A 56826-nucleotide genomic window follows, 5' to 3' on the forward strand; every position below is an offset into this window, starting at 1 on the left:
GGTGCGGGACAAAGTCAAGTCCGGGCTCTATACATCTGCAAGTGAGGTTATGCGTGAAGCTTTGCGTCTTATGGCCGAGCAGGATTCCATTCGTCAGGCGAAGATGGATCTGTTACGGCAGGATATTCGTGCGGGAATAGAGAGCGGGATAGCCGTTGTCCGGGATCCTGAAGAGGTAAAGGGATAATTCCGGTTGCGTCAGGCCCAGGCTCTGCCGGTTTTCAGCATATCGGAAAGCTCATCGGTAATGCTAAAGTAACCGCTGTCAGGAAACGCATTTCTGCCCGGGTTTGCGTTCGTCCTGCTTCGGATAACCAGGGCATCCATCAGGGTTTGTGCAGTGGGGGAGTGAGCCCTACCAAGGAACTTTGTTGCTGTCACCTATTGTTTCGGTTGCTGTTCTGTAATGGTTTAATGCACAGATATGGAAACCGCCGGTAGAAAAACGCCTGTTTTTTTTGCTTCGCTCTGGATCGTGGCATTCTTTCTTAATTTTTTCTGGGAGTGCCTGCACGGCCTGCTCTATCAGGATCATCCGGAGATGGAGGCGATCATATATGTGCCCATGATGGTTGAAATGGCCTTTTATGACGCAGTTGCAGTTTCAGGGCTCTACCTGTTTCACGCACTTGTTTTTCGCTCTCTGCTCCGGGGGAACACGGTAAGCCATATCGCGGTATTTTTCCTTGCGGCTATTATCACTGCGGCTGTCGTCGAGTATGCAGCGGCGCATCTGCTGCATGCATGGAACTATCTGCCATCTATGCCGACGGTTGCAGGGATAGGTCTGCTGCCGTTGCTGCAACTTGCCGTTACGGGCGTTGCGTCGATTTTCGCTGCAGAAAGACTCTCATCTCACAAGGCTGCCTGACCAATTTGTTCACAGGAGCTTCCGGTTTTACGGAGCAGCATGGAGTGGAATTTGCCCTGACTTCGCCACTTTTGCTTATGTGAAAGGCATCGATATAACAAGGGTGCGCCGGGAGACCGGTGAATTCAGAATTTCAGATGAACGCCTATTGTTCCCGATATGGGAATAGTGTATGTTTCGATTAAAACCGTAACCACGAGGCATTGAGAGTCATTTCGCGAAAAACGCTTGTTCAGTTCTGGACGCAACACAGCGATGCTGAACAACCACTCAAGGCGTGGTTCAAGGAAGCCGAACAAGCACACTGGAGTTCACCCAATGCATTGAAGCAATACTATCCGACAGCCAGTATTTTGAATAGTAATCGGATAGTATTCAATATCAAAGGAAACAAGTACCGGCTTATTACCATGATAAACTTTGACTATGGCCAGGTATTCATCCGATTTGTAGGAACCCATGCAGAATACGATAAAATTAATGCCACAGAAGTTTAGGAGCACAGTATGCAGATCAAACCGATAAAAACCGAACAGGACTATCAGCAGGCACTTGCGCGCCTGGAAGAGATATTTACAGCAAAACCGGGCACAAAGGATGGCGACGAACTGGAAATCCTCGGGATTCTCATAGAAAAGTATGAACAAGAGCTTTTTCCAGTCGATTACCCGGACCCGATAGAAGCAATCAAGTTTCGAATGGATCAAATGGGACTGGATCAACAGGATTTGACAAGGATGATTGGATCGAAAAGTCGGACAAGTGACCTGCTAAACAGGAAACGGCCATTATCTATCCGCCAGATTCGACTGTTGCATAAGGAACTGCATATACCTGCCGATGTATTACTGAAGGTATAGTGGAACGATTTTCTCGATGCCCCGGGAAATCCTTGAACATGCGGAAGGTGTCCGGATTCGGCATCTGGAATCGCCGGCATGACAAGTATAAAGGGTTCCGTTGCCAATAAATACTATCGCCAATATGTGCCCATGATGGTTGAGATGGCCTTTTATGACGCGGTTGCAGTTTCAGGGCTCTACCTGTTTCACTCCTTCGTTTTTCGCTCTCTGCTCCGGGGGAACACGGTAAGCCATATCGCGGTATTTTTCCTTGCGGCTATTATCACTGCGGCTGTCGTCGAGTATGCAGCGGCTCATCTGCAGCATGCATGGAACTATCTGCCATCTATGCCGACGGTTGCAGGAATCGGGTTGCTGCCGTTGCTGCAACTTGCCGTTACGGGCGTTGCGTCGATTTTCGCTGCAGAAAGACTCTCATCTCACAAGGCTGTGTAACGAATTTGTTCACAGGAGCTTCCGGTTTTGCGGAGCAGCATGCGCGGAGACTTGACGATCAGAAAGGTCAGGACTGCATCCGGGGCACCCGATCCAAAATGAAGATAAACATCGTTCCTTTCTCAAGCATATCGGCAGTGCTCATACTGAGCATGAACTCGAGTTGTTGAGGGTTGGTGCCAGAAAATCCGCTGAAGCGCATTGCCGACAGCTGAATTGATTTTCGGGATAGCGATCTAACCGCGTGGCAGTTTTCCTGTTCTACATCCTGTTCACTTCGATGGTGATATGGGCGAGTTCCCTGTGTCGTTCGAGCAATACTTTTATCTGTTCGGCCGTAATGTTTTCTGGCGTGTTAAGCGCGATAATACAGGAGTAGTGCGTTTTACCAATGCGCCAGAGATGCAGGTCGGTGATGATGGCGTTGTTTGTGCCGGTACTGATGGTATGGCGGATTTTTTCGGCAAGGGGAGTGTCCATTTCGGCATCGAGAAGTACGCGTCCGGAATCGCGCAATAACCCGAAAGCCCACAGGCTCACCAGGATTGCGCCTGCGATCCCCATGAGGGGGTCGAGCCAGACGGCATTCCAGAAACGTCCTCCGAAGAGCGCCACAATGGCAAGTACCGAGGTTGCGGCATCGGTAATGACGTGAATGTAAGCCGCCCGAAGGTTGATGTCGTGGTGATGTTCATGTCCATGCTCGTGCTCATGATCGTTGCTTTGCCCATGGTGATGATGGTGATGGCCGCTGTCGTTGAGCAGCCAGGCGCAGAGGAGGTTGATCATCAGGCCGAACGTGGCGATGGCAATGGCCTGATCGTACTGGATCGGGGATGGCGTTATCAGGCGCTCTATCGACTCGAAAAACATCAGGCCGGCAATCATGACGAGAAACACCGCGCTGGTGTAGCCGCCGAGCACCTCGATCTTCCAGGTTCCGAACGAAAACCGGGTATCCCGGGCGAAGTGCCGGGCAGCCCTGTAGGCAAGCAGCGACAGGCCGAGAGCGAGCGCGTGCGAGCTCATGTGCCACCCGTCGGCAAGCAGCGCCATGGAGTTGAAGATCCAGCCGCCGGCAATTTCCAGCACCATGGCAAACGCGGTCAGGATCACGGCCCATTTTGTCCGTTTCTCCGCAAGCGGATTTCCTTCGTCAAAGATATGGCACTGATTCAGTTGCCTGGAGTCTAACGTCTCTGTATCCATGTGTGACGGCACTCTTATTGCAGGAATTTCTTAAAAAATGGTATACTCCCCTATACTATAATTTTCATGGATAAATGCAATGGCTCACACGGTAGAAGGCAGAAAAAAGCTGCTGAATCGCATCCGCAGGATCAAAGGGCAGATAGAAGCGCTTGAATCCGTGCTGCAGAAGGAATCATCGGACGACTGTTCGGCGGTGCTGCAGCAGATAGCTTCCATACGGGGGGCTGTGGGCGGGTTGATGATGACCGTGCTGGAGGGGCATATACGCGAGCATATCGGCGCCGAAAAAGTATCGCCCGACCAGAGGCAGGCGGATACCGAACAGGTCATATCGGTGTTGCGGTCCTATGTGAAGTAGTCCGGTCGTTCCGAATCCCATCAATTTTATCGCTATGAAGCATGCCGGACAATAAGGCTCATGACAGGCATCCGCTTGCGGTCTTTCTGATTTTTCTGCGGCTTGGCCTCACCTCGTTCGGCGGACCGATAGCTCATCTCGGCTATTTCCGGGATGAGTTCGTCACTCGCAGAAAGTGGCTCTCGGAGCGGAGCTATGCCGATCTTGTGGCATTATGTCAGTTTCTTCCGGGGCCCGCAAGCAGCCAGGTCGGTCTTGCGCTCGGGTTTTCGCATGCAGGATATGGCGGCGCTCTGGCTGCATGGGCGGGATTCACCCTGCCTTCGGCCATCGCCCTGATGCTTTTTGCGATGGGGTTCACGACCTTCGGGGAAAGGCTTCCTGCCGGCGTGCTTGACGGCTTGAAAATCGTTGCTGTCGCCGTAGTCGCGCAGGCTGTGTGGGGAATGGCCAAGAATCTTTGTACGGATGGGACGCGTGTAACGATTATGGCTCTGGCGACCTGTGCGGCGCTTGTGTTTCCTGCAGCCGTTGGCCAGATAGTCGTGATTCTGATGGCAGCAATGCTCGGGCTTGCGGTATTCAAGCCGAAAGATCTCGGAGAACACGATCCCTTGCCGCTGATGGTAGGACGGCGTACGGGATTGCTGTTCTTTTTCCTTTTTCTCTCGATACTTGCAGGTCTGCCGTTTCTTGCCGAGGTTATGCCGGGGCAGGCCATATCGATGGCGGATGCTTTTTATCGTGCTGGTTCACTGGTGTTCGGAGGCGGCCATGTCGTCCTGCCGCTTTTGCAGGCCGAAGTCGTTCCTTCCGGCTGGGTCGATAACGATGCTTTTCTTGCCGGATATGGCGCTGCTCAAGCTGTTCCCGGTCCATTGTTCACGTTCTCGGCTTTTCTTGGCGCATCGATGGCAGGTGATCCATCCGGGGCTGTCGGAGCAGCAATTTGTCTGGCAGCAATCTTTACCCCCTCTTTTTTGCTGGTGTTCGCGGCTCTGCCGTTCTGGGAAAAGCTTCGTCGCAGCAGTCTCATGCAGGCCGCTCTTGCCGGCATCAATGCGGCTGTCGTCGGTCTGTTGCTTGCGGCGCTTTACCATCCCGTCTGGACGAGCGCGATCGACGGTCCTCAAGACTTTTCGATCGCTCTCCTTGCGTTTGTCGGCCTGGTGTTCTGGAAACTTCCTCCCTGGCTTGTCGTGCTGTGCAGCGGCCTGGCGGGAGGAGCGGTTACGTTATTCATCTGATGCGGCGGCCTGAAAATTGAATCGAAAACCAAATGGCAAAACCGTTTCGGGTCTTTTTTGTGTGCGCGCTTGCCGCTTCGCTTTACCTGCTCGTTATGCCGTTACCTGCGGCGGCCCGCGACGCAGTGCTGGCGGAGCTTTTTGCCCGAAGGAACACAGATGGCACGCTGGTGCTTTCGTCCCTGAAGAGCGGACGGACCTTCGTGCACAATGACGAACGGTCTAACCGGCGGTTTGCCGTGGCTTCGACCTTCAAGATACTCAACAGCCTGATTGCGCTTGAGGAGAAGGTCGCGACGGGAAAGGATCATGTGATCCGATGGAACGGCAGGAGGCATGAGTTCTCCGACTGGAACCGTGACCAGACGCTGGAGAGCGCCTTCAGGGTATCATGCGTCTGGTACTATCAGGAGCTTGCCCGCCTGATAGGAGCCCAGAAGTACCGTGACTGCCTGAAGCGTTCGGGTTACGGGAAGCTGCGGGAGCCGTTCGACACGACGACCTTCTGGCTCGACGGCTCGCTGGAAATCAGCGCATCGGAACAAACGGATTTCCTGAGGAACGTCTATCTTCGGAAGCTTCCGTTCAGCGACTTCTCATATACGACGCTCAGGGAGATCATGGTTGCCGAAAGTAACCCCGATTTTTCGATATACGGCAAAACCGGATGGGCGGCGTCAGCAAAGCCGCAGACAGGGTGGTATGTGGGTTATCTGGAAACGCACGATGAGGTCTGGTTTTTCGCCCTGAATATGGATATTCGCAGCGAAACCGATCTGCCGCTCCGCAAGCAGCTGGTGCGGGAGGCACTCGTTGCGAAAGGCATTATCAGGTAAGAGGGGACATTAAAGTGTCGTTAGTTGTTATAACGGAGGACGTGTTCCCTGAGATATCCGGGAGCTGCATCGGACGGTTCAGGGCACCCGGTATGACGGTTCTGAATTGTAAACCGATGATGTGAGAAAAAGAAGCTGATTGCGGAGCCTCTGCCTGACGATCCGGATGCCTTGGGTCTGTCTTCTCATGATATATCCCGCCTTCCCGCACTGTGACATCAGCAAGTATGCGGTTCTGCCGTTCCGGCGCTCCGAAAGGGAATTGATTGCTGAAATGGAATTCATGTGCCGGAATGCATCGGCAGGCGCCATCGAGATGATGCAGCAGACGCGGTTCAGGATGATGTATTGATTCAGGATGGCTGCTCGACGGACAGAACAGGGATTTCCGGTTGCGTGGAAAATGAAGGCAGGTCGGGGATGATGTTGTCGAGCACACGCACGGCTCCGGCGTATCGTTTGTCGTAGTAGTTCTGCTGGAGCTTGTCCTCGGTGATGCCTTTGGAGACGGAGGAGTGTACGAAGGTGTCGTTGCCGACGAAAATTCCGACATGGCTGATACGGTTGCCGCGGGTCTGGAAGAAGACGAGGTCGCCCGGTTTAAGCTCGCTGCGCTCGATCTTCTGCCCGATACCGGCCATTTCCAGGGATGTGCGAGGGAGTTTCATACTGAAAACCCTGTCGTACATGAAGCGAACAAATCCTGAACAATCGAAGCCTGCGGCCGTTTGTCCGCCGAAACGGTACCTGATGCCGAAAAACTGTTTTACGTCGCCAAAGAAGCGGCTCATCGAACATGCGTTATTTTCAGGCGCTATCTGCTCGGGTGAGGGAGTTGAAGATTGATCGGCAAGAGTGGCGGAAGGCGTAATGAAAAGAAGAGAGAGAGCAAAAAGAAGGGGGCCAATATACCTGCGGAGCGTCTGCTGCGGATTTCCTGATACGGATTGTGGCCGGGCGAAGGACTTTCGGGACAGCATAAGCAATTGAGTTGGAATTACCGGATTGAGGGCTTTTACGGTTTGGCACCAAAACTTTAAGTTACCGTATTGTGCGCTTAAAATCCAAACTGACAGGAAAAATAATCTCCTTTTATGCAGGGAATCGCGATGAAGTGCTTCCGAAACCGGGTTGCAGCGTCGGATGGTTCCCGGTGACTGCCCTTGTCGTTTTTTCAGACGACGAGTTTTATTGCGACGCCGCAGGGACGTCGGCCTGGCGGAATGCTTCAGGTTGTTGCGGTAATTATGATTACTTTGAAACAGGCTTCGATAACTGCTGGAAGTCACGAGTCCATGCAACCAACAATTTTTTTTACTTTATGACCCTTTCCGATGATCTGCTGCAGCCGCTGACAAGCGAAGAACTCGATCAGCTCGAGGATTTTCTGCTTTCCGACGTACATGGCGAGAAGTCCATGACGCTCGACATGCTCGATGGCTTTCTTGCGTCTCTTGCCGTTGGCCCTTCCCTTGTGCTTCCCAATGAGTGGATGCCTATGGTGTTCGATGTGGAGGGACAGGCCGAACCTGTTTTTGCATCGCAGGAGGAAGCCGGCCGGATAACGGCACTGATCGTCCGTTATATGAACTCGGTGGTATCGGTTTTTGAAGCTAATCCGGAGAGCTATCTGCCGCTTTACGAGCTTTGCTCGTTCGACGACCCGGAAGAGGAATCGATGGCCGTTCGTGCCTGGACGCTCGGGTTCATTCTCGGCATGGAGCTGCGGTGGGACGAATGGCAGCCGGTTTTCGATTCCATCGAAGAAGCCGGCGAAGAGGAGATGCTGCTGATCTCTCCCATTTTTGCGCTGTCCGGTTCTGACGAGGATATGCCGGAGTTGACGCAAGATGAGAGGGAAGCCTGGCGTGAACTGATTCCTGACTGTGTTTCGGCGCTCTATAGGTTCTGGCAGTCTTGCAGTAATGAAGACGAGAGCCTGGAGCCATGAGAAAGGTTTCGTTTTGTTTGTTGTTTTTCTTGTTGTCGTTCCGGACGGTTTTTGCCCGGGAACCGGATCTGATGTTTGCCGATATTGCCGATTACGATAAGTCGATCGTGCTCGATATACGGTATGCGACAACGAATAACTTTACCGGAAAGCAGGTTTATCCGGCGGCCAGGTGCCTGCTGCGTCGGGATGTAGCCATGCGTCTGCTGAAGGTGCAGGAGAAGCTGCGCGGTATGGGTTACCGGCTGATCGTTTTCGATTGCTACCGCCCGTTATCGGTGCAGAAAGCGTTCTGGGCCATTCTGCTGGACGAACGTTACGTTGCCGATCCGGCTGAAGGATCAAGGCATAACCGGGGTGCAGCTGTTGATGTCAGTCTTGCGGACAGCACGGGAAAGCCGCTGGCCATGCCGACGGAGTATGACGATTTTTCGGAAAAGGCATCGAGAAGCTGGAAGGGCTCGTCGGCTGAAGCGCAGGGCAACGCCATGCTGCTTGAAACGGTTATGATGGCTGAGGGTTTTATTCCTTTTCCCTCCGAGTGGTGGCATTTCGACGCTTCAGGATGGGAGATCTATCCGGTGTCGGATTTTCCGCTTGAGAAAACCGGCGGCTGCGGGGATGACTGAGCCCGACCGGCTTGGCATTGTCGTAACCGGAGGAGGAAGCGGACTTGGGTTTTCGCTTGCTTCCGGGTTTCTTGAAGCCGGCGACAGGGTGGTTATCTGCGGAAGGGATGCGGCAAAACTTGAGGGTGCGCTGCAGTCGCTTTCAGAGCGGGTTCAGGGCGGCTCGGTTCATGCAGCGGTCTGTGACGTGTCGAAAGCTGCCGATCTGAAGGATTTTTCGCTTTTCGTGCAGGACAGACTCGGCAGGGTTGATCGCTGGATAAACAATGCCGGAAGCGCAGGCGCATACAAGCGCCCGTTGTGGGAACTGGACGTCGGCGATATGCAGGAGGTATGCGCCACAAATCTTGCCGGAACCATGATGGCATCGGCAGAAGCGCTCAGGATCATGCTTGCCCAGCCTGCCTCGCCCAGGCCGATCTACCATATTTTCAATATGGGTTTTTCCCGCGCAGGAGCGAAATTTTCACGTTCTTCCGTACCGCACCGTGCTTCGAAAACCGCCGTCGCTTCGGTAACCAGGTTTCTTTCTGAAGAGATCCGCAATAATGCGATCACTTCCGTCGGAGTTCACGAACTGAGTCCCGGTCTGGTAAAAACACTTCTGCTGATGCAGGGTAACGATCCCAAAACCCTTCATTTTCTTGAAGCTGTCGCAGAAGCACCCGATCATGTTGCCCGGGTGCTTGTGCCGAAAATCCGCGCGATCGGCAGCCGTTGCGGTAAGGTGAGTTACGCGTCAGTTGCGAGGATTGCCTTGCGTTCGATTCTTGCTGCCATAGAGGGATCGCGCAGCGGATGGAAACCATAGCCATCCATAGGGGGATTGCCTGACGTGCAGGAGCGATGCGAGCCTCGATCAGGGCAGCAGGTCAACTTGTATTTCTTCCCAAAGCTGCCGGAACGCTTTGGCTGCCGCTGATGAGGGGTGTACGGCGTTGAGAGGCGCCCTGTAGATACCCATTTTTTCGACTTCGGAATTGTAGGGCACTGAACTTTTCAGAAAGTCGGGCTGCGATCCGCGTTGCTCTATTATCTCGCGGTGCATCGATTTTCTTTTCTCAACCATATTGAAAAACCCCCTGATTTTTGACGAGTCCAGTCCGGTGTCGTTAAAAAACTTTCTGAGCTGTTCGTAGGTGCGTATGGAGAGCGTCGTGGGAATGACCGGTACGAGTATGATGTCGGCAGCTGCGAAGATGCTCTCTGAAAAGAGCGTGAGGTTTGGCGGGCAGTCGAAAAAAATATAGCGGTATTCCGAGCTCAGTTCATTGATGTTTTTCCTGAGTTTTTTCTGAGGCTTTTTTTCTTCGAGCAGTTCGAGATCGAGATTGCGGTAGGAAAAGTCGGAAGGGAGCAGGTCGAGTCCTTCGAAATCAGTTGCTTTGATGTTTTTATAGATCTTTGCGCTGCCTTCGAGAAATTTGGTGCTGTTGTATTTGTCTCTCGGAGAAATTCTGAAGTAAAAGGAGCTGGCGCCCTGGGGGTCGAGGTCGCAGATAAGGGTCTGGCGGGCATCTCCTTTCGAGGCGAGATAGGAAAGATTGACTGCCGCTGCGGTTTTTCCTACGCCGCCCTTGATGCTGTAAAGCGCAATCGTTTTCATTTTTTTTGCGTTCAACTGTTGAGGAGTGCGTTGAAAAGGGTTTCGGTTTCGTCGTTGTCGAAATGCCTGAAGGTGCGGTGGAAGAGCTTTCGGTTTTTTTGCTGTCGGCAGTGAAGTGTCGTTATCAGTCCGCCCAAAGCTGCGGCAAGCTCGGGGTCCGAGGGTTTTTCCTTCATCTGTTCGATGTGTCCGGCAAGGTATTGCTGCTGGACGGCAAGATCGACGAACATTCCGAGGTTTTCCTGCAGCTCCTTGAGCTGTCGCACGACCGTGGCCATGGTCTTATCCGGAAAAAGGGAAGCGAACAGTTCGAGCAGATAGCGCAGCTTTTTGCAGTCTATTCTCAGGGAGTGCAGTTCCGCGTCGGAGGCTTGTGCCGGGATGGCCCGGCCGTGTCTGAGCACCTTCTTCCATGCTTTCCTGATGTTTTTTTTTGCTACTGCCAGGGTGGAGCGGTCTTCGGTATCTTGGGTGGCGACAGGAACCGGATTTCTTTCGGTTTCCCCGAGAAGACCGTTCCATTCGTCGAGCATGGCTCTGTATGCTTTCGATCGCAGAAATGATGAGAACCGGCGCAACTCGATTCTGTGCAGTTCATGCAGCTCTTTGAAAAAGGCGGCGATATGGGGGGCAAGCGATTCCGGCAGCATAGCCCGGTAATCCGACTCTCTGAGGAGGTAGACGTCGCAGTCGCGCAGGGCATTGCATGCTTTGCCCGCATTTCTGAATGCATTCCGGTATCTGGCGGTGGTTCCGGAATCGAAAATATCCCTGATAGTGCCGAGAACGGAACGGGTTCTTCTTACCGCCACCCGATAGTCGTGCAGAAATTCAGTGTCGATATTTTCCGGAATCCATGGCTCGTTCCGCTTCATGATGTCGAGTGTGCCGAGCAGGAGGGATGCGGCTGATTTTTGAACCGGGTCACCGGGCTGAAGCGTGATTCTGATTTTCGAAGAGTAATCGTTGACGGGAACGCCCGCCGCATCCATGAACTGCATGAAAAGATCGCGATATCGGGTTCTGTGTTCCCTCCCGAGAAGCTTTCCTGTGCCGGATGCAAAAGTTTCGGTCTCTTCCTGAAATCCTTTCAGTGGGGTGATGGCAAGATTTTCGGTTATCAGTATCCGGCTTTTCTTCTCCTTGAAAAGGAAGTATGTTTCCCTGTTGAGGATGGCGATCGTTTTTTCCTCCTCATCGAGGAGTTGCTGAGAAACGATGTCAACTTCCACGGTGCATCGTTTTATGAGTGCTCTGAGTTCGGTGTATCGTTCGATTTCACTCCTGAATTTCTCGTCTTTAAGTTCGAACGGGTGAAAGAAACGGGCAGTTGCCGAATGGCCGACTGATGCGAACGGCAGGCCTGTATCGAGATTGTAAAGGCTCAGGAGCCGGTTTTCCTGGATCGCCGCGGCATTATTGGCGAGCAGCTGCCACTCGAAGGTGTCGTAAAAAATCCGGCGCACTCTGCGCTTTTGCGTTTTGCCGGGTTTAACCGAAAGTCCATTATCCTCAAAAAGGGATTCGGTTTCGAAACCTTCAGGAGGCCTGAAGCATATGCTTTTCCGTTCAACCGTCATCGGCGATGGGTTTTCATTAGGAGTATTGCATAAAATATAACAAGAACATCAGGAGTTGTAAGAGACTTCGGGTGTGCGGTTACGATTTATCGGGATTGTAATGAAATAAATTTATGCGACTACCGTTTTTAATTGGAACGGGTTTTTTCTACCTTCAATTTCGTATGGACTAACGGTCGTCATGGCATATCCGCATCACTTTTTTCCTTTAACCATGAAACATTTCTTCCGTCTTTTTCTGGTATGCACGTTTATGCTCGGAGCTTGTACAGGCGAGCAGGAAGCAGGAAAAACAACAGGCGGCGAAGAGGATGGAAAACCGACAGTCGGCATGGTTTTCGATGTCGGCGGACGCGGAGACCGCTCGTTTAACGATGCGGCCTATCATGGGCTTGAGCTTGCCGGAGAGAAGCATGGTATTGAATTCATTAATGCCGAACCGTCCGGCGAAGGCGCCGACAGGGAAGCGGCGCTCAGGCAGATGGCTGCTGATCCGGATGTCGATCTGGTGATCGGAGTGGGTCTGCTTTTCAGCGACGATATCGCATCCATAGCCGAAGCGTTTCCGGAAAAGAAGTTCGTTTGCATCGACTATATCCCGAAAGCCGGAGCAAAAATGCCGGAAAATCTTTCAGGCATTGTTTTCGAAGAGAAAAAAGGTTCGTTTCTTGCCGGCGCCGTAGCGGGACTTTCAACAAAGACCAATACCGTTGGGTTCATCGGGGGAATGGAGTCGTCCATTATCAGAAGGTTCGAGAGCGGTTTTACCGAGGGCGTAAAATACGTGAATCCGGACGCTGTGGTCATTCCCGCTTATATCGGCATGACAGGAAGCGCTTTTGCCAATCCGTCAAAAGGCAGGGAGCTGGCGCTTGGTCAGTATGCCAAAGGTGCCGATATCATTTATCAGGCGGCTGGAGCGAGCGGCCTGGGCGTTATCGAAGCAGCAAGAGAGACCGGAAAACTGGTGATCTGCACGGATCGCGATCAGGAGCCGGACGCTCCGGGTTTCGTGCTTACCAGCATGGTTAAGGCGATAGATCGGGCAGTGCTGAAGACTATCGATGATGTGCTCGAGGGTACGTTCAAGGGAGGATCGGTTACCGTTTTCGGTATAGACGACCGATATACCGATTATGTTTACAACGACAGAAACGCAAAGCTGATCGGCGCTGCGGTTCATGATCGGGTAGAGGATATCCGAAAAAAAATTATATCAGGAGAAATTGCAGTTCAGGAGCATGCAGCGGCACAGTGAGCGATAGTGCCGATTAATGCCGTTCTTTCAATGATTGAAGTTAAATTATAGGTGAAGAAAACAATTCTGGTGACCGGCGGTACAGGGTTTATAGGCTCCCGACTGGTTCACAAGCTGGCATCCGATGCCGATGAAATCCGTGTTCTTGTCCGGAGAAGTTCCGATCTGACGTCGCTTGAAGGCGTGCTCGATCGTATCACGCTGGTCTATGGAGATGTGACGAACCGGCTATCTCTCGACAGCGCGATGGCTGGAATCGATCAGGTTTATCACTCTGCGGGTCTGACCTATATGGGAGATAAACGTAATCCTCTTCTGCAGGCCATCAATGTTGAAGGTACGAAAAATATACTTGATGCGTCGCTGAAGGCAGGCGTCCGGCGAGTCGTCCATGTGAGTTCCATTACTGCTGTCGGCATATGTGACGGAAAAAAACCTCTCGACGAAACCTCGGTATGGAACTTCGACCGTATAGGCCTTGAGTATGCCCGAACCAAACATCAGGCAGAGCTGGCCGTAGCGGAGGCCATCGGCAACGGGCTTGATTGTGTGATTGTCAATCCGGCCTATGTTTTCGGTGCCGGCGACATCAATTTCAATGCGGGCCGTCTCATCAAGGACGTTTACAATCGGAAAATCCCGTTCTATCCTCTCGGAGGGGTTTGCGTCATCGATGTGGAAATCGTTGCGGAAACCATTATTGCAGCCATGGAGAAAGGCCGGTGCGGCGAACGCTATATTATCGGGGGTGACAATGTGTCGTTCAAAAAGCTTGCCGACACAATTTGCGATATTTCCGGAGTGCCGAAGATTATTCTGCCCTTGCCGTTCTGGATGGCCAGGATACTCAAATCCATGCTCGACATGAACAAGCGCCGGAACAACATATCCAAGCTGTTCAATCTTACCATGTTCAGGGTGGCTTCGGAAAACCTCTATTACGACTCCTCCAAAGCCGTTCGTGAACTCGGTATGAGGCAGGAGCCGCACGAAAACAGCATCAGGAGCGCTTTCGACTGGTACCAGAAGAGGAATATGCTGAACTGACAACAGCTGTTCCGGTTCCGGCAGGGCCTGCAAACGAGCCGTCAGATATATTTTTCAACATCTTATACCGGAACAGTCATGGCATCAAACACCATTGTTGAACGTGTTGCCGCAGACCTGTCGAAATATCCCCCTTTCGATGTTCTCGAACCTGCCGTCGTACAGGATCTCGCTTCGTCGATATCGATCCATTACCATGAAGAGGGCGAAATGATCTTCAGGAAAGGCGATACGCTCAGGGAAGCCGCATTCATGGTGATGAAGGGCGCAGTAAGGCTTTTTGACTCGATGGACGATGAGGAGATACTGGTCGATCTGTGCGACGAAGGCGATATTTTCGGCGTGAGGGCGATTTTCGGCGGAAGCAGTTACGTACTCAGCGCTCAGGTAGCCGAGGAGAGCCTGATTTACGAAATGCCTGCCGAAAAAATACGGGGTCTCATTGCGGCAAGCAATGCCGTTTCGATGTTTTTCGCCGGGGAGTTCGCCAAGAGCATGCAGGTGATGGAGCGCTCTCTGACCAACGCTTTCGACCAGCGCAAGCTGCGTTACAGCGAACAGTCCTGCCGGAGTTTTCTCGAACACGAAACCCTCGAAGTCAAGCCGGTTGCCAACGTCATTACCTGCTCTCCCGACATAACCATAAGGGAGGCGGCCAAAATTATGTCGGATTGCAATATCGGTTCCATTCTCGTGGTCTCTGCCGATAATCATCCTCTCGGAATTATTACCGATACCGATCTTCGCAAGAAAGTGGTTGCTCAGCCGGGATCGGTCAAAGAGCAGCCTGTTCGAGATATCATGAGCAGTCCTGTTTACACCATTACCGGCAGGAAAACCGTTGCCGATATGGTGATGCTCATGGTGAAAACCAAGTTGCGCCATTTCTGCATTACCGAGGACGGGACGGTGAATTCTCCGTTGCAGGGCATCATTTCCGAGCACGATATCATTACCTCCGAGGGTAACAATCCGGCTGTGATCATGAAGGAGATCATGGCTGCCGATCAGGTCGGGCAACTGAAGGTCGAGAGGGACAAGGCCGAACACCTGCTTCGGATCTATATTGGCCAGGATGTCGCCGTTCACTTCATATCGAATATTATCACCGAAATAAACGACGCCCTGATCGTTAAGGCAATCGGGCTTTCCATTGCCTCTCTCGAAAAGGAGGGTTGGCGTCTGCCGGACATTCCCTTCTGCTGGCTTTCGCTCGGCAGCGAAGGCCGAAAAGAGCAGCTTCTTCGCACCGATCAGGATAACGCCTTGCTCTATCTCGATCCTCCCGAACATCGCAAGGCGGAAGTTCAGGCATCGTTTGTTGCGCTGGGACGTAAAGTTACTTCCATACTGGAACAATCGGGGTTCGCTCTCTGCCCGGCAGAGGTGATGGCAAGCAATGACGAGTGGTGCCAGCCTGTTTCGGTCTGGAAAAAGTATTTCAGCAGATGGATACTCACTCCCGAGCCGAAGGCTCTGATGAACGCCACGATATTTTTCGATTTCCGGCCGGTATACGGAGACGCTTCTCTGGCTGCCGATCTGAAAAAAGGAATTTTTGAGGAACTGGCCAGAGGGCGGGGCTTCCTTGAGTTTTTTGCGAAGAATGCCCTGCAGAACCCTCCTCCGCTCGGCTTTTTCAGAAATTTCCTTGTCGAGAAGAGCCGCGATCATGCCAATGAGTTCGATATCAAATCGAGAGCCATGATGCCGCTTTCGGATGCGGCAAGAGTGCTTGCTTACGAGCAGAGAATACCTGATTATCTCAGTACGGTCGAAAGATACCACAGGCTTGCCGATCTTCTTCTTCCTGAAAAGGATCTCTGCCTGGAAGCTGCCGCCGCCTACGAGTTCCTCATGCGTCTGCGGGTGGTCAACGGGCTCGATCAGGGCAGTTCCGGCCGTTACATCAAACCTGAAAGCCTCAACAAAATAGACCGGCAGATGCTGCGCAACGTTTTCACGACGATCGGACAGGTGCAGAAAACACTTAACATGAGGTTCCAGCTTGATTACATCCGTGATTGATCGCCTCATCATCGAAACGGCGCTTTACCGGTGCAGGAATAATTCCCTGCCCGAAAGCGTCTGTCGATATCTGAGGCTGAACCGTAAGAAAATGCCGCTCGCAACGCCGCTTGCCGATATCAGGTTCGTTGTTTTCGATACCGAGACGACCGGCTTCGATGTCCGTCACGACAAGGTCATTTCCATAGGAGCCGTGTCGCTTAAAGCCCAGCGGATCGTTGTGGGGGATTCTTTCGAAGTGCTGGTGCGCCAGGAAAAGGTCGGCGATCGTGAAGCGGTAAGCGTCCATGGACTGCTTTGCAAGGATATAGCTTTCGGCGTGGATGAACGCACCGCCGTCAGCGGGTTTCTCGACTATATCGGCAACAGCGTGCTTGTCGCGCAGCATGCCGGATTCGATATTGCCATGGTCAATCAGCTGCTGTCCCGTTATTTCGGAATAAGGCTGTTCAATGATGTGATCGATACGGCAAGCCTGGCAAAACGTCTCGAAAAAGGCCCCTATTACAATCTCGCCCACAAGGTCGGCGAATACAGGCTTGACGCTTTGTGCGAACGTTACAGCATCCGCCTCCACGACCGGCATACTTCTGCCGGCGATGCTTATCTGACGGCGCAGCTTTATCAGCGCCTGCTTGCAAAAAGCCGGAAATCGGGGATTAAAACCGCGGGAACCCTGCTGATGAAATAGGGCTTTCAGGTTTTGCGTATGAACAGCAGCATCCTCGGTGAAGCCTCGCTGTCGAAAAGCGCTCCCGAATAATCTCCGGCAACGGATTCGATGGCAAGTCCCGCCTGATCGAGCAGCGTCCTGATCTCTTCGGGCGTAAACAGACGAACCGACTCGGAGAACCGAAGCGGTTCCCCTTCAGCCGGTGCGATCGTGATTTTTTTCTTTATTCTGCCGTGTTCGATCGAGCGCTCCTCCAGTACGTCAAGTCCGGCAACGGTGCGACGGGAAACCGGCACAAGGTTTCGCCGCAGATGGCGTACATTGATGAGGTCGAGTATGTACCATCCGTCCGGGGCAAGAAGAGAGGATACGTTTTCGAGCACGCAGAGATCTTCTTCGACCGTATTGAAATACCCGAAACTGGTAAAAAGCTGCAGGATAAGATTGTAATGCCTGTCCGCCTTCAGGTGCCGCATGTCGCAGCAGGTCAGGGAAAGCTCGATGCCGCATCTTTGCGCTTCGCTGCGGGCAGTCTCGAGCAGAAAAGGGGATAAGTCGTTACCCGTTACCGAGTAACCGAGACGGGCGAGTTCGAGCGCATGTCGTCCTGCTCCGCAAGCGATATCGAGTACGCTGACCGATGACGGACGTCGGTCAGGGGATTGTGTCCGCTCGATAATCATCCTTATGCATTTGGAGGCTTCGGCGTTGTCGCGATGGCTGTATACCTGCAGATAGAGCGGATGATTGAACCACTCGGCAAACCATGCCTGCTGAGCGGATTTTTCGTCTGCCCTGATGGTGCTGTCGGGAGAAGAGGACATATAAGGCTTTGCGTGAGATAAGCATGCAGGGCAACCTGTGAAAGGAGCCCTGCGAGGAAGGAGTCGTTTATTTTACCGCGTCGCTGACGGCTTTGGCGAGAATGGTCTGCTCGTTTTCGCCATTAGGAATACGGACGTTTTTTTCGACGAATTTCCAGGCTTTGCTTTTTCCTGATGGAACAGAGAGGACGAGTTTAGCTACTTTGAAATCGCTGGCGCCTGTTTTTTTTCCTTTATCGCCGAATGTTTGTTTCTTTGCCATGACTGATCAACTGATTCTTATTGTTGTGCTGAACGAAATTGAATGTAATAAAATTAATCGCTTTTGACAAATCCAATCAATTCTTAAAGGTATTGTTTTCAGCGGTTTTCTATATATGCTCCTTTGTGGAAGATGCCGACTGCTTTTCCTTTGAGTCGGCTTCCGATGAAAGGTGTATTCAATGATTTCGAGCGCATACCTTCTCTGGTGAGGGTCCACTCGATATCGGGATCGATAATCGTCAGGTTTGCGGCAACTCCTTCCTGAAGTCTGACTGGCGGAAGGTTCATGATCGCTCTCGGGTTGATGGAGAGCATTTCCACCGCACGTTGCAGCGTGATGATTCCTTTGTCGACAAGCTGCGTTATGGCAAGGCCGATCGCGGTCTCCAGCCCGGTTATTCCGAATGAAGCCTGATCGGGAGGGCACTCTTTTTCATGCGCGGCGTGCGGCGCATGATCGGTAGCTATCGCATCGATCGTGCCGTCGGCAATGGCGTCGAGCAGCGCCCGGAGGTTCCCGGCCGAGCAGAGCGGAGGTTTCATGATGTAATTTCCTTTCGCTTCGGCTTTGAAAAGGTCTTCATCCGTCAGGGTGAAGTGGTGTGGCGTTACTTCGCAGGTAACCTGCAGACCCTCGGCTTTTGCCTGGCGGACGAGATCGATTGCGGCTTTCGTGCTGATGTGAGCGACATGGTAACGGGGGGGATTGAGCGGATCGTGCAGCTTGTGATCGCGCAGATACAGCATGAGCTGCAGATCGCGGGCCAGGGTGATGGCTTCGGCTGCATCAGGAATGCCTTTGAGACCCAGCATTGTAGAAAAACGTCCTTCGTTCATTATTCCGCCCTGGCTGAGCATTCTGTCTTCGCAGTGCTGGATGATGAGCAGCCCGAAATTCGATGCGTATTCGAACGCAAGCCGCATGATCTGCGAGTTCTGGATAGCCGTGCCGTCATCGGAAACGGCTGTGACTCCGTAAGATCGGAACTTGCCGAATGGTGCGAGAGTCTCTCCCCGGCTTTCGGTAGTCATAGCCCCGATCACTTCCAGATCGACAGGCAAGTCGGCGGCATGATAGCGGATGTATGCCACGCCGAGCGGACTGTCGATGACCGGACGGGTATTGGGCATGAGCGCAACTCCCGTAAAACCGCCCGCGGCGGCAGCGGCGGCACCCGAAGCGAGCGTTTCCTTATACTCCTGTCCCGGTTCGCGAAAGTGGCAGTGCATGTCGAAAAGTCCGGGTACAAGCAGCTTGCCATCGAGATCGACGACCTGTTCGTTACCCGTCGAAACGATGCGATCGGCTTCCTTTGCAATCGTTTCTATGCGGCCGTCGTCCGAAATACGGATCGATCCATTCGTATCCAGGTTTATGGCTGGATCGAGGAGGCGGGCGTTCTGAAATATGATGCTCATTCGACGATAGATGTGAAGATTTACAAATTATGCTCGCAATAACGTTCTTTCACAGAAGAGTTCCGGATTGCAGTATCGATACCCGAAGTCGTGCGAGTTCCGATGATTCGTCCTGCAGGGCGCTTCTCTTGCATAGCGTTGCTTCAAGTCGGTCACCCGGCACCACCCTTCCGACGCCGGCAGGAGTGCCGGTAAAGATCAGGTCGCCTTTGCGCAGCGTGTAGAGGCACGACAGGTAATGTACGAGATAGGGAGGAGAAAAAACCGTTTCCGAAAGGGTTCCGTGCTGAACCCGCCTCCCGTTGCAGTCGAGAAAGAATTCGAGATCCTGCCAGCTGCCGGCTTCGCTTCGGGGAACGATGCCCGACAGTTGCGCGCTTCTTCTGAATCCTTTGCTTTTCAGCCACGGATTGCCTTTTTTCTTCGCATCGAGCTGGACGTCCCGGAGCGTCATGTCGAGTCCTATCGCATAGCCTCTGACTGCCTGAAGCGCTTTTTCTTCGGAACAGCAGTCGCAATCGGAACCGATAACCAGCACGATTTCCGCTTCATAATGCATATTGTCAGAGAGGGGATGCCCGTCGAATCCGGGAATCATGGTTATTCCGCCGGTTTCTATCGACGAGGGCGGTTTGATAAAAACGACAGGTTCCTGTTCTTCAGTATCTGTTAGTTGCATGTGCTCTTCCCAGAGCATCATTTCGCGGGCATGGTCCGGGTAATTTTTGGCAATGCAGTAGACGGTTCCAAAGGTTATGGACGACGGATCGATAAGGGTTGACATATGAATAGGCGGTTTGTACAGTGCTGTTGTATTACGATAATGTAAAATCATTGCTGTTCATGTACAACTATCCTTATTGCGCCATCTTCCCGGATGTGAAAGGCTGCTGAATGACAGTAATGTTTTATATCTTGAAGTTTAAACCGGAATGCCACATCGATGGCATATTTTACGTTATGGATGCACCTATGGAGAGCAAGCAACTTGTCAGGAGCAAGCTGCTTGCCGCGAGGAGAGCCCTGTCTGAGGAAGCATGGCAGGGCATGAGCGCTGCTGTCGTATCGGAAGTCCTTAAAATAAATGAGGTAACTCGTGCGCAGTGCGTTATGGCTTATCTTTCGATAGCCTCGTCCCGCGAAGTCTCGACCGACGAGCTTTGCAGAAAACTGCATGAGGCCGGGAAGCGGATTACGGTTCCGGCAGTCACTGCAGATCGTCTTGTTCCCTTGGAGTACCTGCCTGGTGAGTCTCTGATCGCCGGCATTTTCGGCCAACCCGAACCTGTTCGGCGCACTCCGGTCGACTCAGCCGAACTCGATGCCATTCTTCTGCCTGTTGTCGGTATCGATAGCGCTGGTCGCAGGATGGGTTACGGAAAAGGATATTATGACAGGTTCCTCTCGGAACTTGCAGCTTCCGGCATGAATCCGTGCCGGATAGGATTGGCATTTTCTCTGCAGTTTTTGCGGCATCTGCCTGCAGATCCCTGGGATGAGGCTCTTGATTATGCCGTCCATGAGGGCGGCGCAGTGCGATTCAACTAACCACTTGTTCATTATGGACCATCTGACGGCTGATTTCGTTTCACTTCCGGAAGCGCCGGACCTGCGTGATCCGGCATATTATATAAACAGAGAGCTGAGCTGGCTGGAGTTCAACCAACGCGTACTTGAAGAAGCGCTTGATACTCTTGCACATCCTCTTCTTGAACGGGCGAAGTTCATTTCGATTTTCAGTTCCAATCTTGACGAATATTTCATGATCCGGGTTGCCGGAATCGAAGACCAGCTCGACGCCGGCATTCAGGAGCGTACGATCGATGGCCTGACGCCTGGCGAACAGCTCGCAAAGATAAGGGAGAGGATTCTTCTGCAGCTTCGTCAGCGTAATGACTGTTTCTATAACGATATCCTGCCTGCTCTTGCAGCAAAAGGAATCGAATTCGTTCGATTTACCGATCTGCGAGATGAACAAAGGGAGGCGCTGCGTCATTATTTCAGGCAGGAAATTTTTCCTGTGCTGACTCCGCTGGCTTTTGATACCGGTCATCCGTTTCCGTTTCTTTCCAACCTGTCTCTGAATCTCGCTATCGAACTGAATGACAAGGAGGCGCATACGCATAAATTCGCACGAGTCAAGGTGCCGAACATTCTGCCGCGGCTTCTGTTTCTTGGTGATATTGAAGGGATATCGTTCGATGATAAAGTTTCGCGGTTTATCTGGCTCGAAGACCTTATTGCCAACAATCTCGAACAGTTGTTTCCGAAGATGCAGATCATCAATTCGCATCTCTTCAGGGTTATCCGTAATGCCGATATCGAAATCGAGGAAGATGAAGCAGGCGACCTGCTTGAAACCATAGAGCAGGGGATCCGCTCAAGGCGATACGGCAGGGTAGTGCGGCTCGACATCGGGCCGGAAATGCCTGAGTCGATAAGGAAACTGCTTATGAAAAACCTTGACGTCATCGACAGCAACGTTTACGAAATCGGCGGCGTACTTGGTCTTGGATGCCTTGTCGAGCTGCTCAGGATAGATCGTCCCGACCTGAAGGACGAGCCTTTCATTCCTGTCAATCGCATCGAAGAGCAGTTCGAAGGCGATATTTTCAGCGCCATAAAGGCAAAGGATCGGCTGCTCTATCATCCTTACGATTCTTTTCAGCCGGTTGTTGATTTTATCCGGCAGGCAGCAAATGATCCGGATGTGCTCTCGATCAAACAGACGCTTTACAGGGTCGGCAGCAACTCTCCGATCGTCAAAGCGCTCATGAATGCCGTGGAGCACGGCAAGCAGGTTGCCGTACTTGTGGAACTGAAGGCGAGATTCGACGAGGAAAACAACATCGTCTGGGCAAGGGCGCTCGAAGACGTCGGAGCACATGTGATTTACGGACTTCCCGGCCTGAAAACACATGCCAAGCTCACCATGATCGTGCGCAGGGAGCAGCATAAGCTGAAAAGGTACCTGCACCTCGGCACCGGAAACTATAATCCTGCAACCGGGAAAATATATACAGACTACAGTCTGTTTACGGTAAATGAGCGTCTTGCGAGCGAAGTCGCGGAACTCTTCAACGCGCTGACAGGCTACTCGAAGTACACCGATTACATGAAATTGCTTGTTTCGCCCATCAATACCCGTAAAAAGATTATCGCCAAAATTGAACGGGAGGTGGAGCAGCATCGCAAGAGCGGCAAAGGACGCATCATCATGAAAATGAATTCGCTTGTCGACGACAAGACCATCAGGGCGCTCTATCGAGCGTCCGGCGAAGGGGTTAAAATCGACCTTATCGTACGCGGCATATGCTGCCTGAAACCTGGTATTCCCGGGGTCAGCGAGAACATCCGCGTGACAAGCATCATCGGGCGGTTTCTCGAACACAGCCGTGCTTACTATTTTGCCAATGGCGGCAACTGTGAACTCTATCTGGGCAGTGCCGATATCATGCCGAGAAATCTCGATCATCGGGTGGAGACGCTTTTTCCCGTGCTCGACAGGGAGATAATACGTACGGTCAAGTCCGATCTCGAACTGATGTTGCTCGATAACACCAAGTCGTGGCTTATGCAACCCGACGGGATATACCGGAAAAACTGTTGCGAAGGTTCGGAAATTAACAGCCAAAGTATTTTTTTAAATCAGTCGGCAAGACGGAAATTTTCAAACAAATTCAATCAGGACGAGTTATGAAGATTGCGGTAGGAAGCGATCATGCAGGTTATGAACTCAAAACCTTCGTTGTCGAGTGGCTTCAGCAAAACGGTCACGATGCTGTCGATATGGGTCCGTTCAGCGAAGAATCGGTCGATTATCCCGATTATGCCCGGAAAGTCGCGCATAGCGTGGCTGAGGGTTCATGCGAACAGGGCATACTGCTCTGCGGTACAGGAATCGGCGTTTCCATTTCCGCCAACAAGGTAAAAGGCATCAGGGCCGCGCTTGCCTGCAGGCCCGAATTCGCTACGCTTGCGCGAGAGCACAACAACGCAAACATCATATGCTTTTCCGCCAGGTTCAGTGATCGGGAAACAATTGCCGAAAGCCTTGAAAACTGGTTTGCCGCCAGTTTCGAAGGTGGACGCCACGAGCGCCGGGTGGGAAAAATCGAACCATGCTGCTGAACAGGTACATAGAGCAGTTTTCCCTGCATGAGTATCCGGTTTTTACCCTCGAAGACAGGGTTGGAACCGTTTTGGATCTTCTCGGTGCGCAGGGGCGCAGTTGCGCTCCAGTGCTCGATGGAGGTAAGCCTGTCGGTCTCGTCACGCTTGCCGGACTCCTCGCGCATAGCGGCAGCAGAGCCGATGCCGGCTTGCTGCCGCTTTCATCGGTTCCTCATTCCCCGCTGACAACCGCAGGTCTGCACGAACATCTTCTCGATGTCTACAGCAAAGCCGCTTCCGCCCGGGGCGAAATTCTTGCCGTTGTCGATCATGACGGTTATTTCAGCGCCGTGATCGAGAAAAACCGGCTTGCACGGGAAGTCGCCGCGCTTTTTCATCTGGGTTCGGGGGAGTGTGCCACTATCGAAATCGAAGTCCCTTCCTCGGGGATCAGGCTTTCGGAAATTCTCGACGTATTCGAAAAAAACGACGCATACATTCCGGCTTTCGGAACCGTCCCTTCCCGAGTTGAAAGTGAAAGCACTCTTGTCTGTTTCAGGGTGCAGACCCACGACCTCTACCGTCTGGTAGCCAACCTTGGCAAATACGGCTACAATGTGCGCTATGCCTCCCCGACAGCCGGTTCGGCAGAAGACGAACTTCGCGAAAAAGCCCTTGAATTCATCCGGTTCATGGATATGTAGGATCTCTCCTGCAATGAAGCCGTTCAGTAACTTCTCAGTGCGGCAACCACAACCCCGTGAATCCTGAAGTCCGAGTCTGCAGTGACCGGAATAGGACGGTAGGCAGGGTTTTCGGGCAGCAAAGTAACTGCGCCGCCTTTTTCGATGCTGAGCGTTTTTACAGTCATTTCGCCATTGATGCTTGCTATAACGACCTGGCGGTCCTTGGCTGTCTGTTTGGCTTCGACCACGAGCGTATCGCCAGGCATGATGCCGATGCCGATCATGCTTTCGCCGTTTACCCGAAGCGCAAAGAGCTGTTTTTTGCCCTGTATCCAGGACGCGGGTATATCGATATGCTCTTCGATTTCGCTGCTGACCGGATCGGGATAGCCTGCGGCAACGGCTTCGAGATAAAGGGGAACAGTGGCAGTGAATTTTTTCTGCTGCAGGTCTATCTGCATGATTTTTCCGATCCGGGATTCAAGTCGAAGCAGGCGGGATTCAAGGCTCCCGTTTTCGGCTTGTTGTGCGCCATTTTGCGACATATTGCCGCTGCCGGTCATCAGCCATTGGGAATCAACGCCGAACTCGCTGCATAAAAAGTAAAGTGCGCCGGCTTTCAGTTCCCCTTTGTCGTGCTCGATTTCCGACACCCTGTTACCGGAAAGACCGATCTTTCTGCCGAAATCCCGCTGGTTGAGTCCGGCATGGCGACGGACTTTCCTGAGCCTTTGACCGAACGATGAAGTTTCCTTCATGATCTCTCCGGTTTGTCGTATAATAATAATCGATATACCGATATAATAGCCAATATTCTTCGGAAAACCGAATATTATTGACGGAAACAAAGCCGGGACTGCACGATTTCCATTTAGCAGGATATTTTGTACTTTGTCTGAATGCTTGTTTCGTCCGCCCTTATGCATTAATTCCTTTCAGTCTCTCTGCATTTCCTCTTTAAGAAGGTTGTAGTTATGTTTGAACGAAGAGATAATCCTCTTGCTTCGCGTATTCGGGAAGAAGCTGAACGCATTTATCCTGAAATCGTCGATCTTCGCAGGGCCATCCATGCCTGTCCCGAACTTTCCTACGAGGAGTTCCGGACTACTGCAAGTATCGAGAAATATCTGAGAGCCATCGGCATCGAACCAGAGCCGCCATTTCTTGAAACAGGGGTGACGGCTATCATAAAAGGATGCGGTACGGCCATCGCCGGCAGGCGGCGATCTCTTCTCGCTCTCCGGGCCGATATCGATGCGCTTCCGGTAAACGAGGAGAACAGCCATGCTTTCTGCTCGCGGGAGCCGGGCAAGATGCATGCCTGCGGACACGATATGCATACGGCAATGCTGCTCGGTGCGGCAAAAATACTTTTAACGTTTCGTTCGGAACTTAATGGCGATGTACTGCTGATATTCCAGCCTGCCGAAGAAAAAGCACCTGGCGGCGCCAGACCGCTTATCGAAGCCGGGCTTTTCGAGCGGTTCCAGCCTCAGGCGATTTTCGGGCAACACTGTTTTCCGAGCGTGGAAGCTGGAACGGTGGCGCTCTCAGGCGGCAGTTTCATGGCAGCGACGGATGAGATCTACATAACCGTCAACGGCCGAGGAGGGCACGCTTCCGCACCGCATAAGGCAGCAGATCCGGTTCTTGCCGCGGCGCATATCATAACGGCAGTTCAGCATCTTGTGAGCCGCGTCGCGCCGCCGCATGAACCCGCTGTCGTTTCCATAGCCTCGATTCACGGCGGAAACGCTCCCAACGTTATTCCTTCAGCAGTTGCCATGTCAGGCACCATGCGCACCATGAACGAATCGCTGCGTACCAGGCTTAAAGAGCGGCTGCTCGAAACGGTTACGAGTACGGCTTCGGCCCTGGGCGTGAGTGCGGAACTTGAAATCAGGACAGGATACCCGGCGCTTATCAACGATCCGGCCATGACCGATGAGGCAGAGGGTTACTGCATCGAGTTTCTTGGCAAGCAGAATGTAAAGCAGAGCGAGCCGCTGATGACCGCAGAAGATTTTGCATACTACCTGCAGCAGATTCCCGGGACATTCTGGCAGATCGGAACGGGTGACGGCCAGGCGGAGCAGCGGGGGAACACCCTGCACTCTTCGACTTTCGATCCGGTCGAAAACGTGCTTGCAACTGGTTCGGGCTTGCTGGCTTATACAGCACTGCGTTTTTTTATGTGATTTTGACACTCGCCCCCCCGACAGGTCGGGAGATTATTTTTCTTCTGCTACAACGACAAAGCGCTCCGGGGAGGAGCGCTTTGTCAAGATGTGTTCGTGACGAATCTGCGACCGGTCAGGCTTTGCCGTTCGATCCGAGCACGTTCATGATCTTGTGGATGTAGAGCTTTTTCAGCGCATCGCGTGCTGGACCGAGATATTTCCTGGGATCGAACTCTTCGGGTTTTTCGTCGAGCACTTTGCGTATGGCGGCGGTCATGGCCAGACGTCCGTCAGAGTCTATATTGATCTTGCAGACCGCAGACCCGGCTGCAAGGCGAAGCTGATCTTCGCTGATTCCGATGGCGTCCTTGAGCTTTCCGCCGTGTGCATTGATGGTTTCCACAAGATCCTGGGGCACGGATGATGCGCCGTGCAGCACAATGGGAAATCCGGGAATACGGCGCTCTATTTCGGCAAGAATATCAAGACGGATTTTCGGATCCTCGCCTGGCTTGAACTTGAAAGCTCCGTGAGACGTTCCTATAGATATGGCCAGGCTGTCGACGCCGGTTTTCGATACGAAGTCCTCGACCTCTTCCGGCTGGGTATAGGTGTGGTGTGCAGAAGAGACCTCGTCTTCGATGCCTGCAAGCACGCCGAGTTCACCTTCGACGGTTACGTCGAACTTGTGGGCATATTCTACAACTTTTCTTGTCAGTGCGACGTTTTCTTCATAGGGAAGGTGTGAACCGTCGATCATGACCGAGGAAAAACCTGAAGCTATGCAGTCGCAGCAGAGTTCGAAACTGTCACCGTGGTCCAGGTGCAGCACGACCGGCACGGGCGTACCGAGTTCAGCAGCAAATTCCACGGCTCCACGGGCGAGATGCTTGAGAAGCGTTGCGTTTGCGTAGCTTCTTGCTCCTTTTGAAACCTGCAGGATTACCGGCGAAGCGGTTTCCGCACAGGCCATGATGATCGCCTGGAGCTGCTCGAGATTGTTGAAGTTATATGCCGGAATGGCGTAACCGCCTTTAACCGCTTTTGCAAAAAGATCGCGACTGTTGACGAGTCCCAGTTCTTTATAGCTTACGGGCATCTTTTCCATAGGAAGGTTTTGCTTAATTGTTATTTTTCGTCGGAATATTTACAGGCATCACAAAAATTATGCGGTTTACTGCCCGTTAATATAATATAATTGTCAACTCATTCAAGAACACACAAGCTTACCCGTCGCATATACCATGGATTATCGTACTCCGGCCATAATAAAAAAAGGCCTGATCGTTGTTATTGTTTCAATCGGCTGTTCGGCTTCAGCAATAGGCAAAAATACGAAACCCGTCGTACCGGCGGTTTCCGTTGTACAGCTTAAGCCGACGGCGACTCAGCAGACTGCCGGAAAGTACGTCGCGCAGTACCTGATCAGAAACCATTTCCGCAAGGTTTCGGTCAACGACTCCCTTTCACAGCAGATGTTCAGGAGGTATCTCGAACATCTTGACGGCAGCAAAAGTTATTTTCTCGCAAACGAAGTGGAGTCTCTTCGGAGGAGTTACGGTAACCGGCTCGATAATGAGTTTCTTGAAGGGAAATCCAATGCGGGATTTGCCATCTACAATCTTTTCCTGAAAAGGGCAAAGGAAAAAATGCAGTTCATGAAATCCGCTGCCGGAACTGCACGGTTCGATTTTTCCGTTTCCGAGACGCTCGATCTCGACAGAAAAAATGCACCCTGGCCTGCTGACCGCAAGCAGTTGCAGGCTCTCTGGATGAAAGAGCTGAAGTACCAGTGGCTGAACATGAAATATTCCGAAGATACCGATAAATCGATTCGAGCCGAGCTGTCGAAAACTTATACCAATCGCCTGAAGCTGCTTAACCAGCAGAAACCGGATGATGCCTTCCAGGCTTATATGTTTGCGGTCACCACATCTTTCGATCCGCATACCAATTATTTCTCTCCGGACGAGTTCGAGAATTTTCAGATAGATCTCAGCCGTTCGCTCGAGGGTATCGGTGCGAAACTGCAGATGGAGAGCGAGTATACCGTCGTCAACGAAATCATTCCCGGAGGCCCTGCATCCAGAAGCAATCTGCTTAAGAAATCCGATCGGATTATCGGCGTCGGGCAGGGACCGACGGGAGAGATCGTCGATGTGAGAGGATGGAGAATCAACGATGTGGTGAAACTTATCAGAGGGCGGAAGGGGAGCGTTGTGAGGCTGCAGATCTATCCCGCGAGTCAGGCGGGAAGAGGGCCGGCTAAAATCATCAGGCTTGTACGTGACAAGGTGGATCTTCAGGAGCAGGCTGCGCGAAAAAGCGTCATAGAACTCGATAACAGAAAAATCGGAGTGATCAGCATTCCGTCGTTTTATCTCGATTTCGAGGGCCAGAAGCTTAACGTCAATAATTACAACAGCACAACCAGAGACGTTTCGAAAATCCTCAACGAGCTCAGCAGCGCCGGAGTGGATGGTCTGATCATAGATCTTCGGGACAATGGCGGAGGATCTCTCGAAGAGGCCGTAAACGTTACAGGCCTGTTCATTTCAGGAGGTCCCGTGGTACAGATAAGCAATTCATCGGGCGGGAAGATGGTGCTGCGCGACGAAGACAAAAGGGTGCTGTATAACGGTCCTCTTGCGGTGCTGGTCAACAGGTACAGCGCGTCTGCTTCGGAAATTTTCGCTGCGGCGATCCAGGATTACGGAAGGGGGGTTGTTATCGGTGAAAGAACCTTCGGCAAGGGCACCGTCCAGAGTATCGTTAAATTGAATCGTCCATTCAGCATTCTTTCCAAGCAGACAGATCTCGGTCAGCTGAAATTGACGGTAGCGAAATTTTACCGAATATCGGGCGGCAGCACCCAGAACAGGGGGGTTACTCCGGATATTGCGATTCCCTCACTGATCGATACGGCATCTATCGGCGAGGATACTTACCCGAGCAGTCTTCCCTGGAGCACCGTTTCCAAAACCTTCTATCGTCCTGTAGGCGCCGTTTCGCGGGAAGATATTGAACAACTGAGGAAGAGCTATGACCTCTCCTACCAGCAGGGGCACAGCAGCAGGGAATATCTCCAGGACGTGGGCATCCTGAACCGGATCAGAAAAAGAAAAACGGTGTCTCTGAACGAGGCGGCTTACAAGGCGGAAAGCAATGAGCTGAAGCGAATCGAAAAACGGTGGACGACTGAAGAGGATTCCGTCAGGGACAGCAGCAAGGACTTTATGCTGAACCGGTCTGCAGAAATCATGAATGGCTTCATAGGCATAAAAAAACAAAGCCAGGCCGGAACGCCCGCCCGAAGGCAGATTTCAATGAGACGGTAAATCGAAACACTGTGTAAACGAAAAAAGCGGAAGAATCTTCCGCTTTTTTCGTTTACGTTTGATACCGGTTTTCAGATCAGGGATTTCGCCTCGGCTATCTGTCGTTCGACGGAAAGAAAGGAACAGCTGCCATGGGTCTGTTTTGCCTTTATGCTCGCTTCGGGTTTCAGGGCATCATAGATATCGCTGTCGAACAGTTCAGAAAAGGTTCTGTACTCGTCGAGAGAGATTTTCGGTAGCGTCTTGCCTGTGGCGATGGAGAAGGTGACGATTTTTCCGGTTACGCGGTGCGCGTCGCGGAAGGGAAGCTGCTTTCTGACCAGATATTCGGCAATTTCCGTTGCGAGGCTGAGATCTTCGGCGGTAAGTTTTGCAAGGCGCTCCTCCCTGAGCGTGGTATGCTCGAGCAGTTTCGTGAAAATGGTAATGCTGTCGATGGTTGATTCCGCGCTGTCGAAAAGGGGAGGCTTGTCCTCCTGCATGTCGCGATTGTAGGAGAGCGGCAGCCCTTTCATGATGGTGAGCATGGTGATTAGGCTGCCGTAAACCCTTCCGGTTTTTCCCCTGACAAGTTCGGCGATATCTGCGTTCTTTTTCTGCGGCATGAGCGACGAACCTGTTGCGAAAGCATCGCTGATTTCAAGGTAGCCGAACTCGTAGGAGCTCCAGAGAATGAGGTCTTCGGAAAAGCGCGACAGGTGCATCATGATCATGGCGCAGGCGGAGATGAACTCTATGATGATGTCGCGGTCGCTGACGGCGTCGATACTGTTTGAAAAAACATCGTCGAAACCGAGCAGCTCGGCGCTTCGTTCCGGATTGAGGGGCAGCGTGCTGCCTGCAAAAGCCGCAGCGCCGAGCGGAGAGATGTTTACCCGTTTGAGCAGATCCTCAATCCGTTGGCGATCGCGGCGGAACATGTTGAAATACGCAAGGTAGTAGTGTCCGGCTGAAACAGGCTGGGCTCGCTGCAGATGGGTGTAGCCGAAAATGATGGTTTCCTGATAGGTTTCGGCTTTCGATACCAGCGTCTGCTGCATCATTTTCAAAGCCGCGTCGAGAGTGCGGATCTGCCGGCGCAGATAGAGCCGCGTATCAGTTGCTACCTGGTCGTTGCGGCTTCTTCCCGAATGGATCTTGCCCGCAGTAGCTCCGATTTTCTCTTTGAGGCGGTTTTCTATCACCGTGTGGATATCTTCGTCTTCCCAGTGCGGTACCAGCTGACCCGATTCGAGCTCTGTTTCGATCTCCTGCAATCCCTCGATAATCTGCTCGGCTTCATCCTTGCCGATAATGCCCTCTTCGGCAAGCATGGTGACGTGGGCTGTGGAACCCTGTATGTCCTCTTTGTAAAGGGCCTTGTCGATGTGGACGGATGATGAGAATCGAAGTGCGTCACGGTCGAACGGTTCCGAGAAGCGGCTCTGCCAGAGAAGTTCTTTCTTGTTACTCATGAATGCGGTCGTGTGGTTTGGGAAATGCTGTGTCAGTGGGATTGTGGTCGCGGCAAAACCGCGTGGACTCCGGTATGGAGCCCATGCGGTATCGTTATGACGGATCAGAGGCCGGGATTGACCTGGCTGAAGGTTTTCATGCCGAGGCCGTACAGGTGAATGAACCCTGCCGCCGCCTTGTGGTTGAACGTGTCTGCTTCGGTATAGGTTGCAAGTTCCTCGTTGTAGAGCGAGTTGGGTGAGTTTCTGCCGAGCAGCGATACGCCTCCTTTATAGAGTTTCAGGCGAACCATGCCGGTCACCGGCTTCTGGGTTTCGTCGACGAACGCATCGAGCGCTTTGCGTATCGGCGAGAACCAGGTGCCGTTATAAATGATGTTGGCATAGTCCTGGCTGATGTTCTTCTTGTACTGGAAGACCGTCTTTTCAAGCGTAAGCCGCTCCAGCTCGCGGTGTGCGAAGTGCAGGATGGTTGCTGCCGGTGCCTCGTAAATTTCACGCGACTTGATGCCGACCACGCGGTTTTCGATCATGTCGAGACGTCCGATGCCATTTGCAGCACCGATGTCGTTGAGTTTCTGGATCATGTCGAGTCCGCTCATGCGCTCGCCGTCGAGAGCTGCCGGTATGCCTTCCACAAATTCGATCTCCACCGCTGACGGAGTATCGGGCGCATTTTCCGGAGAGGTGGTGATCTGGTAGGCATCCTCGGGAGGCGTCACCATGGGATCTTCGAGCACGCCGCATTCGATGCTGATGCCCCATATGTTCTCGTCGATCGAATATGGGCTTTTCTTCGTGGCCGATACAGGTATGTTGTGTTCGAGTGCATAGGCGATCTCGGCTTCGCGCGAGGTGAACTCCCATTCGCGCAGCGGGGCGAGAATTTTCAGGTGGGGAGCGAGCGCTGCAAAGGTCACTTCGAACCGTACCTGGTCGTTTCCTTTTCCGGTACAGCCGTGGGCGAGCATGGTGCAGTCCTCTTCGAGGGCGGCATCGACAAGCGCTTTGGCAAGCAGCGGTCTGCCGAGCGCCGTTGCCAGCGGATAGACATCCTCATAGAGCGCGCCGGCTTTCAGGGCACGCCAGATATACTCTTCGACGAAGGTTTTACGCAGATCTACGAACCTGAACGCGGAGGCTCCGGTAGAGAGCGCTTTCGATTCGAGGTTCTCGATCTCTTTGGTCTGGCCGAGGTTGCCTGTTACGGCAACGATCTCTGCGTCGTATTTGTCTTTAAGCCATTTGATCATAACGGAGGTGTCGAGTCCTCCGGAGTAGGCGATGGCGATTTTTTCCTTGCTCATACGTCAGCGTATTGGTTATCAGTTTTTTGAAAGATTTTCTTGAATATAGGATATCACCTGCGAAATCTGCGATACCGAAGAGGGAATGACAAGCACTGTATCGTCACCGGCGATGGTGCCGAGGATCATGGGGTTTTTCAGCTGGTCGATGAACGATCCCACGCCATGTGCCCTGCCGGTAAGGGTTCTGACAATGATGGTCGTCTCGTTCGAGTGCAGGGAAAGCACCTCCATACCTACCAGTCCCTTGATGATGTTGCCGGGATTCTCTTCCGGAAGCATCAGCCGATATCCTTTCATTCCTCTCGTGCGAACGAGCCCGAGCTCCGAACAGTCCCTCGAAAGCGTAGCCTGCGCCACCTTGATGCCGTTGTCTTCAAGCAGAAGCATAAGATCGTGCTGATTGCCGACCTCATAGCGGTTAAGCAGCTCCCTGATTTTCATTTGTCGTGCCTGTTTCTGCATCTCTATCGATCAGGCCTTGATTTTTTTTGCAGCATTGAGCAGCCTGTGGGTCAGATGGAATTTGCGGTACTCCTCATGGTTGAGCAGTTTGACAAGAAGCGCTTTCTGCACATGCAGCCGGTTTTCGGCTTCGTCGAGCACCACGGATTGCGGTCCGTCCATCACTTCGGCGGTTATTTCTTCTCCGCGGTGAGCAGGCATACAGTGCATGACGACTGCAGAGGATTTTGCCAGACCGAGCAGGCGGCTGTTGATCTGATAGGGCGCGAATATCCTGAGCCGCTCGTTACGCTCATCTTCCTGACCCATACTGGTCCAGACGTCGGTATAGAGCACATCGGCACCAGTTGCAGCTTCCTCGGGATCGTGTACGATTTCGATACGGCTTATGCCGGCAGCACGGGCGGTTTCGAGCAGACCGCTGTCGGGCATGTACCCTTCAGGACAGGCCAGCACGAAATGGAAGGGAAGAATACCGGCCAGTTCGATCCACGAGTTTGCAACGTTATTGCCGTCGCCGACGAACACCACCTTGACGCCTTCATGCCATAGTCCTTTCTCGTAAAGCGTAAATGCGTCGGCAAGCACCTGGCAGGGATGCGAAAGATCGGTCAGTGCGTTGATGACCGGTATGGATGCGTTTGCGGCGATTCCCTCGATGACGCTGTGCTCATGCAGCCTCGCGACGATGGCGTCGTTGTATCGGGAGAGCAGGCGAGCGATATCTTCGACGGATTCTCTCGATCCCACTCCGATCGATTTACCTTCGAGATTGATGGTGTACCCGCCAAGCTCATGAATGCCGAGTTCGAACGATACCCTCGTGCGAAGCGAAGGTTTGTTGAAAATCATTGCTACCGTCCGGTCTTTGAGCGGCAGGAAAGGATTGTCGTCCGAACGCTCTTTTCGTTTCTTTTTTATATGGAGCGAGTAATCGAACAGTTCGATTATTTTCGCGGCATCGAGGCGGGAAAAACCGAGGAAATCGCGTTTTCCGGCGTGAGCCTGTTTCAGCACCTTCTTTTCCATAAGGGTCGGCTGTTTTCTTGTTAATTGTTGTTCTGTTCGGCGATAAACTGTGTTCCCACTCCTTCGTGCGTGAATATTTCAAGCAGGAGAGAGTGTGTGAATTTGCCGTCGATCAGATGAATTTTTCCTGCACCTCCATCGAGGGTTTTGAATGCGGAAAGCACTTTCGGTATCATACCTCCGGAAATGATGCCTCTTTCGATAAAATCCGCAGCTTCGGCCTTACAGAGAGTTTTCAGGATTTTATCGCCAACCTGGATCCCCTCGACATCGCTGACGTAGATAAGCTTTTCGGCTTTGAGCGCTATGGCTATGCTGCTTGCGGCATCGTCCGCGTTGATGTTGTATATGTTGCCGTCATTGTCGAACCCGACCGGAGCGATAACCGGAATGAGACCCGCCTTGCAGAGCAGATCGATATAGGCGGTATCGATCTGCTCGACATCGCCGACAAGACCGAGTTTTTCGGCATTCGGACCCGGAACTGCACGAATGGTATCGGCATCGAATCCGCTGACCCCGACAGCCTTTCCGCCGTGCTCGCTCAGCAGCCTGACGATATCCTGATTGACTTTACCGGCAAGCGTCATCTGAACCACAGAGATCATCTCCCGGTCGGTGATCCGTTTGCCATGAACGAACTGCGAGACAAGTCCGAGCTTTTCGGCAGTCCGTGTTATGGCGTCGCCTCCGCCGTGCACCAGCACAACGTTGATGCCGACCTTTCTCAACAGGGTTACGTTCTGGGCGAAACTGTTTTTGAGCAGCTCGTCTTTCATGGCCGAACCGCCATATTTGATTACAAATGTTTTTCCCTCGAACTGTCTGATATAAGGCAGCGCTTCGATAAGCACCTGTCCGATAGCAGCCTCGGGGGCCTTTCTTGCCGAAGTCAGTTCACTGCACGAAGAGTTCATTCTCGATCTGGTATTGTTTTACTTGTTGTAAAAAGAAAAGTTCTGTTATCGCTTCAGCTCCTGTAGCTGCCGTTGATCTCGATATACTCCTTGCTCAGATCGCAGGTCCATACTGTCGCCCTGCCGGGGCCGTTTCCAAGAGAGACGGTTATCGTATAAGCCGGTTTTTTCAGGATAAGCGCAGCATCATCCTCGGAAAAAACGGCATTGAATCCCTTGGCAAGGATTGGAAGATCGTCGAAACGGATTTCTATCTCTTCCTGGTTGAATACCGCTCCGGAACGTCCGGCTGCGGCAATGATTCTTCCCCAGTTGGCATCTTCGCCGTGCAGGGCAGTTTTGACGAGCGGCGAATTCGCTATAGTGCTGGCCGCAAGTCTGGCATCCGCTTCCGAAAGGGCACCCTCGACCTTGATGCCGACCAGCTTGGTGGCACCTTCGCCGTCCACCACAATGAGTTTTGCAAGAAATGTCATGATCAGCTCCAGTGCCTCGGCAAATAAGGCTTCATCCTCGCTTCCTTCTTCGACAGCCGGCCCGATACCGCTTGCAAGAATTGAAACCATATCGTTGGTACTGGTATCTCCATCTACAGTGATGGCATTGAAGCTGCTGCTGTTGGCTCTCGAGAGGAGTCGCTGAAGCAGATCGGGCGAAACCGACGCATCGGTGGCAAGAAATGCAAGCATGGTTGCCATATTCGGGCAGATCATGCCGGATCCTTTCGCGATGCCGCTTATTCTGGCGGTTCCTCCGGAAAGGCGGACATCGATTGCGAGGTATTTTGGAAAGGTATCGGTGGTCATGATGGCTTCCGCGGCATCGAAACAGGAATTCGATGCAAGAGCCTGCGGCAGTTGCTGCATGGCATCGATGATCTTCCGCATCGGAAGCGGCTGTCCGATGACGCCGGTCGAGGCCACTATAACCTGTTCGGGATCAATGCCGAAGAGTCCGGCCGTTTCGGCAGCCATGGCCGCAGCATCGGCTTCGCCGGCGGGCCCGGTTGCGGCGTTGGCATTGCCGCTGTTGCAGATGACGGCCCGCATATAGCCGCCGCTCTGTAGAAGATGTCGTTTCGACAGAAGAACAGGCGCTGCGCAGCAGAGGTTTCCGGTAAATACGGCTGCCGCCGCCGCCGGGCGTTCCGATAGCAGCAGCATGATATCTCTTTTGTCGTACCTGATCGCCGCCGATATGCCTGCCGCATGAAATCCTGCCGGCCAGAATTCCGAATCGTCACTTCCGGCAAAAGAGAGCGGCGTCACATGCCGGGGCCACGCTGTCATCCGGGAGAGGTTTTCTATGGAGTCGTACGATTTCTTAATGTCAAGGTTCACGGCCGTCATTGCTTTAACTGTTGTAATCAGAGTAATCCGAGTGTTTCATCGAAACCGAGCATGATATTCATATTCTGAACCGCCTGGCCCGCTGCCCCTTTGAGCAGGTTGTCGATGGTGCTGACAATTACCAAACGCCCGTTTTCCGGACCGTGGGCGATATGAATATCGCAATAATTCGTCATGGCGACATGGCGCACTTCGGTCATGCTCCCGCGAACTCTCACGAAAGGTGCGCCGCTGTAGAATCCGGCGTAGAGATCGGAAACCTGACGATCGCCGAACTCCCCGTCGAACGATACGGTGAGCACCGAATAAATCCCTCGCGTAAACGGCCCTATCATGGGTGCGAAAGTGAAGTCGAAAGACGGATTCGAAGCCGATGTGCCGAGAGCCTGCATGATTTCGGGCGTATGCTGATGCTGGCCGACTTTGTAGGCCCGCATATTTTCGCTCATTTCGGAAAACGACAGCTCGGTTTTGCTGGTTCTTCCGGCTCCGGAGATACCAGAAACCGCAGTGCAGCTGACGCTTCTGACCTTTACAGAAGAATTCTTATCGAGAAACAGCGGGGCAAGTCCGAGAATGATGCTTGTCGCATAGCAGCCGGGATTGCTGACCGCTTTTGAATTGATAATATCGTCCCGACCGAGTTCCGGCAGGGCATAGGTCATCCATGCGTCCGCCGTCTTAATCTGTTTGTAGAATCGTTCGTGTTCATCCGGGTTTTTCAGTCTGAAATCTCCGGACAGGTCGATAACCCGTTTTCCTGCGTACGTAAGAGCCGGAACGAGGTTCAGCGCCTCGCCGTGCGGCAGCGCAAGGAAATAGATGTCGCTGCCGGTATCTCCCTCATAGCGCAGAAACTCCTTGCCGCACGGAACCGAAGGGTAGAGATCGGAAAAAATTTTTCCGGCCTGGGAAAAAGCGTACAGTGTATCGAGCTCCACTGCCGGATGGCGAAGCAGAAGCCGGACAAGTTCAGCCCCGGAGTATCCGGATGCTCCGATAACCGAAACCGACAGCCGTTTCGCGTCGATCGTATATCTTTGGTTCATGACCCTTTATGACGATGAATGAAAATTCCGGGTAAAATCTGCGATGATATGCTTTTTTTTCGATATTGTAAAGTGATTCAATCAGAAAAACAGGACATGTGATTCGATCAGTAATTGTTATCCTGAATATATATTCAATAAAGTGGATATGCTACGCATTTAGCGGAAAATATCAGGAACAGTGCGTAATTTTTCACATCCATGTAACAGAATCGCAGAGGTTATGGAAACGACAAGAGAAACAGGCCGTTATCGTCCGGGCGGGACGGGGCGTCATCGCTCATGTTTTTGGTGCGGATCGATGTTCATGACCGCGATACTGCTCATGCTTGTTTCGACTGGCTGCGATAAACATGCAGGCTCGGTGGCGGAGGTTCCAACGGCAACTGCCGGCGACATGCGCCTGGCCGTGGAGAGTCCGCTCCGGGAGGTTGCCCGGGATCAGGTGGAAATATTTCAGGCACATTACCCGGATGCGAACGTCGTTGTCAATACAGTGGTTCCCGAAGATATTCTCCCGACTCTGCTGAAAAAGGAGTCCGGCGCCTTGCTTATAGGCGGTTCACTGTCGCAGATCGAGGACTCGCTGCTGAACCTTCCGGCCTATAGGGCTCGAAAAGAACCGGTCGCTCGTGACGCGATAATCTGTATCGTGAACCGCAACAGCCGGGTGTGTTCGCTTTCTGTCGACACCCTCGCGATGATGCTTTCCGGAAAGTCGAATTCCGGCCGATACGGCAGACCTCTTGTTGCCGACAGGAACTACAGACTTCTCATAACGCTCCGGGATCTGCTGCATGCCGGAAATGCGGAGTTGCATGCGATGCTGGAGCGTTCGGACAGTCTTCTTGTCGCCAGAACCGCCCGCGAAGCCGGAACTGTCGGCCTGCTGTTTCTTTCTTCATACAAAACGCAGAATTTGCCTGCAGGCATCCGCGAACAGGTGCGCATCGTTCCGATTTCATCTGCTGATGACCGATCTCCGGGGGTGTTTCCGGCAGAACAGCAGGTTTATGACGGTTCCTATCCTCTTGCAACAATCGTACACTATATCTACATTCCGGGCAATCCTCTTGCAACAGGCCTTGGATCATGGCTTTCGAAGGAAGGACAGAAGGGGTTCGAGCGGAGCAGTCTCGCCCCTTTCAGGCAGATCCCGAGAACCATAATCCTGAAATAACCGCATGAACAGTTCAACTGAGACGATCAAGCCGTCCAGACTGCAGCACATAACTCTGGCCGGGACTGTATTCCTTGTTGTCGTGGGTGCCGTTACCGGCGGATTCGTGCTCTACAGAAACGCACTTGTCGAAACATTGCGCTACAAGCAGGCGCTTTATACCGATCTTGTGGCTTTCAGGGGAAAAGCCGCCGCCGGAAGTGATACCGACACCCTGGTCATGCAGTTCATGCTCGATAAAGTCCTCGAAAGCGCAGCCGAGGCAGAGGAACCCGGAATTGCAGGCTTGCTGGCACAGAAGCGTTATAAACTGAAAAATGCGTCCGCATCTGATCGGGAAATTTTTCTTCTCGCCCTTGACAGAGCGGTACTGAAGTCCGACATCGAGTTTCGTTCGGCTCTTGACGACTGTACACGCGCAAGCAATCAGTTCGTCACATCTGTTTCCCTGCTTTTTTTGCTTCTGTTCCTGTTCGTCCGAAAGGAAATCCATCGGAATTATATTATGACCCTGATTCCTTTAGAGAGACTGTCTCAAAAAATAAGCACTATGAACCGGAGCATTCCGGAAAGCGTTCGCGATACCGCCGAAGCTATCAGGAACGATCTGGCTGTTGCTCCGCACTCCTCTGAAATTTCACGCCTTACGGGGACGCTCGCTGATTTTTGTGCCGAAATAGATGCGAAAAATAAAAAGCTCGACGAGCTTTTTATTCGGGACGAAAAAACAAATCTTTACAATTACCGGCATTTCAAGGAGCATCTGATCATGGAAATCGAGCGTTCCAAGCGGGCGGGCGATCAGGTTTCGATAGCCATGATCGATCTCGATCATTTCAAGCGGTATAATGACGAACATGGTCATATAGCCGGAGACCGGGTACTGGAGCAGCTGGCAGGAATCATTGCCGAACAGTGTCGGGCATCAGACATGCCGTCCCGGTTCGGGGGAGAAGAGTTTACCGTGCTCTTTCCGCAGACGGGAACTGAAACCGCAATGCGGATTTCCGAGCGGCTCAGGCAGGTGATCTGCGCCGAGCCTGTCGCACATGAAAAACGCCAGCCGGAAGGTCGCCTGACGGTCAGCATCGGGATCGCATCGTTTCCCGCGGATGCGACGGACTGGTATACCCTGATCAATAATGCGGATCGAGCGCTTTACCATGCCAAATCGAACGGCAGAAACCAGGTTTGCGCCTTCTCGTCCATCAGCAAAAAGGAGGAGCAGGTATGAGCCCATTGCTCTATATCGCCAGGCGATTCGCATTCAGGGATCGTAAAAGCTCAAGACCGGCATTTATCGTACTTGCATCGATAACAGGCATAGCTGTCGGTACGGCTGCCCTGATTCTTACGCTCTCGATCGTCAAAGGGTTCGCATCGAGCGTTGAAAACAAACTTATCAGTTTTACCTCGCACATCCAGGTTCGCCAGGCCGACGACCGGGTTTTTGCGGCAAGCCGTTACGACCGGAGGCTGGTGGCCGGAACTCAGGGAGTGGTGTCCGTCTCTCCATTTTTTGAAAAAAGCATCATGGTCCAAGGACGCAGGAGAACTGAAAGCGAAGGAGCGGCAATAAGGCCCGCTTTACTCAAGGGGATAGCTGCCGATCAACAGGAATCCTTCCTGTTGCGATACGGTTCTCATCAAAGAAAGGGCGAGGTCAGGGCTAACGGCAGGGACGGCATGATTTCGCTTTTTCTCGGCAAATCGATGGCTGAAGCTCTTGGCGTTCAGAAAGGAGACAAACTTCTGCTTGCCGGAGTTGAGAATTCCGGAGAAGGGGGGGGGATCGGCAAAGGTGATATCGTGGCGCTGCTCTCTTCGCTCGAACTCGAAACCGGCAGGGTTGCCGGCGTCTACGAAACCGGGCTTCAGGATGGATTCGATGATGTCGTCATCCTTGGAAGTCTCGATGAACTGCAGCAGAGGTTTGGTCCCGGTATGATCAGCGGCTACGATATCGACGTTGACGATATCGATCGCATTGAATCCATAGCGCAGGAACTGGGTGCGAAGCTGAAGTTTCCCTATTATACCTACACGGTTTTCGAACGGTATGCCAATCTGTTCGAATGGCTGAAACTGCAGAAAAACATCACTCCGCTTCTTATCATTACCATTACGCTCGTAGCCGTATTCAACATCATGTCCACCCTGCTGGTACTCGTTATCGAGAAAACAAAAGAGATCGGCATGCTTGTCGCCCTCGGTCTCGAACCCGGAAAAATCAGCCGTATCTTTCTTGCACAATCCCTCCTGATCGCCCTTGCCGGCATCGGCGCAGGATCACTCATCGCTCTTGCGCTCACCCTTTTCGAACAGCGTTTTCATCTTATCAGGCTTCCTGAAAAAAGTTATTTCATCAGTTATGTTCCGCTGATGATCGATCCCTTCGATTATCTTGTCGTCGGCATGGCCGTTCTTGTGCTGACCATGTTTTTCGCGTTCATACCCGCCCGTATCGCATCATCGCTCAACCCGGGTATGGCATTGACCACCTGACAGAAACCCGACAGTATGAATACTGCTTTTTGGATAGCGCGCCGGTTCAGCTTTGCCCGCAAGCGGTTCAGGATCATCAATGTCATATCCGCCATCAGCCTTGCGGGCATAATCATCGGCGTCAGTACGCTGCTTGTCGTCATGAGCGTTCTGAACGGTTTTCAGAAGCTTGCCTTCGACATGTTTACGACGATAGAGGGAAACGTACAATTGGTCTCACGAAACGGAGGAACCATCCCTTATAACGACGCTCTTCTGAAAAGCTTAGCTGCTCTGGACGGCGTTGCCTCCGCAGAACCGTTTCTGGAAGGGGATGCGATCATATCAGGCGCAAAAAAAAGCGAACTGATCGTCATAAAAGGCATGAGCGAAAATGCCCATACTGAACTGATGCGCAATACCGGCGCTCTTCGACCTTATTTCTCCCCTGAAGGCGTTGCCGCAGGGGAGCTTCTGTCGGGGCGCATGCAGCTCGCCCCGTTCAGCGAGGTTAAGATTTTCAGCCCGGAACTGATAGGAGTAGGTCTCGAACTGCTTTCTGAACCCTATATGCTTTCGGCTCTTGAAATACCGCGCACGACATTATATTCGACGTTTTCGCTGCAGAGAATATTCGACGACCGGTATGTGCTCGCTTCGAATGAATTCGTTCGACGTGTGCTTCTGACCGGCAAAGATCGCTGTACCGGCATCGATATCCGGGGGGAAAAGGGCGTATCTGCATCAGGACTGCGCCAGAGTCTCGATACATGGCTTGCATCCGACGGCAACCGTGAACACGCTTACATGCTGAGGCCTCTTGAAAGCAAATACCACGATATCTTTGCCGTAATGGAACTTGAAAAATGGGCGAGTTTCAGCATCCTTATGCTTGTTGTGCTGGTTGCCGCCCTGAGCCTGACCGGCTCACTTGCCATGACAGCCATCGACAAGCAGAAGGAGTTGTTCTATCTCCGGTGTCTCGGCCTTGAAAAACCGCAGTTTATCTCTCTTTTCATGATCCAGGGCGGGATGACCGGTATAGCCGGAACGGCGATAGGGGCATCGATAGCATGGGCAATCTGTCGGCTGCAGGAGTTGTACGGACTGGTCGAGCTGCCTTCCAAAAGCGCGTTCATTATCGAAGCCTATCCCGTCAGTATGGAGGCAGGCGATTTTTTTGTCGTGGGCTTTACGGCCATAGCCCTTACGTTGCTTGTAAGCCTGTATCCTGCAGGAAAAGCCGCATCGATAGCCATGAGCCATTCTCTCGATACCAAGACAAACTGAAGCGCGCAGTCATGTCGGGAGTTCTGACTTAAAACGTTTTCAGGCCATAGGCTCGAAATTGCCTGCAGTTTCGTTGCAGACCGGACAGCGCCATTCCGGAGGCAGCAGTTCGAACGCTGTTCCGGGCTTCACCCGGCTGTCGGGATCGCCTTCAGCCGGATCGTACACAAAACCGCATTCTCTGCATCTCCAATATTCATGCATGGTTTTATCCTCTTCAGAACTGTTTTCTCATAACGGTCATGGATGATCGCATAAAACCTGATCGGGAGTAAAACTCCTGCGCGCGGCTGTTGTCGCCATCGGTCAGCAGGGTGATTCTGGCCAGTCCCTGCTTTTCTGCAAAAGAAATGGCGTGGCTGATGAGCATGGAGCCGATACCTGCGCCTCTGAAAGTCGGATCGACGATCATGTCTTCAAGCAGAGCGACTTTGCGTCCAAGAGCGGTGCTGACGGTAAAGAGCAGCAGCACCATGCCTTGTATGGTGCCGTCCACCGTACACACGAATACACGTCCAACCTCCGGATTGCGGACAATCATCTCAATACCGCGCTGCTGTACCGCAGCATCCGGGCGGAATTCCACCTCCTGAGAAAAAAGCGTGCCGAGCAGTTCGGCACATCTTATGCTGTCCGCAGGGTCGGCGGTTCTGACTGCAATATCATGCATTGGAGAGAATATGTATCTGTTTACGCTTTTTTCGATGAGATAATTTAACAATCGCGACGATCCATCCAAGAAGGATACAGCCGCACTCGCCTGCTGAAAGGTTGAACGTATCGACGGACTTGCAGGTTATTACAGAAAAAGAGAACGCTCTCGTCAACCTCTTTGCAATGAACCCATGATATCCCTCTTCAATCCACAAAGAAAGGCCGGAACTCCGCCGAGTACCGTTGATCAGGTCGATGTGGCCCGGTATTGCGGTACCTGGTATGAAATCTCTTCGATTCCTGCAAAAAGACAACGCAATTGCACAAAAACGAAAGCTGAATATACCCTTTCAGGTACGGCATCGGTAACGGTAAGAAACTCCTGCGTTCGGAAGGGGAGAACGGTATCGGTCACCGCTACGGCATCTCCGCTTCAGGGAAGCGGCAATGCTCATCTGAAGGTCAGGTTTTTCAGGCTCTTCATCGCGGACTATCTGGTTATCGATCTTGCCGACGATTATACCTGGGCTGTTGTTTCGAACCGTTCAGGCTCCGCGCTCTGGATCCTTTCCCGGACGCCCTATATGCATGAGGGCCTTTACGAAACGATTCTCGGCAGGTTGCGCCAACGCGGCATCGACACTTCGAGGCTTATGAAAACCGTTCAATGACCGCATGAAGATGAAAAACACCGCTTTTCATGGTTTTAAAATAAGCGCGTTTAGGTTATACTTGTCACTTTACTGAAAGACGCGTTAGGCGAAGTTGTTTCAGCGCGACAATCGGTTTCAGGAATCACATACCACTCAAGGCACCGGAAATGGATGCATTCTGGCTTTCGCTTGCTATGATTTTTCTGGCGGAACTTGGCGACAAGACGCAGCTCGTTGCCCTCACGCTTGCCACATGCTATAAAACGAAAACCGTGCTCTGGGGAATTTTCTGGGCAACGCTTGCCGTACATGTTTTTTCAGCAGCCATAGGCTGGTTCATCGGCGACAAGCTCCCTTCCGACTGGATAGGTTTCATTGCCGGCATCGCATTCATCATTTTCGGTTTATGGACGCTCCGCGGCGATCATCTCGAAGAAGGAGAAGAGAGCTGTAAAAAAACCATTCACCCATTCTGGCTGGTGTTTACGACTTTTTTCATGGCCGAACTTGGTGATAAAACCATGCTTTCGACAATTACTCTTGCTACAACCCATGCGTTCCTGCCGGTATGGATCGGTTCGACCATCGGCATGGTGCTTTCTGACGGGCTTGCCATCGTTGCAGGCAAAATGCTCGGCAAGCGTTTACCTGAAAAAGCCATACAGATCGGTGCGGCAATGGTATTCTTTCTTTTCGGCGGTTACAGCATGTACCAGGGAGGAGCCGCATTTTCGCTCAATATCTGGGGGGCAGCCATTATGGCGCTTGTCATTGCCGCATGGTTCTTTTTACGCAAACCGGCAGTAAAGTAAAACTGAACCGGGCGGAAGGCATCCGTCGCTCCAATGCTGTTATCCCTGCAACCTGTATGCCGGCAGAGCGATTGTTTCGATGCCGTTTGTTCCATCATAGGCCACTTTCCAGAATGGCAGCCAGCCGAGCGCAACGAAATGAACGGCGACATCGCTTCTTCGAGGCGCAAGCTCTTCACTGACGAGCTGCGCTTCGGGATGTTCCCATTTCATGGTAATGTTACCGACGATCGCTTTCATTTCGGCGTTTATTTTCTCCTGCTCCTCTTCGAGTGCCGTCAGGGCTTCACGTGATTCCTCGATATCGGCTTTGGCGTTTGCGGTCATTCTTCTTCTGCTGATGGCGCTGCCGATTCCCCTGGTGCTTTTTCTGCCAAGAAAAAAACCAAGCACGGTTTCTCCGAGCCCCGCAAGCTCGCTGGCTTTACGGCTCTGGTGCTCGGCTTCGTCTTTTGCCAGCTCCCGCTCCTCCTTACGTATTTTATCCGACAGGCGTTCCAGCTGTACTTCGAATTTTTTTTCGAGCGCATCGACCTCCCGATCGCGCGCTTCTCTTGCCGCCTGCTGCAGCCGTATGGCGAAATCGCGTTCGCTTTCGCCGGTCTTGCGGAAAAGACCGGTATCAGGATGGACCGAGAGTCTTAGCCTTGCGTGATAGTAGAGCCAGTCTGCAAGCGGCTGACTGAAAGATGAAATCCTTTTTGCGGTACTTGCGTTTTCGGGGAGCGGCGCAAAAAGAGCGTCCGGTTCCTGAGCTTTATCGGCAAGGCGTTCCTCCTCAATTTCCAATGACTCGCTTTTCTCCCATGTCGCAGAGCCGGAGCCTGCCGGATCGCAGACAAGCAGCATGTGCCGGCTTTCGCTGATGCCGCGTTTACGTTCGGAAAATATGACCGAGGCAGAACCTATAATCGCAGGCTCATAGACCAGACGCTGACCGGAAACGGCAGGCAGGTCTTTTCCCGTTTGTTTCTTATGAAGTTCAATGGCGGTTCGGGCATCGATGCCGATCGGCACGAACACCTGTTTCACCGAAGGATCGAGTCCCGGGGGAATCGCGGTGAACCCATACGGCAGATCGGCTTCCTCCTCTGGCAGCATCTGTTCTGAAGCCCTTACTGAAGACAGGGAAGGATCTGCGGCAGTTGAAATGATCGGGTTGGTTTGTGCCGCAACTTTTCGCGGCGCCATAAGTTTTCTGATCTGCGGCCTGGTCAGCGGTCCGGAAAGAAAGCTCATGGCCCAGCGGGTCTGAAAAACCACAGGGCGTTCATCGTGAACATTATGCATGAGAAAGACCCTGTTGCCGAGCCGGCTGATGATGCTGTCGTAATCGACCGATCCTCCCGATCCGCCGGCTTCCGCAATGGCGCTTTTCAAGCCTTCGAGCACGCGCTGCTTGTCGCGTTCAGCCTGCAGCTTGCCGATGAACCATGTGCCGGTGTTGGTGAGCCCTTTATAGTCGAGGTCCACCGGGTTCTGGGTGACCAGCACGCATCCAAGCCCGAATGCTCTTGCCTGTTTGAGCAGCGTCAGGAGCGGACGTTTCGAGGATGGTTCAGCTACCGGCGGAAGATAACCGAAAACCTCGTCGAAATAGAGAAGAGCCCTGAGACTCGACGTGCCGGACTGGGCACGTGTCCAGGTCAGCACGTTTTCGAGCAGCAGCGTTACGAAGAACATCCGTTCGCTTTCAGAAAGATGGGCAAGATAAAAAATGCTGTGGCGAGGTTTTCCATCTGTCGTATAGAGCATACGGTCGATGTCGAGCGGATCGCCTGTCAGCCAGCTCCGGAACGATGGCGAGGCTATCAGATTGTTGAATGCCATGGCAAGCTCGAACCGCTCTTTTTCCGGGTAGAAGGTGTTCACGTCGAACACGCCGACCTGCCGCATCGGAGGCGTTTGAATGCTCGTTATCAATGAAGCGAGGTCGAGATCGAGCTGCTGTTTCCAGAAGTGTTCGAAAATGCCCGAAAGTAGAATCGCTTCACGGCTTCGTGCCGGGTCGGCCTTGATGCCGGCAAGACCAAGGAGTGCGCTGACCGTGCCGCTTATCCGCTCGCGGATGGTTTCGGCATGTTCTTTGAAATCGAGACAGGGAGCGGCAAGGCTGCCGAGTATGCTCACCGGTATGCCGGAATCGGAACCCGGCGTGTAGATTGTATAATCGGCGGCTTGGCGAAGCCGGCCGATCCGTTCGGGAGAAATTCCCCATTCGGCAAGACCGTTTTTCCACTGCTCGGCGGTCGAGGCGGCAAGCTCATCGACCGTTTTTCCTTTGCGCCTCGCGTCGGCCTCATCGATCCACGGCAGAAAATCGTCCGGCAGGAGAAGGGGAAACTGCAGCAGCAGATTGGTCATGTCGCCTTTGGGATCGATCAGGATCACAGGAACGCGGTCCATTGCGGCTTCCTCGAGCAGGCCTATACAGAGTCCGGTTTTGCCGCTGCCTGTCATTCCGACGCAGACCGCATGGGTGGTGAGGTCCCGGGCATCGTAGTGCACGGGTGTTTCAAGACGCCGTCCATTCGACAGATCATATTCCGCACCGAGGTAGAATGAGCCGAGTTTTTCTTCCGGAGCCTGCATGAGTCATATGGAGTTTTTGTGAGAAGGATGTATTTTCTTAATAAACGAATAGTTAGTGACCTTTTCAAAATCCCGGACGCATGATGCCGCTTCTCGAAATACGCGATCTCGATTACGCCTGGCCGGCAGCCGGGATGCCGGTATTCGATCGACTCGATATGACGGTAAGCGAAGGTGCGTTCATTCTTGTCAGGGGAGCTTCCGGCTCCGGCAAGTCCACCCTTCTTCGCCTGATATGCCGCCTCAACCAGCCGCAAAGCGGTACGATTTTTTTCAGAGGCCGGAATATCGCATCGATTCTTCCGTCCGTTCTGCGTTCAATGATCAGCTATGTCGCCCAGATACCGCAGATGGTCGATGCGACGGTGGCAGAAAACCTCCTGCTTCCGTTTTCGTTTTCCGCAAACAGCAGTAAAACCGTCCCGGAAGAACAGGAACTCGCTCGCATGCTCGGCGATTTCTACCTCGATACGGTTTCGCTCAGCCAATCTGCTCTGAAGCTTTCGACTGGTCAGAAACAACGACTCGCCATCATGCGGGCCATTCTGCAGCATCCCGAGCTGTTGCTTCTCGATGAACCAACCTCGGCTCTCGATCCTGAAAGCGCAGCAATGGTGTTTTCCATCATGGAACATCTGAACAGAGAGCAGAAGACGACGATAATGTGTGTCACGCACAGCGATTACCGGCCTGCGACCCTTGCGGCGCAGACCTTCAGGATCGAGAACCGGCAACTTATACTCAATGCTCCATGAATAGCGGCATCATCGATATATCGGCAGGAAATCTGCTTCTTGCATTTATCTTTATCTTTATAGCCCAGGCAAGTTCCTTCATCTACCATCTCGGGCTCAATCGCGATATCACTGTCGGTGCGCTGCGCACCTTTGCGCAGCTTTTTCTCATGGGGTATGTGCTCACCTTCATTCTCGGCTCCGAAAGCCTGCTTCTGACTGTTGCGGTATTTGCTGTTATGGTGATATCGGCAATGTTCATCGTCAGGGGAAGAGTAAAGGAAAAACAGGTATCTTACTTCATGCCGACCCTTCTCACCATGCTTGTCACCTATTTTGCAACCGCGGTGTTCGTTTCGGGTCTTATAGTCGGCACTACTCCCTGGTGGGAACCCCGGTATTTCATTCCCACAGCAGGAATGGTCATCGGCAACTCCATGTCGGCAATCGCCATCGCGCTCGAACGGCTGTTCCGCGACCTTCGCCAGCAGCGCGAATTGGTGGAAATGAAACTCTCGCTCGGTGCCAATTACCGCGAAGCCAGCGATGAGGTATTCAGGAACGCGGTGACTGCAGGAATGATTCCCTCGATCAACGCAATGATGGGCGTCGGTCTCGTCTTCATTCCCGGCATGATGTCCGGTCAGATCCTGTCCGGAACCGATCCGCTTATCGCCATCCGTTACCAGATTGTCGTCATGTTCATGCTGGTGGGTTCGACGGCGATAACCTCGATCATCGTTATGCTGATCGTGCGGAAACGGTGTTTCGGCAGCGGGGAAGAGGTGCTCCTAACGCCCCGGTGAGGGCTTTTTCTGCAGGAGCAATATGGCTGCGCCGGCAAGCATCATGGCAAAACAGAGCACCTGACCCATGGAAAGATTCAGAAACACGAAACCGAGATGCGCATCGGGTTCGCGGAAATACTCAATAAAATAACGAACGAACCCGTAACCGAACAGGTAGAGCCCGGAAAGGAATCCCGGATACGGCGATTTTTTCCGCAGGGCCCAGAGCAGGACAAACAGAACGATACCCTCGAAAAACGCTTCGTAAAGCTGCGATGGATGGCGAAGCTCAAGCGTTGAAGCCATCGGGAAATACATGCCCACAGACGCCTCGGTTACCCGTCCGTAAAGTTCCCCGTTAATGAAATTACCTATACGTCCGAAGGTGTAGCCAAGGGGCAGGGCAGGAATGAAGAGATCGAAAGACTCGAAAAATCCTTTTTTCTGTGAACGACAGAAAAACCACATTGCCAGCACAACCCCGATAACGCCGCCATGATAGGACATTCCCGTTATTCCCGCAAAACTGCAGCCTCCTGACGATGAGGCCCACGGGAGCAGTGTGCCCAGCGGATCGGCAAAAAAACCTTCGAGTCCGTAGAACAGAATATAGCCGAGTCTGCCACCGAGCACCACGCCGACCATTGCCCAGGTCAGCGCATCGCCGGCAAAAGCCCGCGTAAAATTGGTTTTTTCGGTTTTCAGACGGTAAAGCGTCAGCAGGTACACCACAGCGAACGCAACTATGTACATCGTACCGTACCACCGGACGGCAAATCCTCCGACCGAAAAGATAACCGGATCCATTTGTGCAGGCAGATTCTGCCACCAATAAAGAAAATCGTTCATATGGGTCTTTTTTTAAGAAGATTTAAGCGTTAACAATTATAAACTATTGGATTGTATTGAAATATAGTTAACTTAAAATCTTGCACATTTCCTTGTTTATTTCAGTTACCCAAAACATACAAACAAATCAATAGTATGGCTAAGATACTTGAAGGGCCGGCTATGAAGCTTTTTAACAAGTGGGGCATTCCCGTGCCTAACTATGTGGTTATCATGGACCCGAACCGGCTTGAACAACTTGGTGAAGCTAATAAATGGCTGAGAGAATCAAAACTGGTTGTCAAAGCACATGAGGCTATCGGCGGACGTTTTAAACTCGGCCTTGTCAAGCTCGGCCTGAACCTTGAGGAAGCTGTCGCAGCTTCTCGAGAAATGATCGGCCGCGAAATAGGCACTGCGGTCATCCGCCAGGTGATCGTTGCGGAAATGCTCGAGCACGATGAAGAATATTATGTCTGCATCAACGGTAATCGTGACGGGGCCGAAATACTGCTTTCCAACAAGGGCGGCGTCGATATCGAGGATAACTGGGATAGCGTCCGCAGGTTGTTTATTCCTATCGATGAAAACCCGAGCATCGAACGCCTGACGGAATTCGCCAATGAAGCCGGTTTCAGCGGCGAGATTGCCGAAAGGGTGGGAAAAATCGTTTCCCGTCTCGTTCTCTGCTTCGATAACGAAGACGCGCAGTCCATCGAAATCAATCCGCTTGTCATTCGCAAGAGCGACATGCGATTTGCCGCACTCGACGCGGTCATGAACCTCGATTACGATGCGCGGTTCCGGCATGCCGACTGGGATTTCAAGCCGGTATCCGAAATCGGACGTCCCTTCACAGAAGCTGAACAGCAGATCATGGAAATCGACGGACGCATCAAGGGTTCCGTCAAGTTTGTCGAGGTACCCGGCGGAGAAATCGCCCTTCTGACGGCAGGCGGCGGCGCTTCTGTTTTCTACTCGGATGCTGTTGTGGCTCGCGGCGGCACCATTGCAAACTATGCCGAATATTCCGGTGATCCGCCGGACTGGGCCGTTGAAGCGCTCACCGAAACCATATGCAGTCTGCCGAATATCAAGCATATCATTGTAGGCGGAGCCATCGCGAATTTTACCGACGTTAAGGCGACTTTCAGCGGCATCATCAACGGGTTACGTGAAAGCAAGTCGAAAGGCTACCTCGAGAATGTAAAAATCTGGGTCAGACGTGGAGGTCCTAACGAAAATCAGGGTCTTGCCGCCATGAGAAAACTGCAGGACGAGGGCTTTGACATCCATGTGTACGACCGCAGTATGCCGATGACCGATATTGTCGACCTCGCGCTCAACTCTTGAGGAACAATATCATTAACGACCAATTATAAAGGAACTTATAACTTTTTAATCAGGAAAGAATCGTGAGTATATTAGCAAACAGGGATACACGGGTAGTGATCATCGGCGGCGTCGCCGGCCTGAATGCCGCAAGGAGGATGGCCCAGTTCGACTTTCTGGTCAACAGGCCCCTGACGGTGCAGGCTTTCGTTTATCCTCCCGAAGAAGGCCAGCAGAAAGAGATCTACCGCGGCGGCGAGCTGAAAAACGTGCCCGTCTATTCGTCTCTCGAAGAGGCGCTTGCCGAAAACCCGGGCATCAACACCGCGCTCATCTACATCGGTGCGAATCGGGCCTACACCGCTGCCAAGGAGGCGCTCGAGGCATCGAACATCAAGCTGGTTTCCATGATCACCGAAGGTGTACCTGAAAAGGATGCCAAGAGACTGCGCAAGTTGGCCCATGAAAACGGCAAGCTCTTCAACGGCCCATCCTCAATCGGCATCATGTCGGCAGGGCAGTGCCGCCTCGGCGTTATCGGCGGCGAGTTCAAAAACCTGAAACTCTGCAACCTCTACCGTTCCGGTTCGTTCGGCGTCATCACCAAATCCGGCGGACTTTCGAACGAAGCCATGTGGCTTTGTGCCCAGAACGGTAATGGCGTTACAACTGCTGTTGCAATCGGCGGCGATGCCTACCCTGGTACCGATTTCGTCACCTACCTCGAAATGTTCGAAAATGACCCTGAAACCAAGGCTGTCGTTATCGTAGGAGAAGTTGGCGGAACTCTCGAAGAGGAAGCTGCCGAATGGCTTGCCGCAAAACCCCGCCGCATCAGGCTGATCGCCACTATCGGTGGAACCTGCCAGGAGGTGCTGCCTCAGGGTATGAAATTCGGCCATGCCGGCGCAAAAGAGGGTAAAAAAGGCCTTGGCTCGGCACGCTCGAAAATGAATGCGTTGCGCGATGCCGGCGCTCTTGTGCCAGAAACCTTCGGCGGACTTTCAAAATGCATCAAACAGGTCTACGAAGAACTTCTTGCCGACGGCTCCATCCAGCCGGAACCGGAAATCGACGAGGCGCTGCTGCCCGAACTGCCGCCAAAGGTGCAGGAAATCATGAAGCAGGGCGAAGTCATCGTCGAACCGCTTATCCGCACGACCATTTCCGACGACCGCGGCGAAGAACCTCGTTATGTCGGTTACGCGGCTTCGGAACTCTGCGAGAAAGGCTATGGCATCGAAGATGTAGTCAGCCTCCTCTGGAATAAAAAGCTGCCATCGCGCGAAGAGTCGGAAATCATCAAACGCATCATCATGATCTCCGCCGATCACGGCCCGGCGGTATCCGGCGCATTCGGAGCCATCATCGGCGCATGCGCGGGTATCGATATGCCGCAGGCGGTCTCGGCAGGTATGACCATGATCGGCCCGCGTTTCGGCGGAGCTGTCACCAATGCCGGCAAATACTTCAAATACGGCGTCAAGGAGTTCCCGAACGACATTCCCGGATTTCTTGCCTGGATGAAGCAGAACGTCGGTCCGGTTCCAGGTATCGGCCACAGGGTGAAAAGCCTGAAAAATCCCGACAAACGCGTGAAATATCTCGTGGATTACGTGAAAAACCACACCTCGCTGCATACGCCATGTCTCGACTATGCACTTGAAGTGGAAAAGATCACAACGTCGAAAAAAGACAACCTGATCCTCAACGTGGACGGAACCATGGGCTGTATTCTTGTCGATCTGGACTTCCCGGAACAGTCGCTCAACGGCTTCTTCGTTCTGGCGCGTACTATCGGCATGATCGGCCACTGGATCGATCAGAATACCCAGTCCGCAAAGCTTATAAGGCTTTACGACTACCTGATCAACTATGCCGTCAAGGAAGAGCGCGAAGTTCCGGAAAAGAAGTAAGCGCATCAGCGTCAATAGCAAGACCAAGAGAGCGGGAAATAAACCTCCCGCTCTTTTTTTTGCGATCCGGATTTGTTGTATAATATAAATTATGTAAAGCTAATAAACTGTAAACAGTTATTGCTTTACATAATTGAGGTTATAATACAAAAATCCGCAACCGATCTGTTGCCGGATGATCGTGTATCAATGGTATCACTTATTTGCCTGATTATGCAGCAGCTTTGAAAAAGTAACGTCAAGATTCAGTATCTGATGCAGAATAACGGCAAGAATGGTTGTTGTCGGCAGCGGATCGGTAAAGAATATCTGTATGAACTCAGGGGCGCGCGCGTACAGGTCCGGCAGGAATGCCGTGCTCAGGCCGAAAATGAGCGAAATGCCTATAACGAAGGTGTTCCGCGGATTCCATGATTCCGCGAACATTTCGATCAAACCGGTGGAGATCATGAAACATCCGGCAAAAATGATCGATGCGCCGAGTACCGGTTTGGGCATGAGCGTCAGGGCAACGGTCAGTTTCGGGCAGAAAGCGAGTATGATGAACAGAACCCCCGACGCGACGCTGATCCAGCGGCTCAGAACCCTGGTGGAACCCGCAAGACCGATATTGCTCGAAGAGGTATCGACCGCCATGCCGCCAAGCAGACCGGCAAGAGCCGTTGAAAAACCGTCTGCAAGCAGACCTTTGCGAATCGGCACATAATCGACTGTTTCATATTCAGGTCTTGATATCTTCTGTGCTGCAAGGAGATTGCCGAACGACTTGAGCGAACCGCTGATCGAAATAACCGCAAACGGCACCATCAAACCCCAGTCGAAGGTGATCCTTCCGAATTCCGGCCCTATGACCGGCAGCGCGAAAAAGGGGGCGTTCGTGACCGCGCCGAGATTGAACCAGTATTCCGGCAGCATCAGAAAAGAAAACAGCCAGCCTCCCAGCATACCGATCAAAAGACAGTATATTCTGACAAAGCCCTTTCCCCAGAGGTTGCTGAGCACCATGATCATGAGAGATACCATCCCTATGACGATATCTCTCGCCCGTATCGCATCGCCCTTGAACTCCACGCCAAAGAGCGCTGTTACCGACATTTTGATGACGCTGATACCGACCATCGCGACCACAAGTCCGACAAGATATTTCGGAAAAACGTTTTTGAACCTCTGCACCACCGGCGCAAGGGCCATTTCGATAAGGCCTGCAATAATGATCATGCCGCGCATCAGCGGGATGCCGCCAAGCCAGGCGGCTGATAACGATACGCTGAAATAGGATGGCCCGCAGACATTAGGGCAAAGATAGCCCGAACCGAGAAAAGGCAATCCCGCAGACTGGACAATCGAACCAAGTCCGGCGGCAAGCATCGAAAACGTAACGAAAGTGGCAGCAAACTCTGAGGTTTCGTTAATCTGCGCAGCAAAAATGATTGGCAGGGCGATTGAAACGAACATCAGCATGACGTGCTGAATCGAAAGCACCATAAGCTGTAACGGCGGCGGAACGTCGTCAACCGCATACTCCATAGTTTTTCTGTTTTTCTTCATGTCAGAGTTGATGAACGCTCCATTTATGGCGGCTGAGGCAGATCGGTCACAGCTCCTACATAGACCACCCTTCCCTCGAGCGGCACCTTGCGAAGATAGAGGCATTTCTTGATCAGGCCCCGCTGATACCGACTTTTAGCAAGAAAGACCTCCCATGTGCTCTCTCGCTTCCGAAGCCTTTCCAATGCTTTTCTGAAAGGCTTGTGCCCCACCTCGTCAACCGATTCGATAATGTTTATCTGCTGTAACTTCTCGTTCACCACCGGCGAAATCAGCGCGTTGCCGTCGGCAGTGAAAACGAATGACCTGACGTCGCGATAATTGTACTCTGAAAAAGGATCGGCTATCTCAGCGATTGCCGCACGCCCTTCTTTTTGTATGCGCATGACCGCGTCATCGACAATAACGCGGATAAACTCTTTTTCTTCGTGCGGATAGTCAATTCCTCCCCCTACATACACCTGCTTTCCATCCGGAGTAGTGACCATGAAATGGCAGGATGATTTCGGCACAGGATAGAATTTTCCGGGCTCCCACCAGGTATAGTGTACCCATCCATGCGGATTGACCGGATTAACGATTGCCCTGAGAATATGTCTTGTGATCTTTTTGCCGTTTTTATCGGTTACATCAAGCAGGTTTTTACCCTCAAGCTGCGGCATGCCTTCATGGTAAAGATTCGTGCCGTCAATCGAATAGACGTAGAGGTAATAATCTTCAGTGTCCTTCTTCTGCTTTATGTTTCGATGCCGCCTGAGGTTCAGCACTCCTTCCTGCTGCACCAGCATTGCCGCATCGTAAACGAAACGCACAAGATCTTTCGTATCGCGATACTGGTATATTCCGAGATCAAGTTCCCCGTATCTGCTTTGACACCCAGAGACGGCGAGCAGAAGTGCCGTAACGATCGATAAACCCCATACAAGGTTTTTTTTATTTCCGTTTTTCATAATGCATCCGGGGATCCACCGGCATGAGCTATGCCGGCAAGCGCGGCCATATCCGCCCTGCAGGTTACCAGATCATCCCGGCTGAAATCGCTGAGCCTCCGGCAGCCGCACGCGCGAGCCATCACTTTCATCAGTACCGTAGTGTTCATCAGGTAATTGCGGAGCCTTCCCGCTGCGTGATCGATCGTCACCCGCTCCCTGAGAACAGGATCCTGCGTCGCGATGCCCACGGGACAGCGGTTGTTGCCGCATGCCCGCATGGAGAGGCAGCCGATTGCCTGAATCGCGGCATTGCCGATGGCGATGGCGTCAGCTCCGAGCGCAAGGGCCTTGATGTAGTCCGTTTCCGTGCGCAGGCCGCCGGTGATGACGAGTGAAACGCTCGCAGCTCCGCACCGGTCGAGATGAGTGCGGGCCCGGGCAAGAGCGGGAATCGTGGGCACGCCGGTGTGGTATTTCAAAAGATCGGGCGAGGCTCCCGTACCTCCCCCCCGTCCGTCGAGAATGATGTAATCGGCACCGGCGTCGAGCGCGAAGTCGATATCCCGTTCGATATGCTGGGCTGACATTTTGAATCCTATGGGAATGCCGCCGGTCGCTTCGCGTATCACTTCGGAGAAATTCCTGAAATCCTCCGGAGTAGAAAGGTCGGGAAAACGGGAAGGCGAACCTGCTTCCTCGAAAGGCCGAAGCCCTCGCGTTTCGGCGATCTCCGGGCTCACTTTCGCACCGGGCAGAATGCCGCCGATTCCGGTTTTGGCGGCCTGACCGGCCTTGAAGTGGAATGCCTGGCAGCGTTTGACCTTATCGATATCCCAGCCGAATTTAGCAGGCGCAAGTTCATAGAAATAGCGGGAACTCTCGCTTCTCTCAGCCTCCAGCATCCCCCCTTCGCCTGAAGCGATACCGGTACCAGCCATCTCGGCGCCTTTTGCCAACGCGATTTTCGCTTCGCGCGACAGTGCCCCGAAGCTCATATCGGTGACAAAGAGCGGGATGGACAGTCTGAGGGGAATACGCGCGTTCGGTCCGATAACGACTGCGGTCTCAACCGGCTCATCCTCGAAAAGAGGCGGTCTTGAGAGCTGCGCCGTAAGAATCTGGATATCGTTCCATTGCGGAAGATCGACGAGAGGAACCCCCATTGCCGAAACATGTCCATGTGCCGGAAATGCAGCGGGTTGTGTTGAAGCGAGTCGACGGATATAGCTGTTGAAAGGCTCTTCCGGCGTATCGTTCGTATCGGCATAAGCATGGCGGGATTCGGGCTGCGGATGCCGGGCATCCCAGCTCCCGATTTCGTTCTCGTCAACATAGACGGCATCCTCCTGTTGATCGATCCACGTCGCGAACTGCTCGAGCTTTTCGTCGTTGTTATATTCGCTTATGCCGGTATCGAACCGGTAGTCCCACCCGTGTACGCCGCACAGAAGGTTCTTTCCCTCTATATGTCCATCGGCCAGGAGGGCCCCTCGATGATGGCACCTTCCGTAAAGTACCGAGACGTTTTCTCCGTAACGGATGACGACGAGATCGACATTCAGTACCTGCGCATAAACCGGTTTTTTCTCTTCGAGCTCGCTCCAGGTTGCGACCTTGACTTTACCTGTCCGTATACTGCTATCCATAGATCTCCGAGGTTTAGAACCTTTTTCAGCCATTTCAGGGTACAGGGTCACCCCTTACTAACCAGAAACGAACCCTGAATATGAATAGCTTTCACCTGACTTCCCTGCTGCACGTTCCTCGCGACTACGCAACTCCCGACGATGGGGCATAAGTATACCTGACGGCCTATTGTGCACGTAACTGACCCATTATTTTTACAGTGACCGGATAAGTTTCAAGCTCCTGCGGAATTAAAGCCTGTGTTCGAACATTCTCGCGGGCGAGGCCAACCACGATAGCCGGACTCCCCTTTTCGTCCAGCCCTATTCCCACCGACGCCACATCGGGCAGGGCAAGAAGTTCTGCCTCATTCGCCTGCTTCACCTCGCCGATCGTTTTCATATCGATATCTTTTGAGCAATTGGCCATAATCGGTATCAAGCATAAAAACAGAATACGCAATATCTTC

57 protein-coding genes and 1 pseudogene (1 of these 58 only partly in view) are annotated in these 56826 nt (G+C 52.6%); 32 read left to right on the top strand and 26 right to left on the bottom strand.

All coding sequences use genetic code 11. The features are described from left to right. Window position 1: 1 nt before the first annotated feature. The 6 genes and pseudogenes from K4305_RS06455 to K4305_RS12300 form a co-directional block, all read left to right on the top strand. Window positions 2-187, top strand: coding sequence for a type II toxin-antitoxin system ParD family antitoxin (locus K4305_RS06455; RefSeq protein WP_331561578.1), 186 nt, complete (start codon window positions 2-4; stop codon window positions 185-187). Window positions 188-424: 237 nt separating this feature from the next. Continuing rightward, the gene (locus K4305_RS06460; RefSeq protein WP_331561579.1) at window positions 425-871 is read left to right on the top strand and encodes a hypothetical protein; all 447 of its coding nucleotides are present in this window, start codon (window positions 425-427) and stop codon (window positions 869-871) included. Window positions 872-1074: 203 nt separating this feature from the next. Continuing rightward, window positions 1075-1368 carry a type II toxin-antitoxin system HigB family toxin gene (locus K4305_RS12295; RefSeq protein ID WP_442880432.1) on the top strand — a complete coding sequence of 98 codons (294 nt, stop codon included), beginning with the start codon at window positions 1075-1077 and terminating at the stop codon, window positions 1366-1368. A gap of 9 nt (window positions 1369-1377) precedes the next feature. Then, complete coding sequence (locus K4305_RS06465; RefSeq protein WP_331561580.1) at window positions 1378-1731, top strand: helix-turn-helix domain-containing protein; 354 nt, start codon at window positions 1378-1380, stop codon at window positions 1729-1731. 78 nt (window positions 1732-1809) lie between these two features. Further along, window positions 1810-2169 carry a hypothetical protein gene (locus K4305_RS06470; protein ID WP_331561581.1) on the top strand — a complete coding sequence of 120 codons (360 nt, stop codon included), beginning with the start codon at window positions 1810-1812 and terminating at the stop codon, window positions 2167-2169. A gap of 39 nt (window positions 2170-2208) precedes the next feature. Then, window positions 2209-2380 (top strand): annotated as a pseudogene (locus K4305_RS12300) (IS1634 family transposase); the annotation flags it as partial. Between the two features lie 50 nt (window positions 2381-2430). On the opposite strand, the gene dmeF reads toward K4305_RS12300, so the two are convergent. Beyond that, window positions 2431-3378 carry a CDF family Co(II)/Ni(II) efflux transporter DmeF gene (dmeF, locus tag K4305_RS06475; protein WP_331561582.1) on the bottom strand — a complete coding sequence of 316 codons (948 nt, stop codon included), beginning with the start codon at window positions 3376-3378 and terminating at the stop codon, window positions 2431-2433. Between the two features lie 79 nt (window positions 3379-3457). On the opposite strand from dmeF, the gene K4305_RS06480 reads away from it, so the two are divergent. The 3 genes from K4305_RS06480 to blaOXA are packed head-to-tail and all read left to right on the top strand — an operon-like array spanning window position 3458 to window position 5822. Further along, window positions 3458-3739, top strand: a complete 282-nt coding sequence (locus tag K4305_RS06480; RefSeq protein ID WP_331561583.1) for a metal/formaldehyde-sensitive transcriptional repressor — start codon at window positions 3458-3460, stop codon at window positions 3737-3739. A 41-nt stretch (window positions 3740-3780) separates the two neighbouring features. Continuing rightward, entirely contained in the window at window positions 3781-4986 is a 1206-nt protein-coding gene (gene chrA / locus K4305_RS06485) for a chromate efflux transporter (RefSeq protein WP_331561584.1), read from the top strand. A gap of 32 nt (window positions 4987-5018) precedes the next feature. Further along, the gene (blaOXA, locus tag K4305_RS06490) at window positions 5019-5822 is read left to right on the top strand and encodes a class D beta-lactamase (RefSeq protein WP_331561585.1); all 804 of its coding nucleotides are present in this window, start codon (window positions 5019-5021) and stop codon (window positions 5820-5822) included. A 353-nt stretch (window positions 5823-6175) separates the two neighbouring features. On the opposite strand, the gene K4305_RS06495 is transcribed toward blaOXA, so the two are convergent. Next, window positions 6176-6802 carry a C40 family peptidase gene (locus K4305_RS06495; RefSeq protein ID WP_331561586.1) on the bottom strand — a complete coding sequence of 209 codons (627 nt, stop codon included), beginning with the start codon at window positions 6800-6802 and terminating at the stop codon, window positions 6176-6178. 341 nt (window positions 6803-7143) lie between these two features. Between K4305_RS06495 and K4305_RS06500 the strand changes: the two genes are divergently transcribed. From K4305_RS06500 to K4305_RS06510, 3 genes are all read left to right on the top strand, one after another. Beyond that, window positions 7144-7773 carry a UPF0149 family protein gene (locus tag K4305_RS06500; RefSeq protein ID WP_331561587.1) on the top strand — a complete coding sequence of 210 codons (630 nt, stop codon included), beginning with the start codon at window positions 7144-7146 and terminating at the stop codon, window positions 7771-7773. Between the two features lie 71 nt (window positions 7774-7844). Continuing rightward, a complete protein-coding gene (locus K4305_RS06505) occupies window positions 7845-8402 on the top strand; it encodes a M15 family metallopeptidase (RefSeq protein ID WP_331561588.1) in 558 nt (185 codons plus the stop codon). Then, on the top strand, window positions 8395-9213 hold the full coding sequence (locus tag K4305_RS06510) for an SDR family oxidoreductase (RefSeq protein ID WP_331561589.1): 819 nt from the start codon (window positions 8395-8397) through the stop codon (window positions 9211-9213). Before K4305_RS06505 ends, K4305_RS06510 begins: the two co-directional genes overlap by 8 nt. A 48-nt stretch (window positions 9214-9261) precedes the next feature. Here K4305_RS06510 and K4305_RS06515 read toward each other — a convergent pair whose 3' ends face one another. Further along, window positions 9262-10008, bottom strand: coding sequence for a ParA family protein (locus tag K4305_RS06515; RefSeq protein ID WP_331561590.1), 747 nt, complete (start codon window positions 10006-10008; stop codon window positions 9262-9264). Window positions 10009-10019: 11 nt separating this feature from the next. Next, window positions 10020-11588, bottom strand: coding sequence for a CHAD domain-containing protein (locus K4305_RS06520; protein ID WP_331561591.1), 1569 nt, complete (start codon window positions 11586-11588; stop codon window positions 10020-10022). Between the two features lie 214 nt (window positions 11589-11802). On the opposite strand from K4305_RS06520, the gene K4305_RS06525 reads away from it, so the two are divergent. From K4305_RS06525 to K4305_RS06540, 4 genes are all read left to right on the top strand, one after another. Then, on the top strand, window positions 11803-12846 hold the full coding sequence (locus K4305_RS06525) for a BMP family lipoprotein (protein ID WP_331561593.1): 1044 nt from the start codon (window positions 11803-11805) through the stop codon (window positions 12844-12846). A 51-nt stretch (window positions 12847-12897) separates the two neighbouring features. Beyond that, the gene (locus K4305_RS06530; RefSeq protein WP_331561595.1) at window positions 12898-13893 is read left to right on the top strand and encodes an SDR family oxidoreductase; all 996 of its coding nucleotides are present in this window, start codon (window positions 12898-12900) and stop codon (window positions 13891-13893) included. A gap of 78 nt (window positions 13894-13971) precedes the next feature. Then, window positions 13972-15921, top strand: a complete 1950-nt coding sequence (locus K4305_RS06535; protein WP_331561596.1) for a DUF294 nucleotidyltransferase-like domain-containing protein — start codon at window positions 13972-13974, stop codon at window positions 15919-15921. Beyond that, the gene (locus K4305_RS06540; protein WP_331561597.1) at window positions 15902-16612 is read left to right on the top strand and encodes a 3'-5' exonuclease; all 711 of its coding nucleotides are present in this window, start codon (window positions 15902-15904) and stop codon (window positions 16610-16612) included. The genes K4305_RS06535 and K4305_RS06540 overlap by 20 nt, the downstream gene beginning before the upstream one ends. 5 nt (window positions 16613-16617) lie before the next feature. On the opposite strand, the gene K4305_RS06545 is transcribed toward K4305_RS06540, so the two are convergent. The 4 genes from K4305_RS06545 to K4305_RS06560 form a co-directional block, all read right to left on the bottom strand. Then, on the bottom strand, window positions 16618-17418 hold the full coding sequence (locus tag K4305_RS06545) for a class I SAM-dependent methyltransferase (RefSeq protein WP_331561598.1): 801 nt from the start codon (window positions 17416-17418) through the stop codon (window positions 16618-16620). Window positions 17419-17485: 67 nt separating this feature from the next. Next, window positions 17486-17680: a hypothetical protein gene (locus tag K4305_RS06550; RefSeq protein WP_331561600.1), complete on the bottom strand. Its 195-nt coding sequence runs from the start codon at window positions 17678-17680 to the stop codon at window positions 17486-17488. A 98-nt stretch (window positions 17681-17778) separates the two neighbouring features. Further along, window positions 17779-19101 carry a dihydroorotase gene (locus tag K4305_RS06555; RefSeq protein ID WP_331561601.1) on the bottom strand — a complete coding sequence of 441 codons (1323 nt, stop codon included), beginning with the start codon at window positions 19099-19101 and terminating at the stop codon, window positions 17779-17781. Between the two features lie 49 nt (window positions 19102-19150). Beyond that, window positions 19151-19885 (bottom strand): fumarylacetoacetate hydrolase family protein, encoded by a 735-nt coding sequence (locus K4305_RS06560; protein WP_331561602.1) that lies wholly within the window; start codon window positions 19883-19885, stop codon window positions 19151-19153. Window positions 19886-20073: 188 nt separating this feature from the next. Here K4305_RS06560 and K4305_RS06565 point away from each other — a divergent pair, with 188 nt between their 5' ends. Genes K4305_RS06565 through K4305_RS06580 form a run of 4 tightly spaced genes read left to right on the top strand, consistent with a single transcriptional unit; the run spans window position 20074 to window position 23918 of the window. Further along, on the top strand, window positions 20074-20649 hold the full coding sequence (locus K4305_RS06565; protein WP_331561603.1) for a 5-formyltetrahydrofolate cyclo-ligase: 576 nt from the start codon (window positions 20074-20076) through the stop codon (window positions 20647-20649). A gap of 13 nt (window positions 20650-20662) precedes the next feature. Further along, a complete protein-coding gene (gene ppk1 / locus K4305_RS06570) occupies window positions 20663-22801 on the top strand; it encodes a polyphosphate kinase 1 (protein ID WP_331561604.1) in 2139 nt (712 codons plus the stop codon). Further along, window positions 22798-23232 carry a ribose 5-phosphate isomerase B gene (gene rpiB, locus K4305_RS06575; protein WP_331561605.1) on the top strand — a complete coding sequence of 145 codons (435 nt, stop codon included), beginning with the start codon at window positions 22798-22800 and terminating at the stop codon, window positions 23230-23232. Before ppk1 ends, rpiB begins: the two co-directional genes overlap by 4 nt. After that, window positions 23223-23918, top strand: a complete 696-nt coding sequence (locus K4305_RS06580) for a CBS domain-containing protein (protein WP_331561606.1) — start codon at window positions 23223-23225, stop codon at window positions 23916-23918. The genes rpiB and K4305_RS06580 overlap by 10 nt, the downstream gene beginning before the upstream one ends. Before the next feature lie 23 nt (window positions 23919-23941). Here K4305_RS06580 and K4305_RS06585 read toward each other — a convergent pair whose 3' ends face one another. Next, window positions 23942-24658 carry a S24 family peptidase gene (locus K4305_RS06585; protein WP_331561607.1) on the bottom strand — a complete coding sequence of 239 codons (717 nt, stop codon included), beginning with the start codon at window positions 24656-24658 and terminating at the stop codon, window positions 23942-23944. Window positions 24659-24874: 216 nt separating this feature from the next. Here K4305_RS06585 and K4305_RS06590 point away from each other — a divergent pair, with 216 nt between their 5' ends. Continuing rightward, entirely contained in the window at window positions 24875-26098 is a 1224-nt protein-coding gene (locus tag K4305_RS06590; protein WP_331561608.1) for a M20 metallopeptidase family protein, read from the top strand. A gap of 115 nt (window positions 26099-26213) precedes the next feature. Here K4305_RS06590 and K4305_RS06595 read toward each other — a convergent pair whose 3' ends face one another. Then, complete coding sequence (locus tag K4305_RS06595) at window positions 26214-27188, bottom strand: class II fructose-bisphosphate aldolase (RefSeq protein ID WP_331561609.1); 975 nt, start codon at window positions 27186-27188, stop codon at window positions 26214-26216. A 136-nt stretch (window positions 27189-27324) separates the two neighbouring features. Between K4305_RS06595 and K4305_RS06600 the strand changes: the two genes are divergently transcribed. Beyond that, window positions 27325-29418, top strand: a complete 2094-nt coding sequence (locus K4305_RS06600) for a carboxy terminal-processing peptidase (protein ID WP_331561610.1) — start codon at window positions 27325-27327, stop codon at window positions 29416-29418. 71 nt (window positions 29419-29489) lie between these two features. Here K4305_RS06600 and argH read toward each other — a convergent pair whose 3' ends face one another. The 7 genes from argH to argC form a co-directional block, all read right to left on the bottom strand. After that, window positions 29490-30872, bottom strand: coding sequence for an argininosuccinate lyase (gene argH / locus K4305_RS06605; protein WP_331561611.1), 1383 nt, complete (start codon window positions 30870-30872; stop codon window positions 29490-29492). Between the two features lie 104 nt (window positions 30873-30976). After that, on the bottom strand, window positions 30977-32179 hold the full coding sequence (locus K4305_RS06610; RefSeq protein WP_331561612.1) for an argininosuccinate synthase: 1203 nt from the start codon (window positions 32177-32179) through the stop codon (window positions 30977-30979). 18 nt (window positions 32180-32197) lie between these two features. After that, window positions 32198-32644, bottom strand: a complete 447-nt coding sequence (locus K4305_RS06615; RefSeq protein ID WP_331561613.1) for an arginine repressor — start codon at window positions 32642-32644, stop codon at window positions 32198-32200. Window positions 32645-32653: 9 nt separating this feature from the next. After that, a complete protein-coding gene (gene argF / locus K4305_RS06620; RefSeq protein ID WP_331561614.1) occupies window positions 32654-33673 on the bottom strand; it encodes an ornithine carbamoyltransferase in 1020 nt (339 codons plus the stop codon). Between the two features lie 20 nt (window positions 33674-33693). Beyond that, window positions 33694-34590, bottom strand: coding sequence for an acetylglutamate kinase (gene argB / locus K4305_RS06625; protein WP_331561615.1), 897 nt, complete (start codon window positions 34588-34590; stop codon window positions 33694-33696). A 53-nt stretch (window positions 34591-34643) separates the two neighbouring features. After that, complete coding sequence (argJ, locus tag K4305_RS06630) at window positions 34644-35879, bottom strand: bifunctional glutamate N-acetyltransferase/amino-acid acetyltransferase ArgJ (RefSeq protein ID WP_331561644.1); 1236 nt, start codon at window positions 35877-35879, stop codon at window positions 34644-34646. A gap of 77 nt (window positions 35880-35956) precedes the next feature. Beyond that, window positions 35957-36988 (bottom strand): N-acetyl-gamma-glutamyl-phosphate reductase, encoded by a 1032-nt coding sequence (gene argC / locus K4305_RS06635; protein ID WP_331561616.1) that lies wholly within the window; start codon window positions 36986-36988, stop codon window positions 35957-35959. Between the two features lie 223 nt (window positions 36989-37211). Here argC and K4305_RS06640 point away from each other — a divergent pair, with 223 nt between their 5' ends. Genes K4305_RS06640 through K4305_RS06655 form a run of 4 tightly spaced genes read left to right on the top strand, consistent with a single transcriptional unit; the run spans window position 37212 to window position 41942 of the window. Continuing rightward, a complete protein-coding gene (locus K4305_RS06640; protein WP_331561617.1) occupies window positions 37212-38168 on the top strand; it encodes a substrate-binding domain-containing protein in 957 nt (318 codons plus the stop codon). Between the two features lie 4 nt (window positions 38169-38172). Then, window positions 38173-39402, top strand: a complete 1230-nt coding sequence (locus K4305_RS06645) for a GGDEF domain-containing protein (protein WP_331561619.1) — start codon at window positions 38173-38175, stop codon at window positions 39400-39402. After that, a complete protein-coding gene (locus K4305_RS06650; RefSeq protein ID WP_331561620.1) occupies window positions 39399-40673 on the top strand; it encodes an FtsX-like permease family protein in 1275 nt (424 codons plus the stop codon). The genes K4305_RS06645 and K4305_RS06650 overlap by 4 nt, the downstream gene beginning before the upstream one ends. Before the next feature lie 15 nt (window positions 40674-40688). Continuing rightward, complete coding sequence (locus tag K4305_RS06655) at window positions 40689-41942, top strand: ABC transporter permease (protein ID WP_331561621.1); 1254 nt, start codon at window positions 40689-40691, stop codon at window positions 41940-41942. A gap of 39 nt (window positions 41943-41981) precedes the next feature. Here K4305_RS06655 and K4305_RS06660 read toward each other — a convergent pair whose 3' ends face one another. Beyond that, window positions 41982-42146, bottom strand: a complete 165-nt coding sequence (locus K4305_RS06660; protein WP_331561622.1) for a rubredoxin — start codon at window positions 42144-42146, stop codon at window positions 41982-41984. Window positions 42147-42159: 13 nt separating this feature from the next. After that, complete coding sequence (locus K4305_RS06665; RefSeq protein WP_331561623.1) at window positions 42160-42612, bottom strand: GNAT family N-acetyltransferase; 453 nt, start codon at window positions 42610-42612, stop codon at window positions 42160-42162. A gap of 175 nt (window positions 42613-42787) precedes the next feature. Between K4305_RS06665 and K4305_RS06670 the strand changes: the two genes are divergently transcribed. Together K4305_RS06670 and K4305_RS06675 are read left to right on the top strand one after the other, a co-directional pair. Then, on the top strand, window positions 42788-43267 hold the full coding sequence (locus K4305_RS06670; RefSeq protein WP_331561624.1) for a lipocalin family protein: 480 nt from the start codon (window positions 42788-42790) through the stop codon (window positions 43265-43267). Window positions 43268-43416: 149 nt separating this feature from the next. Next, window positions 43417-44061: a TMEM165/GDT1 family protein gene (locus K4305_RS06675; RefSeq protein WP_331561625.1), complete on the top strand. Its 645-nt coding sequence runs from the start codon at window positions 43417-43419 to the stop codon at window positions 44059-44061. A 39-nt stretch (window positions 44062-44100) separates the two neighbouring features. On the opposite strand, the gene K4305_RS06680 is transcribed toward K4305_RS06675, so the two are convergent. Beyond that, entirely contained in the window at window positions 44101-46653 is a 2553-nt protein-coding gene (locus K4305_RS06680; RefSeq protein WP_331561626.1) for an ATP-binding protein, read from the bottom strand. Window positions 46654-46733: 80 nt separating this feature from the next. On the opposite strand from K4305_RS06680, the gene K4305_RS06685 reads away from it, so the two are divergent. After that, complete coding sequence (locus tag K4305_RS06685; protein ID WP_331561627.1) at window positions 46734-47408, top strand: ABC transporter ATP-binding protein; 675 nt, start codon at window positions 46734-46736, stop codon at window positions 47406-47408. Then, window positions 47405-48193, top strand: a complete 789-nt coding sequence (locus tag K4305_RS06690; protein ID WP_331561628.1) for an ABC transporter permease — start codon at window positions 47405-47407, stop codon at window positions 48191-48193. The genes K4305_RS06685 and K4305_RS06690 overlap by 4 nt, the downstream gene beginning before the upstream one ends. On the opposite strand, the gene lgt is transcribed toward K4305_RS06690, so the two are convergent. Continuing rightward, the gene (gene lgt, locus K4305_RS06695; protein ID WP_331561629.1) at window positions 48179-49024 is read right to left on the bottom strand and encodes a prolipoprotein diacylglyceryl transferase; all 846 of its coding nucleotides are present in this window, start codon (window positions 49022-49024) and stop codon (window positions 48179-48181) included. The genes K4305_RS06690 and lgt overlap by 15 nt on opposite strands. A gap of 135 nt (window positions 49025-49159) precedes the next feature. On the opposite strand from lgt, the gene K4305_RS06700 reads away from it, so the two are divergent. Together K4305_RS06700 and K4305_RS06705 are read left to right on the top strand one after the other, a co-directional pair. Then, on the top strand, window positions 49160-50356 hold the full coding sequence (locus tag K4305_RS06700; RefSeq protein WP_331561630.1) for an ATP citrate lyase citrate-binding domain-containing protein: 1197 nt from the start codon (window positions 49160-49162) through the stop codon (window positions 50354-50356). Window positions 50357-50418: 62 nt separating this feature from the next. After that, on the top strand, window positions 50419-52251 hold the full coding sequence (locus tag K4305_RS06705) for a citrate/2-methylcitrate synthase (protein WP_331561631.1): 1833 nt from the start codon (window positions 50419-50421) through the stop codon (window positions 52249-52251). Window positions 52252-52446: 195 nt separating this feature from the next. Here the strand turns inward: K4305_RS06705 and K4305_RS06710 are convergent, their stop codons facing one another. The 5 genes from K4305_RS06710 to K4305_RS06730 all read right to left on the bottom strand — a co-directional run. Next, window positions 52447-53799, bottom strand: a complete 1353-nt coding sequence (locus tag K4305_RS06710; protein WP_331561632.1) for a uracil-xanthine permease family protein — start codon at window positions 53797-53799, stop codon at window positions 52447-52449. 23 nt (window positions 53800-53822) lie between these two features. Continuing rightward, a complete protein-coding gene (locus K4305_RS06715; protein ID WP_331561633.1) occupies window positions 53823-54749 on the bottom strand; it encodes a cache domain-containing protein in 927 nt (308 codons plus the stop codon). Then, window positions 54746-56377, bottom strand: a complete 1632-nt coding sequence (locus K4305_RS06720) for a glutamate synthase-related protein (RefSeq protein WP_331561634.1) — start codon at window positions 56375-56377, stop codon at window positions 54746-54748. The genes K4305_RS06715 and K4305_RS06720 overlap by 4 nt, the downstream gene beginning before the upstream one ends. A gap of 166 nt (window positions 56378-56543) precedes the next feature. Beyond that, entirely contained in the window at window positions 56544-56759 is a 216-nt protein-coding gene (locus K4305_RS06725) for a hypothetical protein (protein ID WP_331561635.1), read from the bottom strand. 65 nt (window positions 56760-56824) lie between these two features. Further along, a protein-coding gene (locus K4305_RS06730; protein ID WP_331561636.1) for a trypsin-like peptidase domain-containing protein crosses the window boundary here: on the bottom strand, window positions 56825-56826 show a 2-nt sliver of it. Its footprint extends 997 nt past the window's final position; a 2-nt sliver of its 999-nt coding sequence is all that appears in the window; its start codon lies off the right edge, out of view; the stop codon is cut by the window's right edge — 2 of its three bases fall inside, at window positions 56825-56826.

It is taken from the genome of Chlorobium sp., assembly GCF_036528655.1.
GTDB lineage: Bacteria > Bacteroidota > Chlorobiia > Chlorobiales > Chlorobiaceae > Chlorobium.

Bases quoted from the DNA above. Each gene is read 5' to 3' on its own strand.
- K4305_RS06460 (WP_331561579.1), top strand. From the start codon at position 425: ATGGAAACCGCCGGTAGAAAAACGCCTGTTTTTTTTGCTTCGCTCTGG.
- K4305_RS06465 (WP_331561580.1), top strand. From the start codon at position 1,378: ATGCAGATCAAACCGATAAAAACCGAACAGGACTATCAGCAGGCACTT.
- K4305_RS06470 (WP_331561581.1), top strand. From the start codon at position 1,810: ATGACAAGTATAAAGGGTTCCGTTGCCAATAAATACTATCGCCAATAT.
- dmeF (WP_331561582.1), bottom strand. From the start codon at position 3,378: ATGGATACAGAGACGTTAGACTCCAGGCAACTGAATCAGTGCCATATC.
- K4305_RS06480 (WP_331561583.1), top strand. From the start codon at position 3,458: ATGGCTCACACGGTAGAAGGCAGAAAAAAGCTGCTGAATCGCATCCGC.
- chrA (WP_331561584.1), top strand. From the start codon at position 3,781: ATGCCGGACAATAAGGCTCATGACAGGCATCCGCTTGCGGTCTTTCTG.
- blaOXA (WP_331561585.1), top strand. From the start codon at position 5,019: ATGGCAAAACCGTTTCGGGTCTTTTTTGTGTGCGCGCTTGCCGCTTCG.
- K4305_RS06495 (WP_331561586.1), bottom strand. From the start codon at position 6,802: ATGCTGTCCCGAAAGTCCTTCGCCCGGCCACAATCCGTATCAGGAAAT.
- K4305_RS06500 (WP_331561587.1), top strand. From the start codon at position 7,144: ATGACCCTTTCCGATGATCTGCTGCAGCCGCTGACAAGCGAAGAACTC.
- K4305_RS06505 (WP_331561588.1), top strand. From the start codon at position 7,845: ATGTTTGCCGATATTGCCGATTACGATAAGTCGATCGTGCTCGATATA.
- K4305_RS06510 (WP_331561589.1), top strand. From the start codon at position 8,395: ATGACTGAGCCCGACCGGCTTGGCATTGTCGTAACCGGAGGAGGAAGC.
- K4305_RS06515 (WP_331561590.1), bottom strand. From the start codon at position 10,008: ATGAAAACGATTGCGCTTTACAGCATCAAGGGCGGCGTAGGAAAAACC.
- K4305_RS06520 (WP_331561591.1), bottom strand. From the start codon at position 11,588: ATGACGGTTGAACGGAAAAGCATATGCTTCAGGCCTCCTGAAGGTTTC.
- K4305_RS06525 (WP_331561593.1), top strand. From the start codon at position 11,803: ATGAAACATTTCTTCCGTCTTTTTCTGGTATGCACGTTTATGCTCGGA.
- K4305_RS06535 (WP_331561596.1), top strand. From the start codon at position 13,972: ATGGCATCAAACACCATTGTTGAACGTGTTGCCGCAGACCTGTCGAAA.
- K4305_RS06545 (WP_331561598.1), bottom strand. From the start codon at position 17,418: ATGTCCTCTTCTCCCGACAGCACCATCAGGGCAGACGAAAAATCCGCT.
- K4305_RS06550 (WP_331561600.1), bottom strand. From the start codon at position 17,680: ATGGCAAAGAAACAAACATTCGGCGATAAAGGAAAAAAAACAGGCGCC.
- K4305_RS06555 (WP_331561601.1), bottom strand. From the start codon at position 19,101: ATGAGCATCATATTTCAGAACGCCCGCCTCCTCGATCCAGCCATAAAC.
- K4305_RS06560 (WP_331561602.1), bottom strand. From the start codon at position 19,885: ATGTCAACCCTTATCGATCCGTCGTCCATAACCTTTGGAACCGTCTAC.
- K4305_RS06565 (WP_331561603.1), top strand. From the start codon at position 20,074: ATGGAGAGCAAGCAACTTGTCAGGAGCAAGCTGCTTGCCGCGAGGAGA.
- ppk1 (WP_331561604.1), top strand. From the start codon at position 20,663: ATGGACCATCTGACGGCTGATTTCGTTTCACTTCCGGAAGCGCCGGAC.
- rpiB (WP_331561605.1), top strand. From the start codon at position 22,798: ATGAAGATTGCGGTAGGAAGCGATCATGCAGGTTATGAACTCAAAACC.
- K4305_RS06580 (WP_331561606.1), top strand. From the start codon at position 23,223: ATGCTGCTGAACAGGTACATAGAGCAGTTTTCCCTGCATGAGTATCCG.
- K4305_RS06585 (WP_331561607.1), bottom strand. From the start codon at position 24,658: ATGAAGGAAACTTCATCGTTCGGTCAAAGGCTCAGGAAAGTCCGTCGC.
- K4305_RS06590 (WP_331561608.1), top strand. From the start codon at position 24,875: ATGTTTGAACGAAGAGATAATCCTCTTGCTTCGCGTATTCGGGAAGAA.
- K4305_RS06595 (WP_331561609.1), bottom strand. From the start codon at position 27,188: ATGGAAAAGATGCCCGTAAGCTATAAAGAACTGGGACTCGTCAACAGT.
- K4305_RS06600 (WP_331561610.1), top strand. From the start codon at position 27,325: ATGGATTATCGTACTCCGGCCATAATAAAAAAAGGCCTGATCGTTGTT.
- argH (WP_331561611.1), bottom strand. From the start codon at position 30,872: ATGAGTAACAAGAAAGAACTTCTCTGGCAGAGCCGCTTCTCGGAACCG.
- K4305_RS06610 (WP_331561612.1), bottom strand. From the start codon at position 32,179: ATGAGCAAGGAAAAAATCGCCATCGCCTACTCCGGAGGACTCGACACC.
- K4305_RS06615 (WP_331561613.1), bottom strand. From the start codon at position 32,644: ATGCAGAAACAGGCACGACAAATGAAAATCAGGGAGCTGCTTAACCGC.
- argF (WP_331561614.1), bottom strand. From the start codon at position 33,673: ATGGAAAAGAAGGTGCTGAAACAGGCTCACGCCGGAAAACGCGATTTC.
- argB (WP_331561615.1), bottom strand. From the start codon at position 34,590: ATGAACTCTTCGTGCAGTGAACTGACTTCGGCAAGAAAGGCCCCCGAG.
- argJ (WP_331561644.1), bottom strand. From the start codon at position 35,879: ATGACAGCGTGGCCCCGGCATGTGACGCCGCTCTCTTTTGCCGGAAGT.
- argC (WP_331561616.1), bottom strand. From the start codon at position 36,988: ATGAACCAAAGATATACGATCGACGCGAAACGGCTGTCGGTTTCGGTT.
- K4305_RS06640 (WP_331561617.1), top strand. From the start codon at position 37,212: ATGGAAACGACAAGAGAAACAGGCCGTTATCGTCCGGGCGGGACGGGG.
- K4305_RS06645 (WP_331561619.1), top strand. From the start codon at position 38,173: ATGAACAGTTCAACTGAGACGATCAAGCCGTCCAGACTGCAGCACATA.
- K4305_RS06650 (WP_331561620.1), top strand. From the start codon at position 39,399: ATGAGCCCATTGCTCTATATCGCCAGGCGATTCGCATTCAGGGATCGT.
- K4305_RS06655 (WP_331561621.1), top strand. From the start codon at position 40,689: ATGAATACTGCTTTTTGGATAGCGCGCCGGTTCAGCTTTGCCCGCAAG.
- K4305_RS06660 (WP_331561622.1), bottom strand. From the start codon at position 42,146: ATGCATGAATATTGGAGATGCAGAGAATGCGGTTTTGTGTACGATCCG.
- K4305_RS06665 (WP_331561623.1), bottom strand. From the start codon at position 42,612: ATGCATGATATTGCAGTCAGAACCGCCGACCCTGCGGACAGCATAAGA.
- K4305_RS06670 (WP_331561624.1), top strand. From the start codon at position 42,788: ATGATATCCCTCTTCAATCCACAAAGAAAGGCCGGAACTCCGCCGAGT.
- K4305_RS06675 (WP_331561625.1), top strand. From the start codon at position 43,417: ATGGATGCATTCTGGCTTTCGCTTGCTATGATTTTTCTGGCGGAACTT.
- K4305_RS06680 (WP_331561626.1), bottom strand. From the start codon at position 46,653: ATGCAGGCTCCGGAAGAAAAACTCGGCTCATTCTACCTCGGTGCGGAA.
- K4305_RS06685 (WP_331561627.1), top strand. From the start codon at position 46,734: ATGATGCCGCTTCTCGAAATACGCGATCTCGATTACGCCTGGCCGGCA.
- K4305_RS06690 (WP_331561628.1), top strand. From the start codon at position 47,405: ATGAATAGCGGCATCATCGATATATCGGCAGGAAATCTGCTTCTTGCA.
- lgt (WP_331561629.1), bottom strand. From the start codon at position 49,024: ATGAACGATTTTCTTTATTGGTGGCAGAATCTGCCTGCACAAATGGAT.
- K4305_RS06700 (WP_331561630.1), top strand. From the start codon at position 49,160: ATGGCTAAGATACTTGAAGGGCCGGCTATGAAGCTTTTTAACAAGTGG.
- K4305_RS06710 (WP_331561632.1), bottom strand. From the start codon at position 53,799: ATGAAGAAAAACAGAAAAACTATGGAGTATGCGGTTGACGACGTTCCG.
- K4305_RS06715 (WP_331561633.1), bottom strand. From the start codon at position 54,749: ATGAAAAACGGAAATAAAAAAAACCTTGTATGGGGTTTATCGATCGTT.
- K4305_RS06720 (WP_331561634.1), bottom strand. From the start codon at position 56,377: ATGGATAGCAGTATACGGACAGGTAAAGTCAAGGTCGCAACCTGGAGC.
- K4305_RS06725 (WP_331561635.1), bottom strand. From the start codon at position 56,759: ATGAAAACGATCGGCGAGGTGAAGCAGGCGAATGAGGCAGAACTTCTT.